A 51,141-nucleotide genomic window follows, 5' to 3' on the forward strand; every position below is an offset into this window, starting at 1 on the left:
GTGTTTAAAATCGATAGGAAAAACCGTTACAGTCTTAGTTGGCAGATAGAGCTGAAAGAGATAAGCGGCAAAACTGTCAGGATAAACTACAATGCGCGCATTGACCCTTCAAACGACAAAATTAAACTGCGCGGCAACTGGGTGAATGCAAACTTCGTCAACAAGCCCTACGGCGTCGGAACATGCAGCGTGCAAAGGTAAAACCTGTTGGTCCGACGTAGCAAGCAATAAAGGCTCCGGCAGAAACCGGAGCCTTTTTTGACGTCAGTCATCGGGTCTTTAGTAAACCCCGACCTCACTGCCCGGCTGCGCCGCAACCTTGAGCAGCTTGAACACATAGTCAGCCGCCGAACGGAAGCAGACGATGCGCAGGGTCTCGGCGTCGTCCATCCAGAAGGCGCCAGCCACCTGAGCCAGACGCGAACGGCGGATTTGGCCGGGTTGGAAAGCCTCAGGTGACAGATCGACCGGAGCAACCTTGCCCAGAACTTCGCGCGCGTTGCTGCCCGAGACTGTAAACACCGCGCGGGCGTCCGAGACGTTGACGGCCAACGCATGCGTACCGCCAAGCGCGTTGGTCATCGCGGCCAGCTTGGCCTCGACCTCGGCATAGGGCACAAGCACCAGCAGCTCGTCGGTGGACATCCAGCACACGCCGGTATCGCCATCGACCAGAGCCTCACGCTGACCGGGCATTTTCTGCCCGGTTGCATCCTTGACCGCCTTGGCCATCACCTTGTCGGACAAATCGCCGCGCAGGGTGATCATCCCCTGCAGCCCGACCTCTGCCACTTTGGCGATGCCGTCATAGCTGGCGTGGTTCAGTGCGCTGATGGGTTCAGACATTCTGCTTCTCCCCGTCCTTATCGTAGAAGATCGGATCGACGATCTTGGCTTTGTAGGTTTTGCCATCGGTTCCCGGGAACTCGACAATCTCGCCCATGCGGTCAGGACCGTGCTTGATCAGACCCATGGCGATGCCTTTGTCCAGATTGGCCGAGTAATAGGTCGAGGTGACACGCCCGATCATGTTACGCTGACCGTTGGCATTGACGCCCTCGCCCACCGCATAGGCACCGTCCGGCAGCACCGATCCATCCACAGTCTCCAGACCGACCAGTTTCCAACGCTCCGGATCGGCCATATGGGTCCGCGAATGGGCGCGTTTGCCGAGGTAGTCCTCTTTCTTCTTGGACAGCGCCCAATGCAGCCCCAGATCCTGCGGGATCACGGTGCCGTCGGTCTCGTCGCCGATCATGATGAAGCCCTTCTCGGCCCGCAGGATGTGCAGACATTCGGTGCCGTAAGGCATCACGCCGAACTCTTTGCCCGCGTCGATCAGAGCGTCCCAGAACGCTTGACCCTGCGAAGCCGGAACGGCGATCTCATAGGACAGCTCACCCGAGAACGAGATGCGATAGGCCCGTGCGTCGAATTCGCCGATCTTGCCGTCGCGCCATTCCATGAATGGCAGCGCCTCTTTCGACAGGTCCATGCCACCGCCCGCTTGCGCGTTCAGCTTCTCAAGCACCTTGCGGGCGTTGGGGCCAACCACGGCGACCTGAGCGTATTGCTCGGTGACGTTCGCGACGTAGACTTTCCAGTCCCACCACTCGGTCTGCAGCCATTCTTCCATGTGACCATGGATGCGCTCGGCGCCGCCGGTGGTGGTGTGGCACAGCCATGTATCTTCGTCGATCCGCGCGACAACACCGTCGTCGATCAGGAACCCGTTCTCTGAGCACATCAGGCCATAGCGGCATTTGCCGACCTTCAGCGTGGACATCATGTTGGTGTACAGCATGTCCAGGAACTTGCCCGCATCGGGGCCCTTGACGATCAGCTTACCCAGCGTCGAGGCGTCCAGCAGGCCGAGGTTTTCGCGGGTATTCTTCACCTCGCGATTGACCGCGTCATGCACGGATTCACCGGGGCGGACATAGGCATAGGTCCGGCGCCAGTGGCCGACCGGCTCCCAGTCTGCACCGTTCTGGTCGTGCCAGTTGTGCATCGGGGTCTGGCGGATCGGCTGGAACACCTCACCGCGTGCTTCACCACCGATCGACGCCAGCGAGATGGGCGTATAGGGCGGACGGAACGTGGTGGTTCCGACCTTCGGAATCTCGGAATCCAGCGCATCAGCAAGGATCGCCAAGCCGTTGATGTTGCTCAACTTACCCTGATCTGTCGCCATACCCAGCGTGGTGTAACGCTTGGTGTGTTCGACGCTTTCATAACCTTCGCGCGCAGCCAGCTGAACGTCCGAGACCTTCACGTCGTTCTGGAAGTCCAACCACGACTTCATGCGCAGCTGGATGTCGGCGTTCGCAGGCATCAGCCAAACAGCAGCCATCGGAGCCTCGGCCGTGGTTTCGCCCGTAGGAGCCTTGGTGCGTTTCGCCTTGTAACCGGCCGCCTTGGCCGCCGCTTTACCTGCGGCATCCGCGTCGGTCAGAACGTCGCCGAGAGCCAACGGACCATTGGACGAACCCGCGGCGATCACGAAGCCCTCGCCGTTTGCACCCAGCGGAGGACGCTCGGGGTCGGGGCGGAAGTGGGCGTTTGCTTCATCCCAGATCAGCTTGCCGCCGCAATGCGACCACATGTGAACAACCGGAGACCAGCCGCCCGACATGGCGACTGCATCGCATTCGACCTCTTCCCGCGCACCACCGATGCCTTCCTGGTTGCACAGCGCAACTTTTTTGACGCGCTTGCCGCCCTTGACCTTGGCGATGGCCTTGCCGGGATCAACACGGATGCCCAACTGACGCGCCTCTTCCGCCAGAGGTCCGGCGCTTGCGCGGGCATCAACCACGCGCAGAACATCCACACCGGCTTTCTTGAGGGCAATCGCGGTGCGGTAGGCGTCGTCGTTGTTGGTCGCAACGATAACGCGGTCGCCCGGGGTCACCCCCCAGTTCACCACATAATCCCGCATGGCCGAGGCCAGCATCACGCCCGGAACATCGTTGCCCGCGAAAGACAGCGGACGCTCAATCGCGCCGGTTGCTGTCACGACCTGTTTGGCACGGATGCGCCACAGGCGGTGACGAGGGCCTTGCACGCCCGGAGTGTGGTCCGTCAGGCGCTCGTAACCCAGCACGTAACCGTGGTCATAGACCCCTGCCCCCATGCAGCGATTGCGCAGGATGACGTTGTCCATTGTTTCGAGTTCAGAAACTAATTGTTCCACGAACTTATCCACAGGCTCGCCGTCGATGGTTCCTCCATCAACCTGAGCACGACCACCCCAATGCGCAGTCTGCTCGATCAGCATGACCTTGGCACCGGATTGAGCTGCCGTTTTGGCCGCCTGCAGACCGGCAACACCGCCACCGATCACCAATACATCGGTGAAGTGATAGAAATGCTCATAGGTGTCTGCGTCACGATTGTCCTTGTCGGGCGCTTTGCCCAGACCGGCGGACTGACGGATGAACGGCTCGTAGACGTGTTTCCAGAACGGCTTCGGATGGATGAACATCTTGTAGTAGAAGCCAGCCGGCAGGAAGCGCGACAGATGGGTGTTGATCGACCCGATGTCGAACTCGAGGTTCGGCCAGTGGTTCTGCGACACGGATGTCAGACCGTTGAACAACTCGGTCGTGGTGGCGCGCTGGTTCGGTTCGAACCGGTTGCCATCGCCCAAACCGACCAGAGCGTTCGGCTCTTCCGCGCCACTGGCGACGACGCCGCGCGGACGGTGGTATTTGAACGACCGGCCCATCATCATCTGGTCATTGGCCAGCAGGGCAGAGGCAAGTGTGTCACCCTCATAGCCCTGCATCGAGGTGCCGTTGAAGGTAAAGGTAACCTGTTTCGACCGGTCAATCAGCCGGCCTTGATTTGCGAGACGGGTGCTCATTTTGCGGACCTTTCGCAGGCGGAATTACGGATGGCTGGGCGGATCATTTAAACTCTCTCCACGTCCAGCCGGGACGCTTGGCGGTGATGGCGTCCTTGATTTCTTGCGGTGGCTCGGTGGTCTGGGCCGAATAGGTGCCGAACACCTCAAGCGTGTTTGTGCAGCGCGCCGCGTGGAACCACTTGCCACAACCATTTGCGTGGCGCCAACGTTCGAAATGAACGCCTTTCGGGTTCTCACGCATGAACAGGTAGTCGTGGAATTCATCATCTGACGAGCCGGGGCCAAAACGCTTCAGATGCGCTTCGCCGCCAGCGGCCAGTTCAGTTTCTTCGGCATCGACGCCGCAATAGGGGCAATTCAGGATCAGCATATGGTCATCCTTTTCTCGGTCGGTCGGCACTCGGGCCGACCAGAATTCTGTGTTGTGGCCACGTAGGGCAGAGCCCTTAGTGCGCCACCCCGGCGGCGACGCTTTCGTCGATGAAGCGGCCCTCTTTGAAGCGGTCCATCGTGAAGGCTTCGGTCAGTGGTGAATGACCTGTCGCCATCAGCTGTGCCATACCCCAGCCCGAGCCCGGAATGGCCTTGAAGCCACCGGTGCCCCAACCTGCGTTGATGAAACAGCCCTGCAGCGGTGTTTTCGACAGGATCGGAGACCGGTCGCCGGTCATATCCACAATCCCGCCCCACTGGCGCAGCATTTTCAGGCGCGAGATCATCGGGAAGGTCTCGACCAATGCGCGGACGGTTTCCTCGATGTGATGGAAGCTGCCGCGCTGGGTGAAGTTGTTGAACCCATCGGTGCCGCCGCCGATCACCATCTCGCCCTTGTCGGACTGCGACATGTAGCCGTGAACAGTGTTGGCCATCACGACCACATCCATGCAGGGTTTGATTGGCTCGGACACCAGGGCTTGCAGCGCGACGGCTTCCAGCGGCAAGCGGAAGCCTGCCATCTCGGCCAACTGTCCGGAATGGCCTGCAACGACGATCCCCAGCTTGTCGCAGTCGATCGCACCTTTGGTGGTATCAACGCCGACCACACGACCATTGTCCGAGCGTACGCCGGTGACTTCGCATTTCTGAATGATGTCCATACCCATCGCCGAACAGGCGCGTGCATAGCCCCATGCCACCGCATCGTGACGCGCGGTGCCGCCGCGTTCCTGCCAAAGGCCGCCCAGAACCGGATAGCGCGGACCGTCCAGATTGATGATCGGCACCAGCTCTTTCACGCGCTCGGGCGTGATCCACTCGGTCTTTACACCCTGGAGCGCGTTGGCATGCGCCGTACGCTGATAGCCGCGAATTTCGTGCTGGGTCTGCGCCAGCATGATCACACCGCGCGGGCTGAACATGATGTTGTAGTTCAGGTCCTGGCTCAGGTCCTCATAGAGGCCCCGCGCCTTTTCATAGAGCGCCGCCGAAGGATCCTGCAGGTAGTTCGACCGGATGATGGTCGTGTTCCGGCCCGTGTTCCCGCCGCCCAGCCATCCTTTTTCGATGATGGCGACATTCTGGATGCCGTAGTTTTTACCAAGGTAGTAGGCGGTCGCCAGACCATGCCCCCCGGCACCGACGATGATCACGTCGTATTTTTTCTTCGGCTCAGGCGAGCGCCATGCGCGCTCCCATCCGGTGTGATAGCGCAACGCTTCGCGCGCGACAGCAAAGGCTGAATAGTGTTTCATAAGCGAATCCATCCGGTTCGGTGATTGGCGCAGGTATGCCGCGTCGACCGGGTATATCCACGCCGGTCAACGCCGCAATATAGCACTATTGCGACATGTGGCACATTCGCGGCCATTTGTCCCTTTTTTTAGGCGGCCCGCAGGTCTAAGTCAGGGCAGAATTTCAGGAGAGAGCATGACGTTCTGGGTCATTTCATGTCTGATCGCGCTGCTGGTCGCAGGGTTCCTCGGCTACACGCTTTTACGCGGCCGCCGCGCGGACGAACCAACCGCAGCCTACGATCTGCGCGTCTACCGCGAACAACTGGCCGGTGTTGACCGTGATCTGGCCCGTGGAGTCATTGGCGAAGCCGATGCCGAGAGGGTCCGTACCGAGATCTCACGCCGCATTCTGGCAGCGGACGCCCAGATGCAGGGCGACCGGGCAACCTCTGGCCCGTCGCGCGGGGTTTCCGTCGTCAGCATCGCGATCGTAATGCTGATCGTGATCGGTGGCGCGCTGGCGATGTATTACCGAACCGGTGCCGTCGGCCTGCCCGATCAACCCCTGACCGCAAGGCTGGCATTGGCCGAGGAGGTCCGGACAAACCGCCCGGCGCAAGAAGCGGCCGAAGCCCTTGCCACTCCGCCGCAGCCGCGACAACTGGAAGAAAGCTACGCGACGCTGCTCCAGCAACTGCGCGACACAGTGGCGGCGCGACCGAACGACCTGCAAGGGCATATCCTGCTGACACAGCACGAAGCCAATGCGGGGAACTTCAAGGCCGCTTATGCCGCGCAGCAACGTGTTATTGAGCTGTCAGTTCAGGCGGCAACGGCCGATGATTACTCAGATCTGGCCGAAAAGATGATCCTTGCGGCAGGCGGTTATATCTCGCCCGAGGCCGAGCAAGTTCTGGCCGCCGCGCTTGAGCGTGATCCCCGGCATGGCCCGGCGCGCTACTATTGGGGGCAAATGCTGGCCCAGACCGGGCGCCCCGACCTTGCCTATCGTGTCTGGGTCGACACCGCGCGGGATGCGCCGGCGGGCGCACCCTGGGGTGATGCTATTCGCGCCCAGTTGGATGAGCTTGCCTTCCGCGCGGGGGTTTTCAACGGCCCCGACCCCAGCGCATTGGGCCAGCCCGGCCCAAGTCAGGAGGATGTCGCCGCCGCAGCCGAGATGACCCCGGAAGAACGGCAAGAGATGATTCAGGGTATGGTCGACCGTCTGTCTGATCGCCTGGCGACCGAGGGTGGCCCTCCTCAGGACTGGGCGCGCCTGATCGCGGCGCTTGGCGTTTTGGGTCAGGCCCAGCGTGCAATAGATATCCGCGACGAAGCCGAGATCCTCTTTGCCGACAACCCCGAGGCGCTTGAGATGATCGACGCCGCCGCCCTGCAAGCCGGAATTGCCCAATGATCCATGACGATTTTGAGGACTTCGCCGCGGCTCTGTCGCCGATGACGGCGCTGATGGGGCTGGATCTGGGTGAAAAGACCATCGGCGTGGCGGTTTCGGACCGGATGCGCGGGGTGGCCAGCCCTCTGGAGACCGTGCGCCGCAAGAAATTCACCGTCGATTCCGCACGCTTGCTTGAGTTGATCAAGGATCGTGAGATCGGTGGCGTCATCCTCGGGCTGCCGAAAAACATGGACGGAACCGAAGGACCCCGTTGCCAATCCACCCGTGCTTTTGCCCGCAACCTGACCCGCCTGACCGACTGCCCCATCGGCTTCTGGGACGAGCGTCTGAGCACAGTTGCGGCAGAAAAGGCACTTTTAGAGGCGGATACGACACGAAAACGTCGCGGACAGGTTATTGATCACGTTGCAGCAGGGTATATCTTGCAAGGAGCGTTGGACAGGCTGCGCTTTTTGTAACGGGTCGGAGACGACGGATGACGAACATGGTTTGGAAGCGGGACGAGGTCGAAAGCCCTTGTGTACGGATTTGTGTTGTCCACCCGACGGAACAGATTTGCACCGGCTGTTACCGTACCCTTGATGAGATCGCGCGCTGGTCCCGCATGGACAGCAGCGAACGTGCCGAAGTCATGGAGGCTCTGCCCGCCCGCAAACCGCGCCTCGCCAAACGACGCGGCGGACGGGCCGCTCGCCTCAAAAGCTGACCGCTCAGTCCACCGGGCTGGTTCCATCCTTTGCTTTGCCAAGCCCGCCCGTCTGTCGGGTCGCAAGCTCATCCTTGAACAGGTCTGAGTATTCGGACCGGCTGGTTCTTGGATGTTTCGTAGGCCGTTCCATCGTGGTGTCGACAGTCACGGGTTGCACTTGATCGCGCAGCTTGGAAAAGCGTCGTAGAAGGCTATTGAAGGACATGAAGGACCATTCCTTAAGTGTGCCTGCTGCGGGCCGGACGCACGCCTCGAAAAAATGCGAGGCGAAAGCCGGTTCCGTGAGTGAGTGGCGACCCGCAGCGGCACGGTCTGGCTAAAGAGTTTTCAGCCGGAACGACGATGAAAACGCCCTCCGTTGTATATTCATTGACTCAGCAATCAATAAACTTATCGCAAAGTGACCTTACGTCATTTTTTGCGAAAGGCCGGGTTTCGAAGCCATCAAGTCTCGAAACGGGCAGATGAGGGCGTGGTCCGCTGGGGAAATACGGGGGAACCGTTTCCCCACCGAGACATCAGCGTGTTTCGATCCACTCCGCGACGCCGTTGGCGCATTCGGGGCGGAAATAGGCAATCATCCGTCCATCCGGGCCCGCGGTCGCCCCATCAGACCATGGCGCAACACCATGCAGGCAATGGCGGTGCAGCAAATAGGCTTCGCCGGGTTTGGCAGGCAATTCGATCCTTGGGCAGGTCTCGAACACTTCGCGACGAGTCGCTTGATAAATGTCGGTGATATCGACTTGGCTCAGATCGGTTTGGGACTGATCCGCAAAAGCCGCCCTGAAGGCTTTGCCCATGGGGATGTGACTACCTTCCCACAGCACCATGGGCGAGGCATCGGGGCTGGCATCCGTTAAAGGAATGCCCAAAATCCACGCATGCGGTTCATCCACGCGACGGCGGCGATCCGGGCCCATAGGCCGCAACCCGTCCACATGGGCCGCGTCGCGATTGCGCCGGTAGCGCCCGGCGGCCTCGCTTTCACCCTTCCGAGGGCGAGGATAACCCGGATAGATGATCGACACTTGCCCCGGATGCAGCGGCAAGCTGCCCAGATGAGAAGCGATGAAATCCATAGCCATCCCGGACAGCGGTATTGACGACCCAACCTGCCCCAATTCATCATTGGGCAACGCATCGACGCCAATGAACCACGTGCCTTCACAATCCAGCCATTCGGCATGCTCCGGTGCCGTGACCGACTGCCGAGCGGCGGGCAAAACTTGCCCAACCCATTCCGCGAGAGCCGGATCAAACGGGAATTTGACCCAGCCCTTTTCCCAGAATTCCTCTACCATCCCAAAGCCTTCCGCAGCATATTCAAAGCGACCAGTGTCAGGAAAAGCGCAAAGACGCGTTTAAGTGGCTTAGGGTCCATCGCATGGGCCAGTTTCACGCCCCACGGGGCCGTAATCATCGTCATGGCAACCACAAGCCCGAAGGCCACAAGGTTCACGGCCCCGATCGTCAGCGGAGGCCTGTGTTCAGGGGCGATCTCCAGAAACAGAAAGCCTAGCACCGAGGGCACGGCGATGATCACGCCGAACCCTGCGGCCGTTGCTACGGCGCGGTGGATGGGCGTGTTGTAAAGGCTCATGAGGGGGACGCCGAAACTGCCGCCCCCGATCCCCATCAGCACCGACAGGAAGCCCACGGATGGGGACAGAACCGCGCGCTTGATCCCCTTGGGCATCACATCCCCCAAGCGCCATTCCGAACGGCCAAAACCCAGATACGCACCAATCACCATGCCCAGAACGCCGAACAGCGCCTGCAAGGCCTCAGTCCGAAGGGCCGAGGCGACCAGCACGCCCACAACCGCCCCCACGACAATACCCGGCCCCCAGCTGCGCAGGATCTCCCAATCCACCGCGCCTTTCTTGTTATGGGCCAACACAGACCGGATCGAGGTCACGATGATCGTTGCCAGCGAGGTCGCCAGACACAGCTGCATCAACTGCGGCCCGCCATATCCAAGCGTTTGGAACGCATAGAAAAACGCAGGCACAAGCACGATGCCTCCGCCAACGCCAAGCAGCCCCGCCAGAACGCCCGCAAGTGCGCCAATTACAAGCAAAAGGCCCAGCATCTGGGCCAGCAACATCGTCTCGGGCATCTTCCCCCCAAACCGGTCAGAGACCGGGCTTCATTCGTTCAAACCTCGGCCAGAGGCGCCACGTGACCGAGCGCCTTCAGCATCACTTCGGGCCCTGCCCCATCCTGCACCGCCCCTTCCGACAGCGCGCGCCGCCAGGCCCGTGCGCCGGGGCGACCGGCAAAGAGGCCTAGCATATGCCGCGTGATCTGGTGCAAACGCCCTCCGTTGACAAGGTGCTGCTCGATATAGGGCACCATTTGCCGGGCCACTTCGATCGGGTCCCGAGCGTTGCCGCTCTGGTAAATTCGCATATCCGCTTCGGAGAGGATGTCAGAAGGCTGATGATAGGCCGCCCGTCCAATCATCACCCCGTCCAGCCCGGCCTCCAGATGCGTCTGCGCCTCGTCCAACGAGGTAATGCCGCCATTGATCGAAATGTGAAGATCCGCGAAATCAGCCTTCATCTGATGAACGAGGTCATAGTCGAGCGGAGGGATATCGCGGTTCTCTTTCGGGCTGAGCCCCTGTAGCCACGCCTTGCGCGCGTGGATCGTCACCCGTCGGCACCCGGCCTGCTGTATCTTGTCCAGAAAGTCCGGCAGCACGTCGCGCGGTTCCTGATCGTCCACGCCAATCCGGCATTTGACGGTCACATCGACCGAGACGGCCTCACCCATGGCGGCCACGCAATCGGCAACCCGCGCAGGGTCTTTCATCAACACAGCCCCAAACGTGCCCGATTGCACCCGGTCCGAGGGGCAGCCACAATTCAGGTTGATCTCATCATACCCGGCCTCGGCCCCTAGCCGGGCCGCCTGCGCCAGTTCCTCGGGGTCCGAGCCACCTAGCTGCAGCGCAACAGGATGTTCCTGCGGACTGTAGTCCAACAGATGCAGCGCCCCACCCCGCACCAGCGCGGGCGCGGTGACCATCTCGGTGTAAAGCAGCGTCTGCTCACTTAGTAGCCGATGCAGAAACCGACAATGGCGGTCGGTCCAGTCCATCATGGGGGCCACGCTCAAACGCGCTGCTCGGTCCAAGTTATTCACGTTTTTCTCTGTCACCTGACAAATCCCGGTCTGTGCCTGCGTGTGGCTATCACAGCAGAACGGCAAACTTGAGTCACATTTTGCGGCCCGAAGCCTCCTATTCGCTTGCGCGCTGAACAGGTTGTGCGTTTCATACGACCAAAAGCGGCGACGCGACACAGGTGCTTGAGAGAAACACAAGCCAAAACAACAGGAAGGACCCGGCCATGAACAGTGTAGAGGTGATCGAAACCGTCTGGATTCCGATGCCCGACGGCACGCAATTGGCCGCGCGTCTGTGGTTGCCACCCAATGCGCACGAGACTCCGGTACCCTGCCTGTTGGAATACATCCCTTATCGTCGCCGGGATCGCACGCGCCTGCGCGATGAAACCATGCATCCGCGCTTTGCCGAGGCGGGCTATGCCTCGATCCGGGTGGATATTCGCGGCAACGGTGATAGCGGTGGGCTGGCCGAGGATGAATACTCGCACCAGGAAACGCAGGACGGCGTTGATATCATCGCGTGGCTGGCAGACCAGCCGTGGTGCGACGGCAATGTCGGTATGTTTGGCAAAAGCTGGGGGGCCTACAACTCGTTTCAAGTCGCCGCCAAACGCCCACCCGCGCTGAAAGCCATCGCGCCGGTGATGGGCTGCGACGACCGCTGGCGCGAAGACATACATTTCTACGGAGGCGTCCTAGCCGGCGACAATTTCTGGTGGGGCTCGATCATGCAATTGCTGAACGCCTTCCCCCCGGACCCCGAGATCGTAGGCGAGGACAAGTGGCGCGACCTCTGGCGTGAACGGCTTGAGGCGATGGAGTTCTGGCCCGCCATGTGGCTGGAACATCAAACCCATGACGAGATGTGGCGACGCGGCTCGATCTGCGAGGACTATGACGCCATCAACGTGCCCGTTTACTATTTCGGCGGCTGGGCCGACCTGTATCGCGACACGCCGTTCCGGATCTCGCAACACCTGAACGTGCCGGTCAAGGTGATGATGGGCCCGTGGTCGCATCTCTACCCGCATGAGGGTAAGCCCACCCCTCAGGTCGATTTCATCGTCGAGGTGCTGCGATTCTGGGACTATTGGCTGAAGGGGATCGACACCGGGATCATGGATGAGCCACCGCTGCACCTGTACATGATGGACAGCATGCGCCCCGCTGGAACGCAACCGCACCGCCCCGGGCGCTGGGTCGAGGAACCCAGTTGGCCCTCGCCCAATGTGTCGAACGAAACCTATTGGCTGAACGCGGGGTCGCTGGACGCACAGGCGCAAACAGGCGCACCGATGCAGATCACCTCGCCGCAGACGTTCGGCTCGGCCGGCGGGGTCATGTGTTCTTTCGGTATTCCTGGCGATTTGCCTCTGGATTGTCGGATCGACGCCGCTGGGGCGATGGTGTTCCGCAGTGACAGGCTGGAGTCATCGGTGGACATTCTGGGCCAACCAGAACTCGCGCTACGGGTCAGTGTCGACCAGCCTCAGGCCTTTGTCGCAGCCCTGCTGATTGATGAGGCCCCCGACGGCGCGCAGACCCTGATCTCGCGCGGGTTCTTCAACCTGATGCACCGCGACAGTGACACAGAACCAACCGCGGTCGTGCCCGGAGAAGAGATGGAGATCTCGATCCAGCTACACGCCATCGGCTACAACGTTCCTGTCGGTCACCGGATCATGGTGCAGCTTGCGACCGCCTATTGGCCCATCTTGTGGCCCGCCCCGAATCCGGTTTGCGCGACTGTCGTACCCGGCTCCTCGGCCTTGTCGTTGCCCGTTCGCACCAATGCACCAGACGCGTCGGCGCCTCGGGACCTTCCGGTTCCGGCCCCGGGTTCGGTGCTCGAGACCTCGACCAGAGGTCAGGGCGGGTCCGAGACGACGCTGACACGGGACGCCCACACCGGCAGGCTGACGGAGCGTGTCTTCATCGGTGGCGGCGTCATGGGCCCTTCAGCGAAAAAGGTGCTGGAAACAGGAACCGAGATTTCCGACACGTCCGAGCGGATCTACTCCATCCTGCCCGATGATCCCCTATCCGCGATTGCGACCATGCGGCAGGAAACCCGCTTTGAGCGTGGAGACTGGGATGCACGTATCAAGACCTGGTCTCAGCAGACGGCCACGGCGACCGATTTCGTGTTGAACGCCACAGTCGAATGCTGGGACGGAGACACGCTGTTCTTCAAAACGGAATGGAATCACGTGATCCCGCGCAACGGCATGTAGGCGCGGGTTTGTCCGCCGTACGGCCTTGAACACTACGCAGTGTCCGGGCCGTATCTGCGCATCATCATCTCGACGCTGTTGTTGATCGTGTCCGCCATTTCCTGATGGCTGAGAACCGTGCCCGAAAACAACAGCGGCCAGAACGCCCGCGCCTTGATCAGGCCGATGAATTCGCGCCCGGCCTGTTCGGGGTCGTCGATCTGCAATTGCCCGTCCGCAGCGGCCTCGCGCAGCATGTCGATGAATGAGGCCGTCTTGTCCAGCTTGCCCTGCGCTTGTTCAGCCAAGGTCGGGTTGCGCAGGATTTCGCTGATCACCATGCGGGACATGGCCATCACATCCGGCAGCATCAGAATCCGCCCCTCGGCCCAGGCCAGCTCGGTCAGTTGTTCGCGAACATCGCGCCCTTTTTCGTACCTGATCTCCAGCACTTCCGCAAAGCGACTGGACAGTTCCGTCACGATTGAGCGGAACAGATTTTCCTTGCTTTCAAAATACTTATAAAGCGTCCGCTTGGACACCTCGGCCTGGCGCGAAATACGATCCATGCTGGCCGCCGCGAACCCCTTTTCCTGGAATTCGGCCACCGCAGCTTCGATGATCTGTGCATATTTGGACGCATTGGGCGCGCTGATCTCATTCATGTCATTGCTATAAACCCATTGACCGCGCCCGGTCAAACACCAGGTAAACGCAGGAGTTTACAGGCGCGACTTTCTGTGCCACATGTAAACCCGCCAGTTTACCGACTCAGGTAGCAAGCCAACACGGAGTGTCCCCTCATGGCCATCAATCTGAAACTGAACGGCGAGACGCATACTGTCGACGCCGAGCCCGGCACGCCCCTGCTCTGGGTGATCCGGGATGAGCTGAAGCTCACCGGAACCAAATTCGGCTGCGGTGTCGCGTCTTGCGGCGCCTGCACCGTACATCTGAATGGCGAGCCCGTCCGCTCGTGTCAGACCTATATCGAAGACGTCGAAGACGCCGAGATCACCACAATCGAAGCCGTCGGTGAGGACAAGATCGGCGCAGCTGTCCAACAGGCCTGGGTCGAACTGGACGTGGTTCAGTGCGGCTACTGCCAGTCGGGTCAAGTAATGTCAGCCGTTGGCCTGCTGGCTGAGAACCCCAAGCCCAGCGCAGAAGAGATCGACGCGTACATGTACGGCAACGCCTGCCGCTGTGCCACCTATCAACGTATCCGCGCCGGCATCCAGCGCGCATCTGAAATTCTGGAGGCCTGATCCATGACCATCAACACCTCTCGCCGTGGATTTCTGAAAGGCGCCGCTGCTGCTGGCGCCGTCCTGCTGGTTGGCGCACGTCCGGATGGCGCTCTAGCCGCTGCTTCATCCGAGACCGCTCAGTTCAACCCCTTCGTGAAAATTGATGCTGACGGCACTGTAACCGCCATCGTCAAACACTTTGAGAAGGGTCAGGGCCCTGCGACCGGTCTGCCCACGCTGATCGCCGAAGAAATCGGCCTGACAATGGACCAGATCGAATACGAATTCGCGCCCTCTGATCCCAACGTCTACAACAACCTTCTGTTCGGCCCGTTCCAAGGCACAGGCGGGTCGACCGCGATGGCGAATTCGTGGCTGCAATACCGTCAGGCCGGTGCTGCCGCTCGTGAGATGCTGATCAACGCGGCGGCCCAAAGCTGGGGCGTCGACGCATCGGGTATCACGATCGAAGAAGGCATTGTCAAATCCGGCGACAAATCCGCTCCGATTGCCGAATTCGTAGCCGCAGCGGCTCAGCTGGACGCTCCGGCCAAGCCACGCCTGAAGGACCCGTCAGAGTTCCGCCTGATCGGAAACGAAGCCGTTCGGCGTAAAGACTCGGCGATCAAGGGCAATGGTCAGGCCATGTATGCCATGGATGTCCACCTGCCCAACCAGATGATCGCCATGATCAAACGCCCCGAATCCAAAGGCGGAATTGCGCTAGGGTTTGACGATAGCGCCTCGAAAGAGGTTAAAGGCTACATCAGTGCCGCGGTTCTACCCAACCAAGCGGGTGTCGCCGTCTACGCGGAAAACACCTGGGCCGCGATTCAGGCGCGTGATGCGCTTGAGGTCGAATGGGATATGTCAGGCGCTGAAACCCGCGACTCGGATCAGATCCAGGCCGAGATCATGGACGCGCTGGAGGCCGAGCCGACCTACAACGTCAACAAGGCCGATTTTGCAGCCGTCTCCGCCGCGATTGACGGCGCTGACACAGTGGTCGAGCGGACCTTCTACTTCCCGCTTCTAGCCCATGCGCCGATGGAGCCGCTGAACTGCACCATCGAACAGACTGCGGACGGAGACATTGTCCTGCATGATGGCGCGCAGATGCCGACCGGCCCGCATATGGCCTACCAGCAGATCTTCGAGCTCCCGGCCGAGAAGATTCATATCAACACTATGCTGGCAGGCGGGTCCTTTGGCCGCCGCGCAACACCAGATGCGGATTATCAGGTCGAGGCTGCACTGGCCTTCGTGGTCACCGACCGCTCTCGCCCAGTCAAACTGGTCTGGACACGTGAAGATGACATTCGCAGCGGCTACTACCGCCCTGCCTTTGGTCACAAAGTGCGCGTCGGTCTGGATGGTGAAGGAAACATCGTCGGATGGCACCATCAGATCGCTGGTCAATCGGTCATCAAGGGTACGCCCTTCGAAGCCGTTCTGGTGCATGACGGTGTCGACCACAGCTCGGTCGAAGGGGTTTCTGACAGCCCATACGCCATCCCCGGCATGGCGGTGGGTCTGACGGATACACCGAAAGCGACGACGGTCTTGTGGTGGCGCTCGGTCGGGCACACTCATACTGGCTATGCGATGGAGACCATGATGGACCTGGCCGCCGAGGCCGCCGGTCGCGACCCGGTCGAGTTCCGCCTGGCGCATCTGAGCGATGACAGCAATGCAGATCAGGCCCGCAAGGCCGGAGTTCTGAAGCTGGCGATTGAGAAGGCCGGATGGGGCAACGCTCCGGCCGGGCGCGCGCAAGGCATCGCGGTCCACAAGTCCTTTGGCTCTTATGTGGCCGAAGTGGTCGAGGTGTCCGGCGATTTGGACAGCGGTGTTCGCATCGAAAAAGTCACCTGCGCTGTGGATTGCGGCATTGCGGTGAACCCAGATGTGGTCAAAGCACAGATCGAAGGTGGTGTCGGCTATGGCATTGGTCACGTCATGCGCGACCAGATCACGCTGACCAGCGGCGCGGTAGACCAGTTCAACTTCCCGGATTACGAGCCTCTGCGGATCGGTGACATCCAGGCGATTGACGTCCATATCGTTCCATCAGCCGAAGCGCCCACGGGCGTCGGTGAGCCGGGCACACCGCCGTCCGCCCCGGCCCTGGCGAATGCCATTCGCGCGCTTTCGGGCGTGAAGGTCACGACCCTGCCGATGGCGGAAAACGGCGTCACCTTCGTCTGACCTATAAACTCAGTGCGTCGGCGCATTTTGTGCCGACGCCTTTCTACTACCGCTGAAATTTGATCAAATTTCGTGACAAGGCCTTTTGGCTTCGCTACATCTCGGATAACCGAGAGGAGCTACAGCCCCAATGGACCTGAACGCCTTGCATAATTTCCGCGTTGCCGCCTGCGACCTGAACGGTCAGATGCGTGGCAAACGTGTCCCGCCTTCCTATGCCGACAAGCTGAGCAAGGGTGCCGTGCGCATGCCGTTCTCAGCGTTGAATGTCGATCTTTGGGGCGCGGATATCGACGGAAGCCCCCTCGTGTTCGAAACCGGTGACGCAGATGGCATCTTGCTTCCGACTGAACGCGGGCCTGTGCCAGTGCCATGGCTTGAAACATCGACCGCCCTGGTTCCCATGAGCCTCTATGACGACGACGGCGCTCCCTTTGCGGGCGACCCGCGCCATGCGCTAGCCTCCGTGCTGTCGCGCTACGCGCAGCGCGGCTGGTCAGTCGTTGCGGCGACCGAGTTGGAATTCACCCTTGTTGACGCGTCCGGCCCCCAACCGTTACCGCCCCTCAACCCCATCACTGGTCGCCGCCTGACGGACGAGGCGGTTCTTTCCGTCGCTGAAATAGACGCGTTCGAGGCGTTCTTCACCGACCTCTATGACGGGTGCGCTGCAATGGGCATCCCCGCGCAAACTGCAATATCCGAAAGCGGGATCGGCCAGTTCGAGATCAACCTCAATCATCAGGACGCCATGCGCTGCGCTGATGATACGTGGCTTTTCAAGGCTTTGACGCGCGGCTTGGCCCGCAAACACGGCTTTGCTGCGACCTTCATGTCGAAACCATATGCCGAGGACGCGGGAAACGGGATGCATGTGCATTTCTCGGTCCTGGACCAAGATGGGCGGAACATCTTCGACGATGGCGGGCCCGAGGGCACCGACCTGCTGCGCTCAGCCGTGGCCGGGTGCCTCGCCGCCATGCCTGCCAGCACTCTGATCTTTGCTCCTCATGGGAATTCATACGCGCGGCTTGTGCCCAGCGCTCATGCGCCCACCGGTGCAAGCTGGGCCTATGAAAACCGAACCGCCGCCATCCGTATTCCGGGCGGTGCCCCGGTGGCCCGACGCATCGAACACCGCGTGGCTGGCGGCGACATCAACCCTTACTTGATGCTGAGTGCCGTTCTGGGTGCAGCGCTTGTCGGTATCGAGGACGGCATGGTGCCCCCTGCCCCGATCTCGGGCAATGCTTATGAAATTGACGGTCTGCCTCAGCTTGCTGGCAACTGGGCCGCCGCCATCGACCTGTTCGAGAGTGACCCGATCATAACCCGGCTTTTCCCATCGGAATTGATCCGCAATCTGTCGATGACCAAAAGGCAGGAAATTGCACGTTTTGCAGACCGCCCCGAGGACGAACACTGGCTCAGCTATCTTGAGGCCGTGTGACCCCCTTGCCCGAAGGCCCGCTCTCGGGTATTTCTGAATTTGATCAAATTCGGTGACTTATGAAAATTGGCATTCTACAAACTGGCCACACCCCCGATGCGCTCATGCAGGATTTCGGGGACTATGACTCTCTGTTCCCCGCATTGCTGGACGGACATGGGTTTGAATTCAAAACGTTCGCAGTCGTTGACGGGATCTTCCCCGACAGCGCAGAAGACGCAGATGGCTGGCTGATCACAGGCTCTCGCTACGGGGCCTATGAGGATCTGCCATGGATTCCTCCGCTTGAGGATCTGATCCGACAGATTCACAAAAGCGAAAAGCCGCTGGTAGGCGTTTGCTTTGGCCATCAGATCATCGCACAGGCGCTGGGCGGCAAAGTCGAAAAATACCAGGGCGGTTGGTCGGTTGGACGGACCGAATATGACTTCGATGGCGATAACGTCTGGCTGAACGCCTGGCATCAGGACCAGGTCGTGGCCGTGCCCGACGGGGCCGAGGTGATCGGCAGCAACGATTTCTGCCAAAACGCCATGCTGCGCTACGGTGACCAGATCTGGACCGTGCAGGCGCACCCGGAATTTTCCAACGATTTCGTCTCGGGCCTGATGCGCACACGCGGCAAAGGGTTGGTGCCTGATGACCTCATGCAAGCCGCTGCGAACAGACAAACAGCACCGGATCACAATGCCCGGATCGCGCAGATCATGGCGGATTTTCTGAAGAAAGCGAGGGCCTGATGGCCGATTGGAAAGACGCAGCACCGCAGGCCGCACAGGACTACATCGCCGGACATCGGCTGGATGAGGTCGAGTGCATCATCTCGGACCTGCCGGGTATTGCTCGCGGCAAGGCCGTTCCGGCATCGAAATTCGCGCGGCAATCCTATTTCCACCTGCCTGACAGTATCTTCTACCAGACGATCACGGGCGGCTGGGGTGAAGCCGCAGGTGAGGACGGATTCATTGAACGCGACATGATCCTGAAACCGGATTTCTCGACCACGTCGGCTGCGCCTTGGACCGGTGACTGGACGCTGCAGGTGATCCACGACGCTTATGACCGCGACGACAATCCGATCCCCTACAGCCCGCGCAACGTGCTGAAGCGTGTTGTGCAGCTGTATCATGACAAAGGCTGGAAACCTGTGGTCGCCCCGGAGATGGAGTTCTTTCTGGTCGCCCGCAACGTTGACCCGGCGCAGTCGATTGAGCCGATGATGGGCCGCTCGGGCCGTCCTGCCGCTGCACGTCAGGCCTATTCCATGACGGCCGTGGACGAGTTCGGCCCGGTGATCGACGACATCTATGATTTCGCCGAACATCAGGGGTTTGAGATCGACGGGATCACCCAAGAAGGCGGCGCAGGCCAGCTTGAGATCAACCTGCGTCACGGCAATCCAGTGAAGCTTGCGGATGAGGTCTTCTACTTCAAACGCCTGATCCGCGAGGCCGCGCTGCGTCACAATTGCTTCGCGACCTTCATGGCGAAACCGATCGAGGATGAGCCGGGTTCGGCCATGCATATCCACCATTCGATCATCGACATAGAGACCGGGCAGAACATCTTCTCAGGGCCGCAAGGCGGTGAGACGGACGCGTTCTATCACTTCATCGCGGGCCTGCAGACCCACCTGCCCGCCGGTCTCGCCGTGATGGCGCCGTACGTGAACTCGTACCGTCGCTACGTGAAAGACCACGCCGCGCCGATCAATCTGGAATGGGCGCGGGACAATCGCACCACGGGTATCCGGGTGCCGCTGTCCGGGCCAGAGGCGCGACGCGTGGAGAACCGCATCGCCGGGATGGATTGCAACCCGTATCTCGGGATCGCGCTGTCACTGGCCTGTGGCTATCTGGGTCTGGTCCAGCAGGAACGTCCGCGCCGTCAGTTCTACGGTGACGCCTATGAGGGCGAAGGCGATATCCCGCAGGTGATGGGGAATGCTCTGGACCTGTTTGACGGAGCCACGGAACTGCATGAGATCCTGGGCCCCGAGTTCGCCCGCGTCTATGGCATCGTCAAACGGGCCGAGTATGAAGAGTTCCTGCAGGTAATCTCTCCGTGGGAGCGGGAACATCTCTTACTGAACGTCTGAGCCTTTTGGGGTCGCCAGAGATGAACCTCCTCTATTCCAACGACAGCAAGGCCGAGTATCCGGCAAGCTGGTATGCCGCGACAGCCAATCCGCTCGCGCGGTTCCCTGAGTTCAAGGGCGAAACGCGCGCCGATGTGTGCATCGTCGGTGGCGGCTATACGGGTTTGTCGGCTGCGCTGCATCTGGCCGAGGCCGGGATGGACGTTGTCCTGCTTGAGGCGCACCGAGTGGGCTTTGGCGCATCAGGCCGCAATGGCGGGCAGTTGGGCAGCGCCCAGCGCATGGATCAAGAGGATCTGGAGCGGCTCGTCGGGCAAGACGACGCTGCCAAGCTTTGGGATCTGGCCGAAGATGCAAAGACCTTGGTCAAATCGCTGATTGAAAGGCACAAAATCGACTGCGACCTGAAACCCGGCATCGCCAACCTGGGCCTGTCAACGTCCGAGCGCAACGATCTGCACGCCCATGCGGCGCATTTGTCGGACCGTTACGGCTACGATCAGATCGAGCTGCTGGATGAAGAGGCAGGCCACGCCCTCTGCCCCTCACCCGCTTACAAAGGTGGGTATCTGGACAAGGGGGCGGCGCATCTGCACCCGTTGAACTATGCGCTCGGTCTGGCCCGTGCCGCTGAGGCAGCGGGCGTGCGTATCTTTGAAGGCACCGAGGTGACAGGGATCGAACATGGCGACCCGGCCACGGTTCTCACCGAAGGCGGCAAGGTTCGCGCCCGACACGTCATTCTGGCCTGCAACGGATACCTTGGAACGCTGAACCGGCAGGTCGCGGCGCGGGTGATGCCGATCAACAACTTCATCGCCGCAACAGAGCCGCTTGGGGCTGAGGCCGCGCGCGTCCTGACGCGGGATGTCGCCGTTGCGGATACGAAATTCGTGGTGAACTACTTCCGCCTCAGCGCCGATGGGCGCCTTCTGTTTGGCGGAGGCGAAAGCTATGGCTACCGGTTCCCTTCAGATATCGCCGCCACCGTGCGCAAACCAATGACCGAGATCTTTCCGCATCTGCGGGACGTCAGGTTCGACTACGCGTGGGGCGGCACTCTGGCGATTACAATGCGGCGGATGCCTTATCTTACGCGTGTTGCGCCGAATATCCTGTCCGCCTCGGGCTATTCCGGCCATGGCGTCGGCACGGCAACACATGCCGGTCAGCTGATGGCACTGGCCATCCAGGGACAGGCCGAAGGGTTCGATACTATGGCCCGTGTCCCGACCCTGCCCTTTCCCGGAGGTCCGGCCCTGCGCAGCCCTCTGCTGGTGCTGGCAATGACATGGTACGCGATGCGGGATCGGCTGGGGATCTAGCCCCCGTTTTCCATACGACAATTTGGTGAAATTTTGCCGATCTTGCGATTGGGGGCTTGGCACGGGCGGGATGCTTGATTTAATAAAGTGAAAGTTAGAATTCGGGAAAACCAAATATGACGCTGCCACCCAACGTTCATGACGCCGAACCCATCCCCGCCGCCGCACGAGACGCAATCGACGCCCTGATGCAGTCAGGCGACCTGTTTCGTTACACCGCGCCGCAAGACGCGCCGGTTGCTTTGCTGGAATCCGAGTTCGCCGCGCTGCTGGGAACGAAATACGCATTGGCTGTTTCCTCCTGCTCGGCTGCTCTGTTTCTGTCGCTGAAGGCGCTGGGCCTGCCGCGGGATGCGCGGGTTCTGATCCCAGGCTTTACCTTCGCTGCTGTGCCATCGTCGGTCGTGCATGCCGACTGCATTCCCGTCCTGTGCGAAGTTGGTCCGAACTACCGCATCGACATGGCTGATTTCGAGGCCAAGCTTGACGATGTACAGGCGGTGATCATCAGCCATATGCGCGGCCATACCTCGGATATGGATGCGATCATGGCGCTGTGCGACGCACGCGATATCCCGGTGATTGAGGATGCCGCGCACTCGCTGGGCACCACTTGGCATGGGCGCAACATTGGGACCATCGGCAAGATCGGCTGCTTCTCGTTCCAGTCCTATAAGATGATCAACGCCGGCGAAGGTGGTATTCTGATCACCGACGATGCCGATCTGGTGGCCCGCACCGTGATCATGTCAGGGGCCTACGAGCATAACTGGAAGAAGCACAAAACCCCGCATGGCGACAACTCGCCCGAGTTGGAGCAGGTCTTTGCCCGCTGGCAGAACAAACTCCCGCTTTATAACTTGCGGATGAGCAACCTCAGCGCCGCAGTGATCCGCCCCCAGATCCCGGAACTGGCGCGCCGCGTGCGCGATGGGCTGGCAAACCACGATTATGTAGCGGAACGGCTGAACAGCTCGGACTATATCGACGTCCCCGCCCCGCTTGCGCCCGAACGTCGTGCACCGGATTCGATTCAGTTCAATCTGGTCGGCATGGATGAGGGTGAGATCCGCGCCTTTGCCGCCGCATCCGAGGCGCGCGGCGTCAAGGTTCAGATCTTTGGCATGAGCGAAGACAATGCCCGCGCGTTCTGGAACTGGCAGTTCCTGCCTGAGCAGTTCGAGCTGCCGAAAACCCGTGCCATGCTGATGACAGCCTGTGACGTACGCCTGCCCGTGCGCCTGACGCGCGAGGAACTGGACGTGATCGCCGATATCCTGCTGGCCTCGGTCGGTGAGGTGATCGGCCCGGTTCCTGCTTACGGCACCTGAACGCCTAGCACTGAGACAAACAACGCGTCGATCCCTTCGGGGGTTGGCGCAATGCGGGACAGGACACCAGCAACCCGCAGCCCGTCCGAGGTATTCACCAACAGCGGCGCGCCGGAATCCCCCATCATCACCGGGCAAATTCCACGCAGCATTTGGTCTGCATATGGACCTATGGCGCAGATCTCCGTCTGGCTCAGAACGTGCGGCCTCAGACCCGGATAGCCCGCGACGAAACCTGCCTGGACCTCTTGATCCGCCGGTTTCACGAAACCGACGTCGGCCCCGATCGGAGTGTCTAGTACAAGAATGGCCCAGTCCAAGTCGGGTTGATCGGAAAATCCGGCTGAAACATCCTGACCTGCAGGCAAGACATAGTCATCGGCCCGCGCAACCGAGACCGCCTCGCCCCGCTGGTATCCGGCAGCAAACAGAATACTCTCGGGTGATATCCAGCGTTTGCGTGATCGATTGTAGAGACAATGCGCCGCCGTCAACACATGGTTTTCCGAGATCAGAACGCCCGTACAATGAGATCGTTGGTCCCGACCTGCGTAGTTCACGCGACCAATCGCGCGCCAAGGGGCCTCGGACGCATCGAGTATCTCACGCGCCCGAATATCCTGACATCCAGCAGAGGTATCTGTCCCCAACCGACAGACCGCCGACCAGTTTTCAGAGAACTGCCCTTCAGCCCAAACGGCTTGCGACCACAAAAAAGCGACACACAGGACCAGCCAGCGCATCGCCTATGCCCCTGGATCGCTTTGCGTTTGATTTGAATCGAAATACGCTGCCTCTCCCTGCGGTCGAACGCGCATTTCGATCTCTTTTCTACGGAAAAAACGCAAAACGCTTTAGTTCAGTTTCGAAAGCTTCTGCTGCAACTCGGCCAATTGCTTTTTAATGTCGTCAAGATCCTCTTTCGGTTCGGACTCGTCCTCTTTGTCGGGGCCTGACCAGTTGCCGGACAACCCACCGGTCATCGCCTTGAGGAACGCCTGTTGCTGCGCCTGCATCGCCTCAAACCCCGGCATCTGAGACATCGGGTTCATGGCGTTCATGTTCTCCATCATCTTGCTTTGGCTTTCGCGCAGCATGTCGAACGAGCTTTGCAGGAATTGCGGCATCATACCCCCGCCCGGCACCATGTAGCTGCGCACCAGATCGTTCAGAACATTCACCGGCAAGACGTTCTCGCCCCGGCTTTCATGTTCGGCAATGATTTGCAAAAGGTACTGGCGGGTCAGGTCATCGCCTGTCTTCAGATCAATGATCTGAACTTCGCGCCCGTCGCGGATGAACCCCGCAATGTCTTCGAGCGTCACGTAGTCGCTGGTCTCGGTGTTATACAGCCGACGGCTGGCATAACGTTTGATCAACAACGGTTTTTCTTTGTCCGACACCTTGTACCCTCCCCAAGGATGATGCGTTGCAGCAGAGGTTATGCGACTGCAGCACAAAAAGAAAGGGCAGGTCAATCGACCTGCCCAACGCGATGGCACCTATAGGGAGGATAAGATGCTCGTCGCGGACGTTCTTACTTAGCAGCTGTTGCTTTCTTGGCAGCAGTCGTAACTTCGTTGGTCGCTTTCTTGACAGCTGCGGTTGCTTCCTCAGCAGCGTCTTTGCCAGCGGCCATCAGCAGCTCAACAGTTTCCGACTGAACTTTTTTCGCGATCTCAGCGAAAGCAGCCATGTTTTCAGCGGCAACTTCAGCCGACGCGCTTGCGAAGTCGGTTGCGGCTTTTGCGTAGTCAGCAGGCTCGGCCTTTGCTTTCGACATCTCGGTCAGCTTGGCCAGGGTTTCCTTGGTCCATTTGTTCGAGATTTCAGCCGATTTCTCAGCCGCTTCCAGAGCAACGCCCGACAGCTTTTCGTTCAGCGCTGCGGTCGATTTGAAGGCACCTTCCATTGCGGTGGTGTCTACCGGAAATGCGCCCATGACGTCTTTCATGATCGCGGTGAAGTCTTGGGTCTTTGCCATTGTCCTAATCCTTTTTGCCGAACCGGGCCCACCCCGGCTTTCATCAGCTTGGGGATAATATGATTTCTGCGTTGCAGCATTTCAAGTTTTTTCTTGCTGCGATGCAGAAAAAATCGAGTTTCATTTTGAAATCAGCGATTTGCCTTGAGCAAAACATAGCTCCCAGGCGCCGGACACAGGCTTGGATGCTCCGAATCACCCGTTTCGCGCGCCGGAACTTGCTTGCCAGACCGTTTCTTCAGCCAAGCGCCCCACATCGGCCACCAGGATCCTTCGTGAAAGTCAGCGTCTTTTAACCAGGCCTCGGCATCCAACTTCAGATCAGGGTTGGTGTAGTGGCCGTATTTCTTCTTGCTGGGCGGGTTCACAATTCCGGCGATATGGCCGGACTCTGATACGACAAAAGTCTTGGACTTGGACCCCATCTGCTGAACACCGCGATAGCAGTCTTTCCAGCGGGCGATATGGTCCGTCTCGCAGGTGATAGCCATCAGGGGGACGTCCACATTCCTGACATGCAGTTTGTGGCCCAGCATCTCAAAGCCATCGCCTACGAATTCGTTGTGCTGGCACAGGCCGCGCAGATACTGCACCGCCATCTTGCCGGGCAGGTTCGAGCCGTCGCCGTTCCAATACAGCAGGTCAAAGGCCGGAGGGGTCTCGCCCATCATATAGCTTCGGATTGCCGGCGTGTAGATCAGGTCGCGCGAACGCAGGAAGGACATTGTGCGCCCAAGGATCCACGCTCGCAGAAGGCCATCCTTGGCGACCTGATCCTCGATCCCATCCACAAAGTCGTTTTGCAAAAACGGCGTGAACTCTCCCTGATCACCGAAGTCGGTCAGAGCTGTAAAGAAGGTCGCCGACTTGACCGATTTGTCCCCGCGCTGTTTGAGTAGGGACAGGGTCAGGCTGAGCGTGGTGCCCGCAATGCAATACCCGACGGCGTTGACCTGTTTTACTTTGCAGATCTTCTTGACCGTCTCGATCGCAGTCAGGAACCCGTCCTGAATATAGTCCTCCATCCCCACATCGGCGTAGGTGGAATCGGGGTTTATCCAGCTGACGACAAACAGAGTGTATCCCTGCTCGGTCACCCATTTGATCAGGCTGTTCTGGGTTTTGAGGTCGAGAATGTAGAATTTGTTGATCCACGGCGGGAACAGTACGATAGGCGTTTCGTGCACCGTATCGGTTGCCGGTTTGTATTGGATCAGTTCCATCATACGGTTGCGATAGACGACATCGCCGGGGCTGGTCGCAATATTGACCCCAACCTCGAAGGCACTGTCATCGGCAAGCTTGACCACGAGCTCACCATCATTGGCCTCGAGATCCGAGACGAGGTTCTCAAGCCCCTGGATCAGGGATTGCCCCTCGGTTTCGACAGCTTTCTCCAAGGCATCGGGGTTGGTTGCCAGAAAATTGGTGGGGGCCATCAGGTCAATGATCTGCTGCGAGAAATACTGAAGGCGCTGCTTGTCTTTCTCTTCAAGGTCCTCAACCGACGACACCGCCTGCGCGATGGCATCGGCATTGGTCTGGTACTGCTGGCGGATCAAGCGAAAATAGGGGTTGGTGTCCCAAAGCGGGTTGGAAAAGCGCTTGTCCTTAGACTTGGGTTCGTCTTCATCCACTTCGCCTGTGGCCAGGGCCTGCTGCGCCTCGGCAAAGTTCAGAACGGATTTGCCCCAGTATTCGATCTGCTGTTCCAGAAGTTTGGCGGGATTCTGCAAGGCTTCGGCCCAATAGGCCGTTGCCGCACGTGCATAAAGCTCTTGATTCGGGCCGTCCAACGCCGGGACATGAGACTTTTTCGAAGCCATGACTTCGATCAGGCGCGTGGACAGCGCCTCAACCTTCTCCATATTTTCTTTAATGCGTTCAATATGTTCTTCGGTAACTTGGCCCGTATTGTCTTCACTTGTTGTCATTTTAACAATTCACCCCTACTCTCGCTGCTATGCAGAATAACGTCGCGGACGTTGGTCGACAAAGCGACGAATGGTCCGAACTCTTAGGTTGATACTCCGGAGGATCCTTCGATGCGCTACATGATGACCTACGATCTGATGGAAACCATGCGCAATACGAACCAATGGCTTGGTTCGACGGCAAATGCGATGGCCTCCTACCCACTGTTTTCGATGGTCCCGAACCCGGCGTTCAGCTGGATGGCCGCTTGGGGTGAAGTGACCGAGCGCACCTTTCAACGCATGGTCGCGAAGCCCGATTGGGGCATCCGGACTTTCACGTGTGAAGATGGCAAAGATCATCTGGTCGAAGTCACCTCGGTTCTGGAGCGTCCCTTTGGGGACCTTCTCCATTTCAAGGTAAACGGGCGCGAAACGCAACCTCGCAAGGTGCTTTTGGTGGCTCCGATGTCCGGTCACTACGCGACATTGCTGCGCTCGACTGTCAAAAGCCTGCTGGTCAATTGCGAAGTTTACATCACCGATTGGCATAACGCGCGCGATATCCCCGTGTCCGCCGGAAAGTTCGATGTCGAGGATTACACCCTCTACCTTGTCGATTTTATGAAAGAGCTTGGCCCAGACACCCACGTGGTCGCCGTGTGCCAACCTGCGCCGCTGACACTGGCCGCGACCGCCTATCTGGCCGAGGTCGAACCAAAGGCCCAGCCCAGCACCCTGACCCTGATCGGTGGCCCGGTCGATCCCGATGCCACCCCGACAGACGTGACCGACTTTGGCCGCCGCGTCACGATGGGTCAGTTGGAAGAGACCATGATCCAGCGCGTTGGTTTCAAATACAAAGGCGTGGGTCGGATGGTGTATCCCGGCCTGTTGCAGCTGGCGTCGTTCATGTCGATGAATGCCGAACGCCACTCCTCTGCCTTCACGGATCAGATCCAGCGCGTGATGCGGGGGGAAGCGTCGGATCATGACGCCCATAACCGCTTCTACGATGAATACCTTGCCGTCATGGATATGCCGGCCGAGTTCTACCTTTCCACGGTTGAACGCATTTTCAAAAACCGCGAGATCGGGCGGAACGAATTTGTCGTCGCCGGGCATAAGGTTGATATGGGCAAAATCACCGACGTGGCTGTGAAAACCGTGGAAGGCGCGAATGACGATATCTCGGCGCCTGGGCAGTGTATCGCCGCGCTTGATCTGTGTACCGGTCTGCCGGACAGCAAGAAAGCCAGCCATGTCGAACCCGGTGCGGGGCATTACGGCATCTTCGCAGGCCGCAGCTGGCGCGACAATATCCGCCCGCTGGTCATCGACTTCATGAACGAGAACAGCCGCAAACCGCGTCGTCGGGCGGCCAACAGCAACAAAGTTGCATAAGGGCTTTGGCGTCAGAGTCTGACCTCACCTTTTCTTGCGCCTGCGGGACACTGACAGGCCGCATCACATCTGATGGTGCGCGTCTGGGTACCCATGCCGAATGTTTTTGCCACGACTGCCGTGCGGCCCAGCTTTACTTCGGCCAACCCGACCCGGCCCCCGGCCCGGTTGAGGTGTTTCAAATCGCCCCCGACGAAGTCACGATTGACAGCGGCAGCGAACATTTGGCGGCGATGTCACTGAGCCCGAAGGGTATGCTGCGATGGTATGCCAAATGCTGCAACGCGCCATTGGCAACGACGCCACGCACCGCCAGATTTCCCTTTGCGGGGTTCATCGCATTGCGTATCGCCGATCATGCGCGGCTTGGCCCGATCTCAACACGTGGCTTCGTGCCTCGGCCCAACGGCAAGCAAAAGCACGAAAATCTGGCTCCGGCGGCAATCGGTTTGTTGCGCCGCGTGATCAAATCAAGGCTATCTGGCGGGTGGAAGAACACGCCGTTCTTTGATCCCGAGAGTTTTGAACCAGTCGTGACACCGACGGTGATCAGCAAAGAGGAACGCGCGGCGCTCTACCCCTAGGCCATGCGCACGGGTTCATCCAGCCACGCCTGCATCAGGTCGATCACCTGCCCGGGCGCTTCCAGCGTTGGCAGATATCCAGCCGCGTCGATTGTGTGCATCACCGCATTCGGGATCATGTCCGCCATGAAGGCATGCTTGCGCTCGGGCGTCAGCCGGTCATGTTTTCCACACAGGATCAGGCTGGGCGCTTTGATCCGTCGCAACGTGCCCTGCTGATCCGCCCGCTTCTGCAGAGCACGCATCTGGGTAACAAACACCTCCGGACCCAGATCCAGCGCCATCGCCAGCAGGTCATTCAACACAGGGATACGCTGCGGCCCCGGCGCCAGAGTGTCTGACCCCACAACCTGCCGCATCACCTCCTCAAGCCGACCGGCCTGCGCGCCGATGATCAGATCCTCCCGCGCCGCGGCGATCTGCGGGGTGTCGGCCTGCGCATCGGTCGAGATCAGGCACAGCCGGGACACCCGATCCGGGGCGCGGCGGACAAGCTCCAACGCCACCACGCCGCCCAGCCCGTGCCCAGCCAGCGCGAAGCGGTGGGGCAGCTGATCCAACAGATCCGAGGCGATCTCTTCGATCCGTTCCCCCCGACTGATCGCCGAGACGACCACGGCGCGGCGGCGTGAAAAGGCATCAATTTGGGGATGAAACAGCCGGGCATCACTCATCAAACCCGGCAACAACACCAGCGGCTCAATCACGTGGGGCCTCCTTCTGCTCGGTTATCCGAGTCGTTCCTTCTGATCAGGATGGAAGGTTTGGTCCGGCCTCGCAAGGGCAACTTTATGGATAGGCGATTCCACGGAACGGCGGGAAATCAGCATAGCGTTTCTGACGGGCAGCAAGGGTCTCGGCTGGCTCGGCCCCCGGTCGCAAAAGGCAACCTTTGGGCGCGATATAGCTGTCGATTCGGCGCTGTGCCGTGGGCCGCCACACCAGATTTAACGCACAGAGTTTTGGAAAAAACCAGATCTCGGAATAGGCAAGATGATCATGCATCCACCACGCCAGATCGCGCCAGTCCCGCCCCTGCGCGTAGCGATCCGCAAACCAGGGGATCACGATAGATGCACCAGCGACGCGCGCCTCACCCTGCCCCCAGTCCCAGATATGACACTCCATCGGATTGTCATTGCGCGCGCAGTTCAGCCGGTTTTCGTTGCCAAACGCATTCAAGGATGGCGATCGATAGCCCGAGCGCACCGCGACCCGGCCAAAGGTCTCCTCCAGCGGGTCGAGCAAGGTTTGGCAAAAGGCGCTGCCAGTTTCGATGGCCAGATCTGGGTTCTCAGGCAGGTTCTGCTTTTGGTGGAAATTCCCGATCTCGGAGTACAGGAAATCGCGCATGAAGAAATGCCGGGACAGACGCACACGACCCAGCGTCTCAAGGCTCCACATACTGCCCGGCTTGCGCAACTCTATGCCCTCGAAGGAGGCGTCATTCGATCCCCTGCGTTTTCAACCAAGTCAATATCCCATTCACCGTCGGCTTTGTCTGGTCCGGAGACATCAGGCGACCGGCAATCACATGCGACATCGGATCATCCCCCGGCCCCATCGTGACAAGCTCAACCGTTGCTGGCGCCCCCCAGGCCTCGGCCACCTTGTGGGTCTTGTCCGGGCGCACGACCTGATCATCATCCGAGAACCAGAACAGCGCCGGCACCAAAGCTTGCGAGAAATCAAGACCGTAGACCGTTTCGACCAGAATAGTCATCGGCACCACGGCCTCCCACGGGTACACGGCCGTCCAGTACTTGTTCTTTTCCGGGTCCGGCCCGGATACATCTCGTTCCGGCCCCATCAACAATGGCAACCAATCCCGAGCCCATGGCAGACCGGGTATGAACGCCCCTGTCGCATTCACTCCGAAATTCGGCGACACAAATACCATCGCCGCGACATCCTCGCTGAGGTCCGGGTTCAAAGTGGCCGCCGCCGCCAGCGTGCCCCCGGTCGATGTCGAAATGACTACGACCTTTTCCCCAACGGCTTTGGCCGCCGCCAGCCCTTCGGCCATGTCCTGCATCCAGCCCGAGGCGGTCGCATCGCCCATCGCCGAACCATCCCGCCCATGACCTTGCAAGCGCGCATATACCAGATTGGCCCCCAGAGCGTCAGCGACCATATCTGGCACGGGACGGATCTCTTCTGAACTGGCCGAGAAGCCATGGACATACAGCACTGAATAGGGCGTGCGCTGTTCCTTGAACCCGTCCTGCCAGATCACACGTTTTTCGACACCGGGAACGATATCGTCAAAGGCGGATTCCGTGCTTTCAAAATAGACCTGAACACCTTCGCCAAACTTGCGGGGGTCGAAATCGGGGTCCAGCTTCACTTCTTCCCGCGGCCCGAACCAATAAATCAGGCCCCCGACAACGATCAGCGCCACCAAAACCCGCCCCAGCACCCACCCGAACCAACGCATCACCCATCCCCCAAAACGTCGAGAATGGCGTTTTCGATCAAGCCAAGGCACGGCCCGTCCGAGAACCGATGATCCGCATCCTTGACCAGCAACAATCGCATATCCGGTCCGGTCGCATGCTCTATTAGGCGTACGGCTGTTTCAGTCGACACAGCCGTATCAGCCGTCCCCTGCAAAAAACGTACGGGAAACGGCAAATCCAACGCGTCCCGAAGAACCAGGCGCTGCCGACCATCCTCAATCATACGCTTGGTTATGATGTAAGGCTCCATATAGTCCGAGGGCAATTCCACATGCCCAACCTCCTCCAGCGCTGACTTCTGCGCATCTGAGAAGGACGCCCAATAGCCATCTTCGGTAAAATCCGGGGCTGCCGCGATGGTTACCATGCCAACAATTCGCTCCGGCAACGCCTTGGCCAACAGCAGCGCCTGCCAACCGCCCATCGAGGACCCAACGACCACCAAAGGCCCCTCAGTCAAAGTACTCACCGCAGCCAGCGTGTCTTCGTGCCAATCGCCAATGCAGCCGTCAGTGAACGCCTCAGAGCTTTCGCCATGCCCGGAATAGTCAAACCGCAAGAACGCCTGCCCCCGCGCCTGCGCCCAAGCCTCAAGATGAACGGCCTTGGTGCCCTCCATATCCGATTTCAAACCGCCCAGAAAAACAAGGGTCGGCCCGGCCCCTTCACTCTTGTGATACGCCAAGCGCCGCCTCTGCGCCGTTTCCAAAAAATCTGTTGCTGCCATGAAGTCCTCTTTGCTTTCCTGACATCATGCACGCCCCCCGCCCGAGCGCAATTCCGTGATCCTCCTTCATCTGGCTAAAAATACCTCGGGGAGCGCGAGGGGCTGGCCCCTCGCTCCGCCACTTGACACAAGCACAACCACCTGCCAAAGCAGCCAGACGCAAATAACCCGCAACCGGGCGTTCAGTGGGCGCCAAACCGACGAGGAGAGCCGATATGGCCCTGGATTCAAAATCCGTTTCTCTCACTTTTCCCGATGGCAATGCACGTTCCTATGACGCAGGCGTAACGCCCGCGCAGGTGGCTGCCGATATCTCAACCTCTCTGGCGAAAAAAGCCATCTCGGCCACAGTGAACGGTCAGCACTGGGACCTGCAATGGCCCATCGATGCAGATGCCCAAATCGCCATCCACACCATGAAGGATGAAGCGCAGGCCAATGAGCTGATCCGCCACGATCTGGCGCATGTAATGGCCCGCGCGGTACAGGAAATCTGGCCCGCAACCAAAGTCACCATCGGTCCCGTTATCGAAAACGGCTGGTACTACGACTTTGACCGCGAAGAGCCATTCACGCCCGAAGATCTCGGCCTCATCGAGAAAAAGATGAAAGAGATCATCAACAAGCGCGACCCCGTCACAACCGAGGTCTGGGAGCGTGACCGTGCGATCGAATTCTACAAGGCAAACAACGAGCCCTATAAGGTCGAGCTGATCGAAGCCATTCCGGGTGATGAGCCGCTGCGCATGTATTGGCACGGCCACTGGCAGGATCTGTGCCGCGGCCCGCACCTGCAGCACACCGGCCAACTGCCGGGCGACGCCTTCAAACTGATGAGCATCGCCGGTGCCTATTGGCGTGGCGACAGCGACCGCGCGATGTTGCAGCGCATCTATGGCGTAGCGTTCACGGGCAAGGAAAAGCTCAAAGCGCACCTGAACATGCTGGAGGAGGCCGCCAAGCGCGACCACCGCAAGCTGGGCCGCGAGATGAACCTGTATCACATGCAGGAAGAGGCTCCGGGTCAGGTGTTCTGGCATCCGAACGGCTGGAAAATCTACACCACCCTGCAGGACTACATGCGCCGGATGCAGGACCGTGACGGCTATGTCGAGGTCAATACCCCACAGGTCGTCGACCGCAAACTGTGGGAGGCTTCGGGCCACTGGGACAAGTACCAGGAGAACATGTTCATCGTCGAAGTCGACGAAGAGCATGCCCGCGAAAAGGCGATCAACGCGTTGAAGCCGATGAACTGCCCTTGCCACGTGCAGGTGTTCAATCAGGGCCTGAAATCCTATCGCGATCTGCCGCTGCGTATGGCCGAGTTCGGCTCCTGCGCGCGCTATGAGCCCTCGGGCGCGCTGCACGGGATTATGCGGGTGCGCGGCTTCACTCAGGACGATGGCCATATCTTCTGCGCCGAGGATCAGATCGAATCCGAGACCGCGAAGTTCATCGCCTTCCTGTCGAAGGTCTACGCCGACCTTGGATTCCACGACTGGACCATCAAACTGTCTACCCGCCCGGAAAAGCGGATCGGCAGCGATGAAAGCTGGGATTTCGTCGAGAAAGCCTTGGGCGATGCCTGCAAGGCCGCTGGCTATGAGTATGAAGTCCTCGAAGGCGAAGGCGCGTTCTACGGTCCGAAGCTGGAGTTCACTTTGACAGATGCCATCGGCCGCAACTGGCAATGCGGCACGCTGCAGGTCGACCCCAACCTGCCCGAGCGACTCGATGCGAACTTTATAGGCGCGGACGGGTCCAAGCATCGCCCCTTCATGTTGCACCGGGCCTGCCTTGGGTCGTTCGAACGGTTCATCGGCATTCTGATTGAAGAACACGCGGGCAAGCTGCCATTCTGGCTGGCGCCGCGGCAGGTCGTTGTGGCCTCGATCACCTCGGACGCAGATGACTATGTGGCCGAGGTTGTTGAAACGCTCCGCGGCGCTGGCGTCCGGGCCGAGGCGGATATCCGCAACGAAAAGATCAACTACAAGGTCCGCGAGCACTCGGTCGGCAAGGTTCCGGTCATTCTGGCCGTAGGTCACCGCGAGGTGGATGAACGCACAGTCAGCGTCCGTCGTCTGGGCGAAAAACAGACACAGGTTCAATCGCTTGAGACTGTAACAAATGAGCTGTCCAAGGCAGCCACTCCGCCGGACCTGCTGTAACATTGGGTTGATTCTGACCCCTCATCCGGCCCTGAAATCGGGGCCGGATTGAAACATTTTCCATTTTTCAATTCAAAAACAATTTGTTAACCTGCAAGAGGGCATGACAATGCCTGACGCGCTTGTGAGACACGGCCTCGTGAATTTAACTGTGGCTCACTAGTCGTTACCTTTGTCATTGTCACAAGCAGACATACGCAGTCATCAAAAGGATTACCGAGATGTCGAACACAGCCAAATCCCTGGTTATCGCAACAGCAGTCGCAGCCGCCGTTTCGGGCGCAGCAACCACCGCCTCCGCACAAGCGAAAGAGAAATGCTATGGCGTTTCGCTGGCCGGTCAGAACGATTGCGCCGCAGGCCCCGGCACCACATGCGCGGGCACCTCGACCGTTGACTATCAGGGCAACGCCTGGACACTGGTTGATGCAGGCACCTGCGCCGATATCGAACTGCCTGCACAGGCAGACGGCACCCCGCGTAAAGGTTCGCTGGAAGAACTGAACCGCGACCTGCCGGCATAATATCTGCCATACGAAATCCAAGGGGCGGGCCAAATCGCCCGCCCCTTTTCACGTGATCATAGGGAACTGCCTCATGCTGGACGACGCACTCAGGTCGAACCGACTGCCCGCAGCGCCGGGTGTTGGGTATAAACCGCAGCACTTTGCACAGATCCTTGAACACGCACAGCCCGTCGCATGGCTGGAAATCCATGCCGAGAACTACATGGGCGACGGTGGCCGCCCGCTGGCGCAACTGCGCCATCTGTCAGAACAATTCCCAATCTCGGTCCACGGTGTTGGCCTGTCCATCGGCGGCGAAGGCCCGCTGGATGCAGACCATCTGGCGCGATTGAAACATCTGGTCGGCTGGCTGAACCCGGCCAGCTTCTCTGAGCATTTGGCTTGGTCGACCCATGACAGCCACTTCCTGAACGACCTTCTGCCCCTACCCTATACCGATGCCACGTTGACCCGCATCTGCGATCACATTGACCAGGTGCAAGAGGTGGTCGGACGGCAAATGCTGCTCGAAAACCCCTCCAGCTATCTGGCGTTTGAGGAAAGCACCTGGTCCGAGCCTGATTTCCTGCGCGAAGTTTCGAACAGAACCGGATGCGGGCTGTTGCTGGACGTGAACAACGTCTTTGTCTCGGCCACCAATCTGGACTTCTCACCTCAGAGCTATATCGATGCCTACCCGCTTGAAAAGGTTGGTGAGATTCACCTCGGCGGTCACGATGAAGACGAAGACGACCACGGCAAACCGCTGCTGATCGACAGCCACGGTCGCGAGGTCGTTGATCCGGTCTGGGCGCTTTTGGACTATGTTCTGGATCGGTCGGGGCAGAAGCCGCTTCTGGTCGAATGGGACACGGATGTCCCCGACTGGCCGGTCCTGCGGGACGAGGCCGTGCGCGCCCAGGCCGCACTGGAGCGGATCCCGGCATGAGCGTGTCGCAAACCCAGTTCCGCGCCGCCCTTCTGGACGCCTCTACCCCGGTCCCGGAGGGGTTGCTGGACTCAAAAAACCAGCCTGCCGGCCGTCGGTTCAGCGTCTATCGCAACAATGTCGCTGTCTCACTGACCGAGGCTATGCAGCAGGCGTTTCCCGTGATCACCAAGCTGCTGGGATCGCAGAACATGGATGGCCTTTCGGGCATTTTCCTGCGCCAGCACCCGCCCACATCCCCGTTGATCATGTTCTATGGTGAGGCGTTTCCCGCCTTTGTCGCCGGAATGCCTCAACTGTCCCATCTTGGTTACCTTGCCGACATGGCGCGGCTGGAACTTGCTCTGCGCCACTCCTACCACGCGGCAGACAGCACGCCTGCGCCCGCCGATGCGCTGGCCGTTCCCCCCGAAGACGTCATGCGCGCACGGCTGAGTTTTGCCCCGGCGACGCGGGTCGTCCGGTCGGATTGGCCGATCCACGCGATCTGGCGCTACAATTCAGAAGCGGACGCCCCGAAACCGGTCCATCAGGCCGAGGACGTTCTGGTCACCCGCCCGGAATATGATCCCGCCCCACATCTGCTGCCCAAAGGTGGAGCAGACTGGATCGCACATATGCAAGCGGGCGACACTATCGGCAGCGCTTTTGAAAAGACCGCTGCCGACACGCCCGACTTTGATCTTGGAACCACTCTGGCACTGCTTTTGCAAGGCGGTGCAATAACCTCTGTGACTATCGAAAGGCTGGAGTCATGACTGCGCTCATCTCAATCCACAACTCCGTTTTGGGAAAGGTGGACCATGCGTCCGGTTGGCTGACGCCGACCCTCGCCCGGCTCGTGTTTATTGCTGTACTTCTGGTCTACTACTGGAACTCGGCGATGCTGAAGATTGATGGGTCGATCTTCTCGCCCTCCAGCGGTGCATTTGGGCAGATCTTTCCGAAAGCTGCCGAAGCCGTGCTGTGGGACGTCACGCAGATGACGTTCTTCCAGCGGATCGTGATCTTCCTTGGCACCGTGGCCGAGTTCGTCCTGCCCGCGCTGCTGCTGGTTGGTCTTTTCACGCGTCTGGCAGCGGTTGCAATGATCGGGTTTGTCTGGGTGCAAACTATTGTCGACGTGACCGGCCACGGCGTGAAGCTGGGTAGCCTGTTCAATGCTGCACCTGACCTGGTGGATCAGCGCACCATGTGGACCTTCCTGTTCCTGGTGATGGTCATCAATGGCGCAGGCCCGCTGTCCCTGGATCGCATCCTGCGCCTGAAATAACTCAGAAATGAGCCTTGGGTTCGTCCGGTTTTCCCGCGGCGAGCCCAAAAACCCCGGCCACTGCGGCAAAGGCAATTGGGAACATGGTGAAGACGCCGAAACCGAACGCGTAGTACATTCCTGCTGCCGAGGCCAACAGCAAGATCCCCGCGATCAACGCCCGCGCATGGGCCATGGCCCCGCCCGCAATCGCCAACAAAGGCGCAAGGATCGAGGCCGCCTGGATCAAGTCAGGGTTATCCACCTGCTCGGCAATCCCTTCGATATCGCCAAAATGCTTGATGGCTTCGACATAGCCATATCCAAAAAACCCGACAATCATACCGATCAAACCGGCGATGACGCCCAAAATCATGGCAGCGTTTCGCATGTAACATCCCTTACAGTTCGTATCAGCAGATAGGTACGCGGCTACGCAACACCAAGAGAGGCCCGTGTTTCAGCGGTCCACCCCAGAAACAACTCTCCGTCCTTTTCGATCAGAGGGCGCTTCATCAGCGTCGGATGATCGGCCAGCAACTTCAGCGGCGGCCGTGCGCGCTCGGCTTCGTCCAATCCGCGCCAGGTGGTTGACCGGGTATTGAGCAAAGCCTCGCCGAAGTTGGCAAAAGCTTGCGACAAGGTCTCAGCCGGAACTCCGTCCGCCCTGACATCAACGAGATTCGCTTCTGGCAGCGATTTCAGCGCCTTACGGCACGTATCGCAGTTTTTCAAACCATAAAGGCGCATTTTTGGGCTGCTCCTGCATTTGTAACTTTTTTATGCAAACTGGTTGGTTACCAGCGGTAATTCTTGATTTTTTACTTCACCGTGCAATGTTGAAAAAGACGAAACGTGCGGTTCGGACTGTATCTGCCCCAGAAATCAGCCCGATACGCCACTAAGTCGACCAAAGCCCCCACCAATTTGTGGGACAATGCGCAAGTAGAAGGAGACACGGGACATGCCAACCGGCACCGTGAAATGGTTTAACACTACCAAAGGCTATGGGTTTATTGCCCCTGATGAGGGGGGCAAAGATGTGTTTGTTCATATCTCGGCCGTAGAACGATCCGGCCTCACCGGACTCGCAGACAATCAGAAAGTCTCGTACGAGTTGCAGGACGGGCGTGACGGCCGCCAGATGGCAGCTGATTTGAAGCCGTTGTAACCTCCACCCCGCCAGATGTGGGGTGTTTCCAATCAAGGTTGACGGCCAATTTCAGGCCGTCAGCCAAAAATTCCCTAGAAATCGGCTTACCCTTGTGTCGATTTTTCGTTGGTGCGGGCATGCCAGTCTTCGCCCATTGCCACGATGCAGGACGTTCCTGTCGCGTAAGTAACGACCATGGTCCAGTCGCCGCGGTCGCTGCTCCAGACCTCCATGATCTGTTCGGGCCCGCGCATGCCGGTTGCGACACGTTCGGCCCCGAATTGGCGGGTCAGTTTCTCTTGCAGCCGAGGGGTCGCTTCGCACAGGATTTCGGCTATGGGCGATTTGGCCTGCGTCGGTGACGCCAACACAAGACACAATGGGATCAGGCGAAACAGATAAGTCATGAAACCAATGTAACAGCTTCATGACAAAACGTATATACAAAAGATATGCTTCTGAGCCTCAATCCTTGCGGATTACGTCCTCGAACTCACGCCATTCCCGCGCCGTCATGCCCGAGTTTTCCTGAGTCACAGTCTCACCTGCCAACATCCGACGCAGACTGTCGACCATTTGGGCCGAGAGGTTGACGGCACCCAGTCGATAGTCTTCGAACGCCCGGTAGGCGAACGGCACCCAATCGGCGACGATCTTGCACATCATATCGGCATAGACCCGGATCTCATACTGGGCATGAGGGTCGGCGCGCAGACGCAGGAAGTGGAACAGATTGTGCAGGTCCACCTTCCAATACCACTGCGTATAGATGTTTGCAGGCAGGTTCATCCGCGCCAGTTCGCGCGCCAGACCCTGTTGCCCGTCCTGATTGATCATCGCCTCGTAATTGTCATAACAGCGGGCGCTGTCGGCCTTGAGGATTTCCAGCACACGCGCGGCCTCTTCCCCTTCCAAGGCGGACCCACGACCCTGGTTGTTGACCTCGGACTGCGCGGCCACATGGTCAGGGGCAGGAATATAGAACTCACGGTCGAGAATCGAATAGCGCGCCGAGTATTCGTTCACATTGGCGGTCCGGTGGCGAATCCACTGGCGCGCGACGAAAACCGGCAGCTTTACATGCAGCTTGATCTCGCACATCTCAAACGGCGTCGAATGCCAGTGACGCATCAGATAGCGGATCAGGCCCTCATCATTTTGCACGGATTTGGTGCCCTTGCCGTAAGACACGCGCGCCGCCTGACAAATGGCTGCATCGTCGCCCATATAGTCGATGACCCGGACAAAACCGTGGTCCAACACCTGATGGGCCGTGTACAGATGGTCTTCCATGCCCGGTGCAACAACGCGGCGAGTTGGATGCGATTGCGCGCGCTGCGCTTCGATCTCGGCCAGTTGGTCGGCAGACAGAGGCATGAAATTATCCTTTCCAAGAATGAGTCGATGCCCACTATATATCGTCAACTCCACCACTGGAACCGCGATATCTGCCGTAGACGGCGCGAAGTTCGAAATCGTGTTCGCGGCCCCTCTCGACACCTCGCGCAACCGCGCTAAGCTGCGCACCAAGCGAAGAAAAGGAGGAAGGCCAAGATGGGGCTGACATATTTGCACACCATGGTCCGCGTAAAGGATCTTGAGAAATCAATGGCGTTCTACGAGTTGCTGGGCCTAAAGGAAACGCGCCGCCACGAAAGTGAACAAGGCCGGTTCACGCTGATCTTCATGGCCCCTCCCGGGCAGGAGGATCGCCCGCTCGAGCTGACCTACAACTGGGACGGTGACGATGCGCTGCCGAGTGACAGCCGCCATTTCGGCCATCTCGCCTATGGTGTAGACAACATCTACGAGACCTGCCAGCACCTGCAGGACAATGGCGTCGTGATCAACCGTCCTCCTCGCGATGGTCGGATGGCGTTCATTCGTTCGCCCGACAACATCTCGGTCGAGCTGCTGCAGAACGGTGACGCACTCGAGCCCGCCGAGCCATGGAGCAGCATGGAGAGTACCGGGCACTGGTGATCCGCACTCTGACAGCACTGGGGCTGGCTGCGTTGGCCAGCCCCGCGCAGGCTGAGGACTGCCGGTTGGCCCTTCTGCTGGCGCTGGATATCTCGGTCTCCGTAGATCAGGCCGAGGATGCGCTTCAACGTCAGGGCCTTGCCGCCGCGATGCTCGCGCCCGAGGTTCAGGCGGCTTTTTTCTCATCTCCCGCTCCTGTTGCGTTGGCCGTTTATGAATGGAGCGGCCGGTCCACCCAGCATGTCGTCTTGCCGTGGAAGTTGATCGAAAACGAAGGCGACCTGCTGGCCGCGGCAAACCGGATCAGCCAGTCTGAGCGCTCGGATTCCGGGTCTGCTACAGCGATGGGGCACGCGCTGGCTTACGGGGCTACCATGCTACAGGATGGTCCGGACTGTCTGTTTCGGACCATTGATCTGTCCGGAGACGGGGCGAACAATGACGGTTATGGCCCTAAAATCGCTTACAAGCATTTTCCCTTCGACGATGTCACGGTGAACGGGTTGGTGATCAATGCTGCCGACTTCGAGGGCGAGTTGTTTCTGGTTCCGTTCTTCCAGGAAAATGTCCTGCACGGACCGGGTGCCTTTCTCGAAATAGCGCAGGGATTTGAAGACTTTGAGCGTGCCATGCGCCGCAAGCTGGAACGAGAATTGAGCGGCCTGCAATTGGGATCTCTGCAAGAAACAGGTCATAGATGACCCGGTTGCTCACGATTGTTTGTTGCCTTCTGGCAGGATCCGTTTCCGCGCAATGTCGTCAAGCTCTGGCGCTTGGGTTGGATGTGTCCGGCTCCGTCGACGCCCACGAATACAGGCTGCAGATCGACGGCTTGGCCGCCGCGCTGCGGCGCCCTGAAATCCGCAAGATCATATTGGCAAATCCCGCATTTCCCGTTCGCCTCGCGGTGTTCGAATGGAGCGAACCCGGCCATCATCGCGTGCTCTTGGAATGGACCGAAATTCGCACTGAATCTGATCTAGGCAGGATCGCGGCGAGACTGGGCGACGTGACCCGCAGCGCCGCGCCGCAAGGCACAGCCGTGGGCGATGCGATGCTGTTTGGCGCGGACCTCCTGAACCAACAACCGGAGTGTTGGAAGCGCACTTTGGATTTGTCCGGAGATGGGAAACATAATCTCGGCCTCCATCCACGCGACGCCAAAGCGTTGTTGCAGGACAGCGGCGTCACCATCAACGGTTTGGTGATCGGTGTCGACGACTCCAACTACGGCGACCAACGGGATGTCCAGATTGGAGAGCTGTCAGCTTACTACAACGCCTGGGTCATCCTTGGCCCCGATGCGTTTGTCGAGGTCGCACTGGGGTTTGAAGCCTATGAGGACGCCATGACCCGCAAACTGATCCGAGAGCTGCAGGGGATCATCCTATCCCAAGCCTCTCATCAGTAGATATAGCGGATCTGGTCCGTCCAATAGCGTTCGACTCGACGCAGCGAAGTGGTGATATCCTCGATCCCTTCCGACCCCAGAACGCCGCGGTTCTGAAGTCCTTCGGCATGGCGCAGGAACAGCTCAGACACGATATCACGAATCTCGCGCCCCTGTGGCGTCAGACGAACGCGGACCGAGCGTCGGTCAATCTCGCAGCGTTGGTGGTGCATATACCCCATCTCGACCAGTTTCTTGAGGTTGTAGCTGACATTGCTGCCCTGATAGTAGCCGCGGCTTTTCAATTCGCCGGCGGTCACCTCATGATCGCCTATGTTGAACAGTAAAAGCGCTTGAACCGCGTTAATCTCCAGCACGCCCACCCGTTCGAACTCATCCTTGATGACATCCAGCAACAGACGATGCAGACGCTCGACCAGAGCGAGCGCCTCAAGATAGCTGGTCATGAAGCCTTTAGCCCCTGACGCAGAGACCTGCATTTCCATACTCATCCGACCCTCCGATTCAGCCGTGTCGTTTCAGACACGATGACCTGAATTTCCGAAAAATCGGTTAAGTCTGATTTTCTTTATTTTTGAAACGTTTGCGCGATATCCGCGATCAGATCAGCAAAAGGATCAGGCGTATTCACCTGCCCAGTGACCCACTGATACAGGTCCTGATCGTTTTCCTTCAGCAGCGCGTCATACAAATCCAGCCCGGCCGCATCCATCGCGTTCAGGTTGCGCTCGGCATAAGCCGACAGGATCAAATCCATCTCTTTGATCCCGCGCCGCATAGAACGCATCTGCAGGCGCTTGATCCGGACCTCGCGCGTTTCAGTCATTCTTGCCCTGCTCCAGCATCAAGCGCAGTTTCTTTTCCAACCGAGCGGCCCGCTCTGCGCTGGCCCGCATCTCGCCACGAATGGCACGCAATTCGGCGACCGCGTCTACCAGTTCCAGATTGGCCTCCCCCTCTGCGAAAGGCGCCTCCATACCTTCGCCTTCACCGGTCAACAACCACATAATCGAGACATTGATCATGCCCGCCATCATCGACAAGCGATTAGCGCGCGGTTCGGACAGATCGTTTTCCCAATCCGCGATTGTTGCCTTCTTGACCCCCAGACGACGCGCCAACTGTGCTTGCGTCATCCCCGCCGCTTCGCGCGCCGCAGCCAGCCTGTCTCCGAATGTTGCTGCATCCGGTCCGTACCAATCAGTTTCGTCGTTCATCGGGGTCTCCAATTCTGGTGTGTCATACGGCTTGATCGTCAATCGGGCGCACCCTATGACAGTCAGATTGATCATACAAACCGAGGCCGACCATGAGTTTCCTGTCTGCGACATTGTCACGCGTTAAACCCTCTCCGACCGTCGCAATGACTGCGAAAGCGGCCGAGTTGAAAGCCGCCGGGCGCGATATCATCGCCCTCAGCGCGGGTGAGCCGGATTTCGATACGCCGCAGAACATCAAGGATGCAGCCGTCGCAGCGATTGCGGCAGGCAAGACGAAATACACCGCGCCCGATGGCATCGCCGAGCTGAAACAGGCGGCCTGCGCCAAGATGAAACGAGATCACGGGCTGGACTACACACCCCCGCAGATCTCGGTCGGAACGGGCGGTAAGCAGACGCTCTATAACGCGTTGATGGCGACGATGAATGAAGGCGATGAGGTTCTGATCCCCGCGCCTTATTGGGTCAGCTATCCCGATATGGTCCTGCTGGCAGGCGGAACGCCTGTTGTGGTCGAGACCACGTTGGAAAATAGCTTCAAGCTGACGGCCGAACAGCTTGAAGCCGCGATCACGCCTAAGACCAAATGGTTCATCTTCAACTCGCCGTCGAATCCCACAGGCGCGGGCTATAGCCGGGACGAGTTGAAAGCGCTGACCGACGTTCTGATGCGCCACCCGCATGTCTGGATCATGTCGGACGATATGTATGAACACCTCGCCTATGACGGGTTCGAGTTCTGCACCCCAGCCGAGGTTGAACCGGGCCTTTATGATCGCACGCTGACCTGCAATGGCGTCTCCAAAGCCTATGCGATGACCGGCTGGCGGATCGGCTATGCTGCCGGCCCGGTCGAGATCATTGCCGCCATGCGCAAAATCCAGTCTCAATCCACGTCGAACCCTTGCTCGGTCAGCCAGTGGGCGGCGGTCGAGGCTCTGAACGGCACTCAGGACTTTCTGGCCCCCAACAATGAGACGTTCAAACGCCGTCGCGATCTGGTCGTCGGCATGTTGAACGTCATCGACGGAATCACATGCCCGACACCCGAAGGCGCGTTTTATGTCTACCCCTCAATCGCGGGGCTGATTGGCAAGACCACACCGCAAGGCACGGTGATCGACTCGGATGAGGCTTTTGCAACCGCTCTGCTGGAAGAACACGACGTTGCCGTCGTCTTTGGTGCAGCCTTTGGCCTGTCGCCCAATTTCCGGGTCAGCTACGCGACCTCGGACGAGGCCTTGACCGAGGCCTGCAAGCGTATCCAGCGTTTCTGTGCCTCTTTGACCTAAAGCGTTTTGCGTTTTATCTGATGCAGGATTGTCGAAATGCGCGTTCGACCGAAGGGAGAGGCAGCGTATTTCGACTCAAATCAAACGCAAAGCGATCTAAGCCGGAGCCACGCATGACCGCAGAGCTGCCAGAGTATTATTTCCGCGTCCGAGAAAACGGGGCCGTGGTGTTCAGGATTGACACCGAGAACCGCCAGCAGCGGATCGAGATGGATCAGATCGCGGTCATCAACATCCGAAACGGAGAAGTCAAGCCGCACGGTCAACGCAGCCTGACCGAGGCCGACAAGGCCGAGATCGCCCGATGGATGGATGCGCGCAAGGCCCTGCTGGCCCAGCGTGATATCGACGATATTCACCGGGCCGTCGACTACCTGAACCTGACCACGCAATGGGCGCAGTCCAAAGCCTCGGAAGAACAGCTTGAAGAGGTGACCGACCGGCTTTTGATGGCGATGCACGATCTGCGCTCAGTTCTGGTGCGTAAGAAAGCGGACCGGCTGAAAGGCGGCTGAGGGTTACTCGGCCGGTACGCCCACCTCACGGACAGATCGCATCCAGAACCGCGCCATCAGCAAGACCGCCGCAAAGGCCAGCCCGAGCACAAGGCCCATCCAGACGCCGATTCCGTCCATGCCCTGCACGAAGCCGAAATAGTACGAGGCCGGGATTCCGATCACCCAATAGCTGAGGGCCGCCATGATCATTGGCACTTTTGCATCCTGCAACCCGCGCAGCAGGCCCAGCGCAATCACCTGCGCACCATCGACCAGCTGAAACAGGGCCGCCATGGCCAGAAGGCCCGTGCCAATCGCCAAAATTTCGCCGCGCTGCGCGTTGTCGGCCTCCATAAACAATGAGATCAGAGGCTCGGCACAGGTCAGGAAGAGTATGATCGTCAGCACGGACACGACCAGAGACATGCCGGTAACCGCAATCGCGCCACGCTCCAGATGAGCGCGGTCGCGGCGGCCCAGCGCATTACCTGCGCGGATGGTCGCCGCGTTTGACAGGCCGAGATGCACCATGAAGGTGGCCGAAGCGAGGTTGAGGGCAATCCCATGCGCCGCCAGCGGCACCTGCCCCAGCCACCCCATCATGATCGCTGAGGTCGCAAACAGCGTGACTTCGGCCAGTGTGGTCAAGCCAATCGGAACGCCCAGCCGCAGAACCCTGCCAAACATATCCCAATCCGGCCGCCAGAAGCGTTGAAATAAGCTGTGTTCCGGCAGCACCCGAACCGCATAGATAATAACCGCAACCAGAGAAACGATCTGAGTCACCACGGACGCAATTGCTGCCCCCATGACCCCAAGCTCGGGCGCGCCCCAATTGCCGAAGATCAATGCATAGTTCGTGACGCCATTCACGACCGCGGCGATCACGGTGATCCATAGCACGATCTGAGTACGCTCCAACGCTGCCAGATAAGACTTCAGCACCATCACCAGCAGCGCAGGAAACAACCCCCATCCTGCAACGCGAAGATATTCTGAGGCGGTCTGCGCCACCTGCGGCTCCTGTTTCAGGGCAATCAGGATGGGATAGGACCACCATAGCAGCGGCATCATCAGTGCGGCATAAAGCAGTGACAGCCACAAGCCCATACGGGTCGAGCGGCGGATGCTGGTTTCATCCTCTTCTGCGGCGGCCGTCGCCACCATGGGCATAACAGCCCAGCCAAATCCGGCCCCGAACAGGAACAACACAAAGTAGTAGCTGCTTGCCAGTGTCACTGCGGCCAGGGCCTCAACCCCGTACCAACCCAGCATCACCGTATCGGTCAGGCCGATTGCGAACTGCGCCAAATGCCCGCCAATCAACGGCAGGCCAAGCACAGCGATCGCTCGAAAATGGGCGGGATATGTCATCACCTTAGTCATCTCGCCAGCCATAGGCCCGCGCCCTGCCCAAAATCAAGGCAGAAGTTAAAAACTCAAGGTGATACTTCTGAGGGATGCCAACCAAATGAAGAAGCCGTCGAAGGTTGGCACTCAACGGCTTCTTTCAGCTTTGAGCTTTAGTTGGATTTGGCGTCCGGGTGCAACGCCGACCCCAGAATATGTTCCGAGCGGTGAATCACATGATGTGCCTGACCAACGATCAGCGGATCAGGTTCGCCTACGACCGAGGCGTCCTTGTCCGGGTAATCCAGTGTCGACAGGAAGTGGCGCATACAGTTCAGGCGCGCGCGTTTCTTGTCGTTGGATTTGACAACGGTCCATGGCGCATCGGCGGTGTCGGTGTAGAAGAACATCGCCTCTTTCGCCTCGGTGTAATCGTCCCACTTGTCGAGGCTAGCTTTGTCGATGGGCGACAGCTTCCACTGTTTCAGCGGATCGGTCTCGCGGCTTTTGAAACGGCGCTGTTGCTCTTCCTGCGTAACCGAGAACCAGTATTTGTAGAGTTGAATGCCCGAACGTACCAGCATCCGCTCCAAGTCCGGAGTCTGACGCATAAATTCCAGATACTCGTTGGGATCACAGAACCCCATCACCCGCTCAACGCCCGCGCGGTTGTACCAGGAGCGGTCGTAGAACACCATTTCGCCAACGGTGGGCAATTCCTGAATGTAGCGCTGGTAGTACCACTGGCCTTTCTCCTCCCACGTGGGCTTGTTCAGCGCAACGACACGCGCCTGGCGCGGGTTGAGGTGCTCCATGAAGCGCTTGATCGTACCGCCCTTGCCCGCAGCATCGCGACCCTCGAACAACAACACGAACCGCTGGCCCGTATCCTGAGCCCAATGCTGAACCTTCAGCAATTCGGCCTGCAACTTGGCCTTCTGCGCCTCGTAGTCCTTGCGACCCATCTTGCGGTCATAGGGGTATTTCCCGCTCTCGAACGCGTGTCTGATTTTCTCGGGGCTGACGGTTGCCTCAGGCGCAGGTGTGGGCACAACCTTGATGTTTGCGGCTTCGGGTTTCTTCTGGGCGGTCGTTTCCATTCAGCTGTCCTCTTGCTGTTTTCTGTCCTGAGAACGAGCTAGCAGAACGCTTACGATCCCGCGTTGATTGGGATCAAATTGGAACGAATTTCGACGAAAAAACTGGGGCTTCCGAGATGGCCTGCCTAGCGGTGCCCCCAATCATCGGGATTGTCGGAATTGTTGGGCGACAACCCCAGCACATCTCCTTTGATCGAACAGCCCAACCCCAGAACCGTCCGGTTGGCGTAGTTGAAATAGGCACAGACCTGATTGATCTCGAGGATTTCTCCGTCGTCCCACCCGGCGTCGCGCAGGGCTGTGACATCCGCCTCGACCATGGCGCCGGGTGCTTCGGTCAACTTGCGCGCGTAGTGCATCGCTGCGATCTGCGCTGCGTTCAAAGGCGCGGCCTCCGGATCGCCCACCTCAATCGCCGCGCGGATCGCATCCCCCCTTGGCGGATCGGCCAGTAGCCGTTGCAGACCGTTGAAGTGATGCTCGACGCAATAGGAACAGGTGTTCAACGCACTGACCCAAACACCAAGCGTCTCCAGAAACCATTTGGGGATCGTGTTGGCGGAATGGTGCAGCACATTCTTGTACAGCGTCATGTGGCCTTCCATCGAATGCGGGCGCAGGGAATGCGCCATCATGATGTTGTCCACATTATTGTCGGGCCCGGACACCCGGTCATACAACTTTTTCAGCTTACCAGTCGCTTCCTGAAATGGCACGGTTTTGATCCAGCTCATTGAAACGAGGCCCCTTTTTCCTTGAACATTTTAGGTCACACACAGCTTGGCTACATTTGAGGCAAACAATCAACCGCTATTGAAAACAGATGCCAAAAGGGTTGAACTCCCTCCAGATTCTTCACCCCAGACGCGATTCCTTGCCAGAGGCCACCGTGCGTATTCTCATTATTGCTTTTCTTCTATCCTCCGCCGCAAACGCCTTTGCCGCGCTCTCTCTGATTTCTATCGATTGGCTTTTGCTAACTGCCCCTTGCGCCATGGCCAGTTCGCTTTTGATCCTGGCACGATGGCTTAAACGCAAGCCGCGCAGCTGGGCCGTTGTCGATGGATCGAATGTCATGCATTGGAAGGATGGCGAGCCTCGCATAGAAACGGTGCGAGAAGTAGTCGAGAAACTGACCGGCGCCGGTCTAACGCCCGGCGTAGTCTTCGACGCTAACGTGGGCTACAAGATCAAGGGCCGCTACTTGCACCACAACGCCCTTGCCGATCTGCTAAACCTGCCCGAGGATCGCGTCATGGTGGCCCCCAGCGGCACGCCCGCCGACCCCCTCGTGCTGCAAGTTGCTAAAGATTACGGGGCAATCGTCGTTTCAAACGACCGCTTCCGCGACTGGGCCGAGGAGTTTGGCGCGGTTTTGCAACCGGAATACTCCGTGCGTGGCGGGTACAGGGATGGGGCGCTTTGGCTGTCGTTGTAGGATGTCAATCGCCGACATTTAGGCAATCCATCCACAAGACCTCGGGCCCCTCTTCCCCCGACCCACATCACCTGCCATAATGGGGGAAACTCAAAAACAAGAGCAGCACCGATGCCCGACGATCTGTTGACGCCCAGCGCGACCGCCACTTACGACGCCTCCTCAATCGAGGTGCTTGAAGGTTTGGAGCCGGTTCGAAAACGCCCCGGTATGTATATCGGCGGTACGGATGAGCGCGCTCTGCACCATATGGTCGCCGAGATCCTCGACAACTCGATGGACGAGGCGGTCGCTGGTCACGCCAACCGGATCGAGGTTGAGCTGCACGCAGACTATGCCCTGACGGTGCGCGACAACGGGCGCGGTATTCCGATCGACCCGCACCCCAAATTCCCCGACAAATCCGCGCTTGAGGTCATCCTGTGCACCCTGCACGCGGGTGGTAAATTTTCGGGCAAAGCCTATCAGACCTCGGGCGGTCTGCACGGTGTGGGTGCATCCGTAGTGAACGCATTGTCGGATTCGATGGTCGTGCAGGTGGCGCGGGACAAAACGCTGTTCGAGCAGCGATTCTCGCGCGGGATTCCTCTGGGTCCGGTCGAAAAGGTCGGCGCGGCCCCGAACCGGCGCGGCACGACCGTGACCTTCCACGCAGATGCCGAGATCTTCGGCCATCACAAGTTCAAACCGGCGCGGCTGTTCAAATCCATCCGCTCCAAGGCCTACCTGTTCTCGGGCGTCGAGATTCGCTGGAAATCTGCCATCGATGACGGTGAAACGCCAACTGAGGCCACGTTCCACTTCCCCGGCGGCCTGTCGGACTATCTGAAGGAGACGATGAACGGCTCCTCCACCTATGCCGAGCAGCCCTTCGCGGGCACCGTGGACTTCAATGAGAAATTCGGAACGCCGGGCAAGGTCGAATGGGCGATCAACTGGACGCCCTCGCGCGACGGGTTCATCCAGTCCTACTGTAACACCGTCCCCACACCCGAAGGCGGCACCCATGTCGCCGGTTTCTGGGCCGCGGCTCTTAAGGGTATCAAGGCCTATGGGGAACTGATCAACAACAAGAAAGCCGGTCAGATCACCCGCGATGACCTGATCACCGGCGGCTGCGCGCTGGTGTCATGCTTTATCAGCGAGCCGGAGTTTGTTGGCCAGACCAAAGACCGCCTTGCCACGGTCGAGGCGCAGCGGTTGGTCGAAAACTCCGTCCGCGACCACTTCGACAACTGGCTGGCCGCCGACACGAAATCCGCCGGCGCGATCCTGGACTTCCTCATCCTGAGGGCCGAGGAACGCCTGCGCAGACGGGCCGAGAAGGAAACACAACGCAAGTCCGCCACTAAGAAACTTCGTCTCCCCGGCAAGCTGGTGGACTGTAGTAGTTCAACACGCGACGGCACCGAGTTATTCATCGTCGAGGGCGACTCGGCCGGTGGCTCGGCCAAAATGGGCCGCGACCGCAAAACGCAGGCCCTGCTGCCCCTGCGCGGCAAAATCCTGAATGTGCTGGGCGCGGCCAGTTCGAAACTGGGCACCAATGCCGAGATCAACGACCTGACCCAAGCGCTGGGTGTGGGCCTTGGCACCAAATTCAACGTCGACGACCTGCGCTATGACAAGATCATCATCATGACCGACGCGGATGTGGACGGGGCGCATATCGCCTCGCTGCTGATGACGTTCTTCTTCACCCAGATGCGCCCCATGATCGACGCGGGCCACCTGTATCTGGCCTGCCCGCCTCTGTATCGCCTGACCCAAGGCGCCAAGCGCGTCTATTGTCTGGACGAGGCCGAGCGCGACGAGTGGCTTGAGAAAGGTCTGGGCGGCAAGGGCAAGATCGACGTCTCGCGCTTCAAAGGTCTGGGCGAAATGGACGCCAAGGACCTGAAAGAGACAACAATGGATCCGGCATCCCGCAAACTGATCCGCGTCACCATTGACGAGGACGAACCCGGAGAAACCGGCGACCTGGTCGAGCGCCTGATGGGCAAAAAACCCGAACTGCGGTTCCAATACATTCAGGAGAACGCGCGGTTTGTGGAGGAGTTGGATGTTTAGTGCAAATGTCCACTGTCATCCGAGAAAACGCCACCCGGTTGAGTTTGGTCGAACTCAAATTCTAGTGATACTTTGTATTCACGCCTAATATAGTCCACAATTTCCCGCTGACCTTTTTTTGCCATAGGAAGTGACTGATCTAAAAGCCTTCTTAAGTGGTTTTCGATATCTTTGACCATCATAATCTGAGTTTGGTCAATGCTGGCAATCGAAGATACTGCCTTTCCTTGTATTTCCACAGCCCTGCTACTCAATGCGGCCTGTTCTAGTTTTGTAAATTCTCGTAAGTGCATCGACATCAAGAAGTTCAACTGTTCCGAAGCACCTTGAAGATCATTTAGAAGATTGAACATCCAAGTTTGTTTTAACCTGATAGCCGTTGCAGTTTCTTCATAAGAAAACCTGATTGCTAAAGGTGGGTCGTGGATCGGTTTGCGAATCTGAACTTGATCTCCGTTATCGTAGGTTATTCGTAGTACCCCTCTCGGGTCTCCCGAGAGCAAATGACGATATGCTTTTGTTAGACCGTCAAGAACGGCAAACACTTTAGAATGAACTTCCAAGACGCGTGCTTTATCTAGCTCGCGCTGCCGCTCTACCCTCTCCTCACGAGCGGCATAGATGGTCAAGACTGTGCCGGAGAGTGCGATCGCCGCTCCAAAGATCGTTGCAACGATTGTTTCAGAGGGTTCAAGTGAGACCCCAAAAAAATCTGTAAGAAACTCAAAGCCAAGAACGACGCAAACACCAAAAAACAATCCAATCGCAAAAATTCCATTGAACATAAAGTTCATTTCAAACGCCACGTATTGTAGCCGCAAAGCGATAATGTCACCCATGAGCAATTCAGGAATGTCACTCTACCCTCAAAAGAACATGAGGGTGAGCGGACATGGGATGGGTGATTATGAGCAAGCGCGAGTTGAACCGCGTGGAGGTTCTAGCGCAGGTTGATGACGGACGGCTGAGCGTTGATAGTGCGGCGA

Annotated in this window: 55 protein-coding genes (1 of these 55 running past the window's edge); 27 read left to right on the forward strand and 28 right to left on the reverse strand. The window is 59.0% G+C overall.

Features of this window, described 5'->3' with window-relative positions; genetic code table 11:
- Positions 1-201: the 3' portion of a hypothetical protein gene (locus tag J7394_RS14810; RefSeq protein ID WP_209254043.1), read on the forward strand. 192 nt of this gene lie to the left of the window's left edge; only the last 201 of its 393 coding nucleotides appear in the window; the start codon falls outside the window, past its left edge; it ends in the stop codon at positions 199-201.
- 78 nt (positions 202-279) lie between these two features.
- On the opposite strand, the gene J7394_RS14815 is transcribed toward J7394_RS14810, so the two are convergent.
- The 4 genes from J7394_RS14815 to J7394_RS14830 form a co-directional block, all read right to left on the reverse strand.
- Positions 280-846 carry a sarcosine oxidase subunit gamma gene (locus tag J7394_RS14815; RefSeq protein WP_209254044.1) on the reverse strand — a complete coding sequence of 189 codons (567 nt, stop codon included), beginning with the start codon at positions 844-846 and terminating at the stop codon, positions 280-282.
- A complete protein-coding gene (locus J7394_RS14820) occupies positions 839-3,868 on the reverse strand; it encodes a sarcosine oxidase subunit alpha family protein (protein WP_209254045.1) in 3,030 nt (1,009 codons plus the stop codon). The genes J7394_RS14815 and J7394_RS14820 overlap by 8 nt, the downstream gene beginning before the upstream one ends.
- 43 nt (positions 3,869-3,911) lie before the next feature.
- Positions 3,912-4,241 (reverse strand): sarcosine oxidase subunit delta, encoded by a 330-nt coding sequence (locus J7394_RS14825; RefSeq protein ID WP_209254047.1) that lies wholly within the window; start codon positions 4,239-4,241, stop codon positions 3,912-3,914.
- Positions 4,242-4,317: 76 nt separating this feature from the next.
- Positions 4,318-5,562: a sarcosine oxidase subunit beta family protein gene (locus tag J7394_RS14830; protein ID WP_209254049.1), complete on the reverse strand. Its 1,245-nt coding sequence runs from the start codon at positions 5,560-5,562 to the stop codon at positions 4,318-4,320.
- A 175-nt stretch (positions 5,563-5,737) separates the two neighbouring features.
- Between J7394_RS14830 and ccmI the strand changes: the two genes are divergently transcribed.
- The 3 genes from ccmI to J7394_RS14845 are packed head-to-tail and all read left to right on the forward strand — an operon-like array spanning position 5,738 to position 7,673.
- Positions 5,738-6,964 (forward strand): c-type cytochrome biogenesis protein CcmI, encoded by a 1,227-nt coding sequence (gene ccmI / locus J7394_RS14835; protein WP_209254051.1) that lies wholly within the window; start codon positions 5,738-5,740, stop codon positions 6,962-6,964.
- Positions 6,961-7,425: a Holliday junction resolvase RuvX gene (gene ruvX, locus J7394_RS14840; RefSeq protein ID WP_209254053.1), complete on the forward strand. Its 465-nt coding sequence runs from the start codon at positions 6,961-6,963 to the stop codon at positions 7,423-7,425. Before ccmI ends, ruvX begins: the two co-directional genes overlap by 4 nt.
- A 17-nt stretch (positions 7,426-7,442) precedes the next feature.
- Positions 7,443-7,673, forward strand: a complete 231-nt coding sequence (locus J7394_RS14845) for a DUF1289 domain-containing protein (protein ID WP_209254055.1) — start codon at positions 7,443-7,445, stop codon at positions 7,671-7,673.
- A 4-nt stretch (positions 7,674-7,677) separates the two neighbouring features.
- On the opposite strand, the gene J7394_RS14850 is transcribed toward J7394_RS14845, so the two are convergent.
- From J7394_RS14850 to dusA, 4 genes are all read right to left on the reverse strand, one after another.
- Positions 7,678-7,881 carry a hypothetical protein gene (locus J7394_RS14850; protein ID WP_209254057.1) on the reverse strand — a complete coding sequence of 68 codons (204 nt, stop codon included), beginning with the start codon at positions 7,879-7,881 and terminating at the stop codon, positions 7,678-7,680.
- 313 nt (positions 7,882-8,194) lie between these two features.
- A complete protein-coding gene (locus tag J7394_RS14855; RefSeq protein WP_209254059.1) occupies positions 8,195-8,980 on the reverse strand; it encodes a hypothetical protein in 786 nt (261 codons plus the stop codon).
- Positions 8,974-9,798, reverse strand: coding sequence for a sulfite exporter TauE/SafE family protein (locus J7394_RS14860; RefSeq protein WP_209254061.1), 825 nt, complete (start codon positions 9,796-9,798; stop codon positions 8,974-8,976). The genes J7394_RS14855 and J7394_RS14860 overlap by 7 nt, the downstream gene beginning before the upstream one ends.
- 38 nt (positions 9,799-9,836) lie before the next feature.
- The gene (dusA, locus tag J7394_RS14865) at positions 9,837-10,844 is read right to left on the reverse strand and encodes a tRNA dihydrouridine(20/20a) synthase DusA (protein WP_209254063.1); all 1,008 of its coding nucleotides are present in this window, start codon (positions 10,842-10,844) and stop codon (positions 9,837-9,839) included.
- 146 nt (positions 10,845-10,990) lie between these two features.
- Between dusA and J7394_RS14870 the strand changes: the two genes are divergently transcribed.
- Positions 10,991-13,048 (forward strand): CocE/NonD family hydrolase, encoded by a 2,058-nt coding sequence (locus tag J7394_RS14870; RefSeq protein WP_371812026.1) that lies wholly within the window; start codon positions 10,991-10,993, stop codon positions 13,046-13,048.
- Positions 13,049-13,080: 32 nt separating this feature from the next.
- Here the strand turns inward: J7394_RS14870 and J7394_RS14875 are convergent, their stop codons facing one another.
- Positions 13,081-13,692, reverse strand: a complete 612-nt coding sequence (locus J7394_RS14875; protein WP_170482620.1) for a TetR/AcrR family transcriptional regulator — start codon at positions 13,690-13,692, stop codon at positions 13,081-13,083.
- A gap of 138 nt (positions 13,693-13,830) precedes the next feature.
- On the opposite strand from J7394_RS14875, the gene J7394_RS14880 reads away from it, so the two are divergent.
- The 7 genes from J7394_RS14880 (at position 13,831) to J7394_RS14910 (ending at position 22,689) form a co-directional block, all read left to right on the forward strand.
- The gene (locus tag J7394_RS14880; protein WP_170374105.1) at positions 13,831-14,295 is read left to right on the forward strand and encodes a (2Fe-2S)-binding protein; all 465 of its coding nucleotides are present in this window, start codon (positions 13,831-13,833) and stop codon (positions 14,293-14,295) included.
- Between the two features lie 3 nt (positions 14,296-14,298).
- Positions 14,299-16,485, forward strand: a complete 2,187-nt coding sequence (locus tag J7394_RS14885) for a xanthine dehydrogenase family protein molybdopterin-binding subunit (RefSeq protein ID WP_209254067.1) — start codon at positions 14,299-14,301, stop codon at positions 16,483-16,485.
- A 130-nt stretch (positions 16,486-16,615) separates the two neighbouring features.
- A complete protein-coding gene (locus J7394_RS14890; protein WP_209254069.1) occupies positions 16,616-17,935 on the forward strand; it encodes a glutamine synthetase family protein in 1,320 nt (439 codons plus the stop codon).
- A gap of 59 nt (positions 17,936-17,994) precedes the next feature.
- On the forward strand, positions 17,995-18,675 hold the full coding sequence (locus tag J7394_RS14895) for a type 1 glutamine amidotransferase (protein ID WP_209254071.1): 681 nt from the start codon (positions 17,995-17,997) through the stop codon (positions 18,673-18,675).
- Positions 18,675-20,033, forward strand: coding sequence for a glutamine synthetase family protein (locus J7394_RS14900; RefSeq protein WP_209254073.1), 1,359 nt, complete (start codon positions 18,675-18,677; stop codon positions 20,031-20,033). Before J7394_RS14895 ends, J7394_RS14900 begins: the two co-directional genes overlap by 1 nt.
- A 20-nt stretch (positions 20,034-20,053) precedes the next feature.
- A complete protein-coding gene (locus J7394_RS14905; protein WP_209254075.1) occupies positions 20,054-21,358 on the forward strand; it encodes an FAD-binding oxidoreductase in 1,305 nt (434 codons plus the stop codon).
- Positions 21,359-21,474: 116 nt separating this feature from the next.
- Positions 21,475-22,689 carry a DegT/DnrJ/EryC1/StrS aminotransferase family protein gene (locus J7394_RS14910; RefSeq protein WP_209254077.1) on the forward strand — a complete coding sequence of 405 codons (1,215 nt, stop codon included), beginning with the start codon at positions 21,475-21,477 and terminating at the stop codon, positions 22,687-22,689.
- On the opposite strand, the gene J7394_RS14915 is transcribed toward J7394_RS14910, so the two are convergent.
- The 4 genes from J7394_RS14915 to J7394_RS14930 form a co-directional block, all read right to left on the reverse strand.
- On the reverse strand, positions 22,677-23,432 hold the full coding sequence (locus J7394_RS14915) for a serine protease (protein ID WP_209254079.1): 756 nt from the start codon (positions 23,430-23,432) through the stop codon (positions 22,677-22,679). The genes J7394_RS14910 and J7394_RS14915 overlap by 13 nt on opposite strands.
- A gap of 111 nt (positions 23,433-23,543) precedes the next feature.
- The gene (phaR, locus tag J7394_RS14920; protein ID WP_170552879.1) at positions 23,544-24,092 is read right to left on the reverse strand and encodes a polyhydroxyalkanoate synthesis repressor PhaR; all 549 of its coding nucleotides are present in this window, start codon (positions 24,090-24,092) and stop codon (positions 23,544-23,546) included.
- A 134-nt stretch (positions 24,093-24,226) separates the two neighbouring features.
- The gene (locus J7394_RS14925) at positions 24,227-24,673 is read right to left on the reverse strand and encodes a phasin family protein (RefSeq protein WP_209254081.1); all 447 of its coding nucleotides are present in this window, start codon (positions 24,671-24,673) and stop codon (positions 24,227-24,229) included.
- 131 nt (positions 24,674-24,804) lie between these two features.
- A complete protein-coding gene (locus J7394_RS14930) occupies positions 24,805-26,607 on the reverse strand; it encodes an alpha/beta hydrolase (RefSeq protein ID WP_209254083.1) in 1,803 nt (600 codons plus the stop codon).
- A gap of 111 nt (positions 26,608-26,718) precedes the next feature.
- Here J7394_RS14930 and phaZ point away from each other — a divergent pair, with 111 nt between their 5' ends.
- Positions 26,719-27,990 carry a polyhydroxyalkanoate depolymerase gene (gene phaZ, locus J7394_RS14935; protein ID WP_209254086.1) on the forward strand — a complete coding sequence of 424 codons (1,272 nt, stop codon included), beginning with the start codon at positions 26,719-26,721 and terminating at the stop codon, positions 27,988-27,990.
- Positions 27,991-27,995: 5 nt separating this feature from the next.
- The gene (locus tag J7394_RS14940; RefSeq protein ID WP_209254088.1) at positions 27,996-28,574 is read left to right on the forward strand and encodes a DUF6151 family protein; all 579 of its coding nucleotides are present in this window, start codon (positions 27,996-27,998) and stop codon (positions 28,572-28,574) included.
- Here J7394_RS14940 and J7394_RS14945 read toward each other — a convergent pair.
- The 4 genes from J7394_RS14945 to J7394_RS14960 form a co-directional block, all read right to left on the reverse strand.
- Positions 28,571-29,281, reverse strand: a complete 711-nt coding sequence (locus tag J7394_RS14945) for an alpha/beta fold hydrolase (protein ID WP_209254090.1) — start codon at positions 29,279-29,281, stop codon at positions 28,571-28,573. The genes J7394_RS14940 and J7394_RS14945 overlap by 4 nt on opposite strands.
- Before the next feature lie 82 nt (positions 29,282-29,363).
- Positions 29,364-29,978 (reverse strand): hypothetical protein, encoded by a 615-nt coding sequence (locus J7394_RS14950; protein ID WP_209254092.1) that lies wholly within the window; start codon positions 29,976-29,978, stop codon positions 29,364-29,366.
- A gap of 40 nt (positions 29,979-30,018) precedes the next feature.
- The gene (locus tag J7394_RS14955) at positions 30,019-31,011 is read right to left on the reverse strand and encodes a carboxylesterase (protein WP_209254094.1); all 993 of its coding nucleotides are present in this window, start codon (positions 31,009-31,011) and stop codon (positions 30,019-30,021) included.
- Positions 31,011-31,760 (reverse strand): carboxylesterase, encoded by a 750-nt coding sequence (locus tag J7394_RS14960; RefSeq protein WP_209254096.1) that lies wholly within the window; start codon positions 31,758-31,760, stop codon positions 31,011-31,013. Before J7394_RS14960 ends, J7394_RS14955 begins: the two co-directional genes overlap by 1 nt.
- A 215-nt stretch (positions 31,761-31,975) precedes the next feature.
- Between J7394_RS14960 and thrS the strand changes: the two genes are divergently transcribed.
- The 5 genes from thrS (at position 31,976) to J7394_RS14985 (ending at position 36,662) form a co-directional block, all read left to right on the forward strand.
- Positions 31,976-33,934, forward strand: coding sequence for a threonine--tRNA ligase (gene thrS / locus J7394_RS14965; protein WP_209254098.1), 1,959 nt, complete (start codon positions 31,976-31,978; stop codon positions 33,932-33,934).
- A gap of 221 nt (positions 33,935-34,155) precedes the next feature.
- Positions 34,156-34,458 carry a DUF2282 domain-containing protein gene (locus J7394_RS14970; protein WP_170374122.1) on the forward strand — a complete coding sequence of 101 codons (303 nt, stop codon included), beginning with the start codon at positions 34,156-34,158 and terminating at the stop codon, positions 34,456-34,458.
- A 73-nt stretch (positions 34,459-34,531) separates the two neighbouring features.
- Entirely contained in the window at positions 34,532-35,389 is an 858-nt protein-coding gene (locus J7394_RS14975; RefSeq protein WP_209254100.1) for a DUF692 family multinuclear iron-containing protein, read from the forward strand.
- On the forward strand, positions 35,386-36,147 hold the full coding sequence (locus J7394_RS14980) for a DNA-binding domain-containing protein (RefSeq protein WP_209254102.1): 762 nt from the start codon (positions 35,386-35,388) through the stop codon (positions 36,145-36,147). The genes J7394_RS14975 and J7394_RS14980 overlap by 4 nt, the downstream gene beginning before the upstream one ends.
- Complete coding sequence (locus J7394_RS14985; protein ID WP_170459064.1) at positions 36,144-36,662, forward strand: DoxX family protein; 519 nt, start codon at positions 36,144-36,146, stop codon at positions 36,660-36,662. Before J7394_RS14980 ends, J7394_RS14985 begins: the two co-directional genes overlap by 4 nt.
- A 1-nt stretch (position 36,663) precedes the next feature.
- Here the strand turns inward: J7394_RS14985 and J7394_RS14990 are convergent, their stop codons facing one another.
- Together J7394_RS14990 and J7394_RS14995 are read right to left on the reverse strand one after the other, a co-directional pair.
- Complete coding sequence (locus J7394_RS14990) at positions 36,664-37,032, reverse strand: hypothetical protein (protein ID WP_209254104.1); 369 nt, start codon at positions 37,030-37,032, stop codon at positions 36,664-36,666.
- Positions 37,033-37,073: 41 nt separating this feature from the next.
- Positions 37,074-37,391, reverse strand: coding sequence for an ArsC/Spx/MgsR family protein (locus J7394_RS14995; protein WP_209254106.1), 318 nt, complete (start codon positions 37,389-37,391; stop codon positions 37,074-37,076).
- 214 nt (positions 37,392-37,605) lie between these two features.
- On the opposite strand from J7394_RS14995, the gene J7394_RS15000 reads away from it, so the two are divergent.
- On the forward strand, positions 37,606-37,812 hold the full coding sequence (locus J7394_RS15000) for a cold-shock protein (protein WP_008758035.1): 207 nt from the start codon (positions 37,606-37,608) through the stop codon (positions 37,810-37,812).
- 86 nt (positions 37,813-37,898) lie between these two features.
- Here the strand turns inward: J7394_RS15000 and J7394_RS15005 are convergent, their stop codons facing one another.
- Both J7394_RS15005 and thyX read right to left on the reverse strand, forming a co-directional pair.
- Positions 37,899-38,201, reverse strand: coding sequence for a hypothetical protein (locus J7394_RS15005; RefSeq protein WP_209254108.1), 303 nt, complete (start codon positions 38,199-38,201; stop codon positions 37,899-37,901).
- Positions 38,202-38,259: 58 nt separating this feature from the next.
- Positions 38,260-39,171 carry an FAD-dependent thymidylate synthase gene (gene thyX / locus J7394_RS15010; protein ID WP_170482552.1) on the reverse strand — a complete coding sequence of 304 codons (912 nt, stop codon included), beginning with the start codon at positions 39,169-39,171 and terminating at the stop codon, positions 38,260-38,262.
- A gap of 177 nt (positions 39,172-39,348) precedes the next feature.
- Between thyX and J7394_RS15015 the strand changes: the two genes are divergently transcribed.
- From J7394_RS15015 to J7394_RS15025, 3 genes are read left to right on the forward strand one after another with little or no spacing between them, the layout of a single operon-like run.
- Positions 39,349-39,777, forward strand: a complete 429-nt coding sequence (locus J7394_RS15015) for a VOC family protein (protein ID WP_209254110.1) — start codon at positions 39,349-39,351, stop codon at positions 39,775-39,777.
- On the forward strand, positions 39,744-40,478 hold the full coding sequence (locus J7394_RS15020; protein ID WP_209254112.1) for a DUF1194 domain-containing protein: 735 nt from the start codon (positions 39,744-39,746) through the stop codon (positions 40,476-40,478). The genes J7394_RS15015 and J7394_RS15020 overlap by 34 nt, the downstream gene beginning before the upstream one ends.
- Positions 40,475-41,188, forward strand: a complete 714-nt coding sequence (locus J7394_RS15025) for a DUF1194 domain-containing protein (protein ID WP_209254113.1) — start codon at positions 40,475-40,477, stop codon at positions 41,186-41,188. Before J7394_RS15020 ends, J7394_RS15025 begins: the two co-directional genes overlap by 4 nt.
- Here the strand turns inward: J7394_RS15025 and J7394_RS15030 are convergent.
- From J7394_RS15030 to J7394_RS15040, 3 genes are all read right to left on the reverse strand, one after another.
- Positions 41,182-41,679 carry a MarR family winged helix-turn-helix transcriptional regulator gene (locus tag J7394_RS15030; RefSeq protein ID WP_170459083.1) on the reverse strand — a complete coding sequence of 166 codons (498 nt, stop codon included), beginning with the start codon at positions 41,677-41,679 and terminating at the stop codon, positions 41,182-41,184. The two genes, J7394_RS15025 and J7394_RS15030, sit on opposite strands and share 7 nt — an antisense overlap.
- 77 nt (positions 41,680-41,756) lie before the next feature.
- A complete protein-coding gene (locus J7394_RS15035; protein WP_170640914.1) occupies positions 41,757-42,014 on the reverse strand; it encodes a succinate dehydrogenase assembly factor 2 in 258 nt (85 codons plus the stop codon).
- Entirely contained in the window at positions 42,007-42,405 is a 399-nt protein-coding gene (locus J7394_RS15040; protein ID WP_209254114.1) for a helix-turn-helix domain-containing protein, read from the reverse strand. Before J7394_RS15040 ends, J7394_RS15035 begins: the two co-directional genes overlap by 8 nt.
- A 92-nt stretch (positions 42,406-42,497) precedes the next feature.
- Here J7394_RS15040 and J7394_RS15045 point away from each other — a divergent pair, with 92 nt between their 5' ends.
- Both J7394_RS15045 and J7394_RS15050 read left to right on the forward strand, forming a co-directional pair.
- On the forward strand, positions 42,498-43,700 hold the full coding sequence (locus J7394_RS15045; protein ID WP_209254115.1) for a pyridoxal phosphate-dependent aminotransferase: 1,203 nt from the start codon (positions 42,498-42,500) through the stop codon (positions 43,698-43,700).
- Between the two features lie 113 nt (positions 43,701-43,813).
- On the forward strand, positions 43,814-44,215 hold the full coding sequence (locus tag J7394_RS15050) for a hypothetical protein (protein ID WP_170482531.1): 402 nt from the start codon (positions 43,814-43,816) through the stop codon (positions 44,213-44,215).
- A gap of 3 nt (positions 44,216-44,218) precedes the next feature.
- Here J7394_RS15050 and J7394_RS15055 read toward each other — a convergent pair whose 3' ends face one another.
- The 3 genes from J7394_RS15055 to J7394_RS15065 form a co-directional block, all read right to left on the reverse strand.
- A complete protein-coding gene (locus J7394_RS15055) occupies positions 44,219-45,583 on the reverse strand; it encodes an MATE family efflux transporter (protein WP_209254137.1) in 1,365 nt (454 codons plus the stop codon).
- A gap of 137 nt (positions 45,584-45,720) precedes the next feature.
- On the reverse strand, positions 45,721-46,647 hold the full coding sequence (gene ppk2 / locus J7394_RS15060) for a polyphosphate kinase 2 (protein ID WP_209254116.1): 927 nt from the start codon (positions 46,645-46,647) through the stop codon (positions 45,721-45,723).
- A 125-nt stretch (positions 46,648-46,772) separates the two neighbouring features.
- Positions 46,773-47,381 carry a carboxymuconolactone decarboxylase family protein gene (locus J7394_RS15065; RefSeq protein WP_209254117.1) on the reverse strand — a complete coding sequence of 203 codons (609 nt, stop codon included), beginning with the start codon at positions 47,379-47,381 and terminating at the stop codon, positions 46,773-46,775.
- Between the two features lie 155 nt (positions 47,382-47,536).
- On the opposite strand from J7394_RS15065, the gene J7394_RS15070 reads away from it, so the two are divergent.
- Together J7394_RS15070 and parE are read left to right on the forward strand one after the other, a co-directional pair.
- Positions 47,537-48,085, forward strand: coding sequence for a hypothetical protein (locus J7394_RS15070; RefSeq protein ID WP_371812029.1), 549 nt, complete (start codon positions 47,537-47,539; stop codon positions 48,083-48,085).
- Between the two features lie 111 nt (positions 48,086-48,196).
- Complete coding sequence (parE, locus tag J7394_RS15075) at positions 48,197-50,155, forward strand: DNA topoisomerase IV subunit B (RefSeq protein WP_209254119.1); 1,959 nt, start codon at positions 48,197-48,199, stop codon at positions 50,153-50,155.
- Here the strand turns inward: parE and J7394_RS15080 are convergent.
- Positions 50,152-50,994 (reverse strand): hypothetical protein, encoded by an 843-nt coding sequence (locus J7394_RS15080; protein ID WP_209254120.1) that lies wholly within the window; start codon positions 50,992-50,994, stop codon positions 50,152-50,154. The two genes, parE and J7394_RS15080, sit on opposite strands and share 4 nt — an antisense overlap.
- Positions 50,995-51,141 lie beyond the last annotated feature (147 nt).

This window comes from Ruegeria sp. R13_0 (assembly GCF_017743995.1).
In the GTDB taxonomy this organism is placed as follows: domain Bacteria; phylum Pseudomonadota; class Alphaproteobacteria; order Rhodobacterales; family Rhodobacteraceae; genus Ruegeria.

Excerpts from the sequence above, each read along its gene's own strand:
- J7394_RS14815 (WP_209254044.1), bottom strand. The coding sequence starts at position 846 with ATGTCTGAACCCATCAGCGCACTGAACCACGCCAGCTATGACGGCATC.
- J7394_RS14820 (WP_209254045.1), bottom strand. The coding sequence starts at position 3,868 with ATGAGCACCCGTCTCGCAAATCAAGGCCGGCTGATTGACCGGTCGAAA.
- J7394_RS14825 (WP_209254047.1), bottom strand. The coding sequence starts at position 4,241 with ATGCTGATCCTGAATTGCCCCTATTGCGGCGTCGATGCCGAAGAAACT.
- J7394_RS14830 (WP_209254049.1), bottom strand. The coding sequence starts at position 5,562 with ATGAAACACTATTCAGCCTTTGCTGTCGCGCGCGAAGCGTTGCGCTAT.
- ccmI (WP_209254051.1), top strand. The coding sequence starts at position 5,738 with ATGACGTTCTGGGTCATTTCATGTCTGATCGCGCTGCTGGTCGCAGGG.
- ruvX (WP_209254053.1), top strand. The coding sequence starts at position 6,961 with ATGATCCATGACGATTTTGAGGACTTCGCCGCGGCTCTGTCGCCGATG.
- J7394_RS14845 (WP_209254055.1), top strand. The coding sequence starts at position 7,443 with ATGACGAACATGGTTTGGAAGCGGGACGAGGTCGAAAGCCCTTGTGTA.
- J7394_RS14850 (WP_209254057.1), bottom strand. The coding sequence starts at position 7,881 with ATGTCCTTCAATAGCCTTCTACGACGCTTTTCCAAGCTGCGCGATCAA.
- J7394_RS14855 (WP_209254059.1), bottom strand. The coding sequence starts at position 8,980 with ATGGTAGAGGAATTCTGGGAAAAGGGCTGGGTCAAATTCCCGTTTGAT.
- J7394_RS14860 (WP_209254061.1), bottom strand. The coding sequence starts at position 9,798 with ATGCCCGAGACGATGTTGCTGGCCCAGATGCTGGGCCTTTTGCTTGTA.
- J7394_RS14875 (WP_170482620.1), bottom strand. The coding sequence starts at position 13,692 with ATGAATGAGATCAGCGCGCCCAATGCGTCCAAATATGCACAGATCATC.
- J7394_RS14880 (WP_170374105.1), top strand. The coding sequence starts at position 13,831 with ATGGCCATCAATCTGAAACTGAACGGCGAGACGCATACTGTCGACGCC.
- J7394_RS14885 (WP_209254067.1), top strand. The coding sequence starts at position 14,299 with ATGACCATCAACACCTCTCGCCGTGGATTTCTGAAAGGCGCCGCTGCT.
- J7394_RS14890 (WP_209254069.1), top strand. The coding sequence starts at position 16,616 with ATGGACCTGAACGCCTTGCATAATTTCCGCGTTGCCGCCTGCGACCTG.
- J7394_RS14895 (WP_209254071.1), top strand. The coding sequence starts at position 17,995 with ATGAAAATTGGCATTCTACAAACTGGCCACACCCCCGATGCGCTCATG.
- J7394_RS14900 (WP_209254073.1), top strand. The coding sequence starts at position 18,675 with ATGGCCGATTGGAAAGACGCAGCACCGCAGGCCGCACAGGACTACATC.
- J7394_RS14905 (WP_209254075.1), top strand. The coding sequence starts at position 20,054 with ATGAACCTCCTCTATTCCAACGACAGCAAGGCCGAGTATCCGGCAAGC.
- J7394_RS14910 (WP_209254077.1), top strand. The coding sequence starts at position 21,475 with ATGACGCTGCCACCCAACGTTCATGACGCCGAACCCATCCCCGCCGCC.
- J7394_RS14915 (WP_209254079.1), bottom strand. The coding sequence starts at position 23,432 with ATGCGCTGGCTGGTCCTGTGTGTCGCTTTTTTGTGGTCGCAAGCCGTT.
- J7394_RS14925 (WP_209254081.1), bottom strand. The coding sequence starts at position 24,673 with ATGGCAAAGACCCAAGACTTCACCGCGATCATGAAAGACGTCATGGGC.
- J7394_RS14930 (WP_209254083.1), bottom strand. The coding sequence starts at position 26,607 with ATGACAACAAGTGAAGACAATACGGGCCAAGTTACCGAAGAACATATT.
- phaZ (WP_209254086.1), top strand. The coding sequence starts at position 26,719 with ATGCGCTACATGATGACCTACGATCTGATGGAAACCATGCGCAATACG.
- J7394_RS14950 (WP_209254092.1), bottom strand. The coding sequence starts at position 29,978 with ATGTGGAGCCTTGAGACGCTGGGTCGTGTGCGTCTGTCCCGGCATTTC.
- J7394_RS14955 (WP_209254094.1), bottom strand. The coding sequence starts at position 31,011 with ATGCGTTGGTTCGGGTGGGTGCTGGGGCGGGTTTTGGTGGCGCTGATC.
- J7394_RS14960 (WP_209254096.1), bottom strand. The coding sequence starts at position 31,760 with ATGGCAGCAACAGATTTTTTGGAAACGGCGCAGAGGCGGCGCTTGGCG.
- thrS (WP_209254098.1), top strand. The coding sequence starts at position 31,976 with ATGGCCCTGGATTCAAAATCCGTTTCTCTCACTTTTCCCGATGGCAAT.
- J7394_RS14970 (WP_170374122.1), top strand. The coding sequence starts at position 34,156 with ATGTCGAACACAGCCAAATCCCTGGTTATCGCAACAGCAGTCGCAGCC.
- J7394_RS14975 (WP_209254100.1), top strand. The coding sequence starts at position 34,532 with ATGCTGGACGACGCACTCAGGTCGAACCGACTGCCCGCAGCGCCGGGT.
- J7394_RS14980 (WP_209254102.1), top strand. The coding sequence starts at position 35,386 with ATGAGCGTGTCGCAAACCCAGTTCCGCGCCGCCCTTCTGGACGCCTCT.
- J7394_RS14985 (WP_170459064.1), top strand. The coding sequence starts at position 36,144 with ATGACTGCGCTCATCTCAATCCACAACTCCGTTTTGGGAAAGGTGGAC.
- J7394_RS14990 (WP_209254104.1), bottom strand. The coding sequence starts at position 37,032 with ATGCGAAACGCTGCCATGATTTTGGGCGTCATCGCCGGTTTGATCGGT.
- J7394_RS14995 (WP_209254106.1), bottom strand. The coding sequence starts at position 37,391 with ATGCGCCTTTATGGTTTGAAAAACTGCGATACGTGCCGTAAGGCGCTG.
- J7394_RS15000 (WP_008758035.1), top strand. The coding sequence starts at position 37,606 with ATGCCAACCGGCACCGTGAAATGGTTTAACACTACCAAAGGCTATGGG.
- J7394_RS15005 (WP_209254108.1), bottom strand. The coding sequence starts at position 38,201 with ATGACTTATCTGTTTCGCCTGATCCCATTGTGTCTTGTGTTGGCGTCA.
- thyX (WP_170482552.1), bottom strand. The coding sequence starts at position 39,171 with ATGCCTCTGTCTGCCGACCAACTGGCCGAGATCGAAGCGCAGCGCGCG.
- J7394_RS15015 (WP_209254110.1), top strand. The coding sequence starts at position 39,349 with ATGGGGCTGACATATTTGCACACCATGGTCCGCGTAAAGGATCTTGAG.
- J7394_RS15020 (WP_209254112.1), top strand. The coding sequence starts at position 39,744 with ATGGAGCAGCATGGAGAGTACCGGGCACTGGTGATCCGCACTCTGACA.
- J7394_RS15025 (WP_209254113.1), top strand. The coding sequence starts at position 40,475 with ATGACCCGGTTGCTCACGATTGTTTGTTGCCTTCTGGCAGGATCCGTT.
- J7394_RS15030 (WP_170459083.1), bottom strand. The coding sequence starts at position 41,679 with ATGAGTATGGAAATGCAGGTCTCTGCGTCAGGGGCTAAAGGCTTCATG.
- J7394_RS15035 (WP_170640914.1), bottom strand. The coding sequence starts at position 42,014 with ATGACTGAAACGCGCGAGGTCCGGATCAAGCGCCTGCAGATGCGTTCT.
- J7394_RS15040 (WP_209254114.1), bottom strand. The coding sequence starts at position 42,405 with ATGAACGACGAAACTGATTGGTACGGACCGGATGCAGCAACATTCGGA.
- J7394_RS15045 (WP_209254115.1), top strand. The coding sequence starts at position 42,498 with ATGAGTTTCCTGTCTGCGACATTGTCACGCGTTAAACCCTCTCCGACC.
- J7394_RS15050 (WP_170482531.1), top strand. The coding sequence starts at position 43,814 with ATGACCGCAGAGCTGCCAGAGTATTATTTCCGCGTCCGAGAAAACGGG.
- J7394_RS15055 (WP_209254137.1), bottom strand. The coding sequence starts at position 45,583 with ATGACTAAGGTGATGACATATCCCGCCCATTTTCGAGCGATCGCTGTG.
- ppk2 (WP_209254116.1), bottom strand. The coding sequence starts at position 46,647 with ATGGAAACGACCGCCCAGAAGAAACCCGAAGCCGCAAACATCAAGGTT.
- J7394_RS15065 (WP_209254117.1), bottom strand. The coding sequence starts at position 47,381 with ATGAGCTGGATCAAAACCGTGCCATTTCAGGAAGCGACTGGTAAGCTG.
- parE (WP_209254119.1), top strand. The coding sequence starts at position 48,197 with ATGCCCGACGATCTGTTGACGCCCAGCGCGACCGCCACTTACGACGCC.
- J7394_RS15080 (WP_209254120.1), bottom strand. The coding sequence starts at position 50,994 with ATGGGTGACATTATCGCTTTGCGGCTACAATACGTGGCGTTTGAAATG.